General features: G+C 64.9%; 52 protein-coding genes, 2 tRNA genes and 4 pseudogenes (1 of these 58 running past the window's edge). 11 read left to right on the top strand and 47 right to left on the bottom strand.

The genetic code is table 11. The annotated features are described in order from the left end of the window. The 6 genes and pseudogenes from F792_RS14355 to F792_RS0100115 form a co-directional block, all read right to left on the bottom strand. Window positions 1-724, bottom strand: a pseudogene (locus tag F792_RS14355) (IS3 family transposase); the annotation flags it as partial. Window positions 725-796: 72 nt separating this feature from the next. Beyond that, window positions 797-1,676 (bottom strand): annotated as a pseudogene (locus F792_RS14065) (GGDEF domain-containing protein); the annotation flags it as partial. Window positions 1,677-2,056: 380 nt separating this feature from the next. Further along, on the bottom strand, window positions 2,057-2,557 hold the full coding sequence (locus F792_RS0100100) for a DsrE family protein (protein ID WP_026305863.1): 501 nt from the start codon (window positions 2,555-2,557) through the stop codon (window positions 2,057-2,059). Between the two features lie 70 nt (window positions 2,558-2,627). After that, on the bottom strand, window positions 2,628-3,119 hold the full coding sequence (locus F792_RS0100105; RefSeq protein WP_018167866.1) for a DsrE family protein: 492 nt from the start codon (window positions 3,117-3,119) through the stop codon (window positions 2,628-2,630). A 31-nt stretch (window positions 3,120-3,150) separates the two neighbouring features. Then, window positions 3,151-3,762: a TetR/AcrR family transcriptional regulator gene (locus F792_RS0100110; protein WP_018167867.1), complete on the bottom strand. Its 612-nt coding sequence runs from the start codon at window positions 3,760-3,762 to the stop codon at window positions 3,151-3,153. A gap of 236 nt (window positions 3,763-3,998) precedes the next feature. Then, window positions 3,999-5,315 carry a rhodanese-like domain-containing protein gene (locus F792_RS0100115; RefSeq protein WP_018167868.1) on the bottom strand — a complete coding sequence of 439 codons (1,317 nt, stop codon included), beginning with the start codon at window positions 5,313-5,315 and terminating at the stop codon, window positions 3,999-4,001. Between the two features lie 137 nt (window positions 5,316-5,452). Here F792_RS0100115 and F792_RS0100120 point away from each other — a divergent pair, with 137 nt between their 5' ends. The 3 genes from F792_RS0100120 (at window position 5,453) to F792_RS0100130 (ending at window position 8,725) form a co-directional block, all read left to right on the top strand. Next, complete coding sequence (locus F792_RS0100120; protein WP_018146192.1) at window positions 5,453-5,686, top strand: hypothetical protein; 234 nt, start codon at window positions 5,453-5,455, stop codon at window positions 5,684-5,686. A 111-nt stretch (window positions 5,687-5,797) separates the two neighbouring features. Then, complete coding sequence (locus F792_RS0100125) at window positions 5,798-7,312, top strand: GGDEF domain-containing protein (RefSeq protein ID WP_018167869.1); 1,515 nt, start codon at window positions 5,798-5,800, stop codon at window positions 7,310-7,312. A gap of 108 nt (window positions 7,313-7,420) precedes the next feature. After that, on the top strand, window positions 7,421-8,725 hold the full coding sequence (locus tag F792_RS0100130; RefSeq protein ID WP_018167870.1) for a TlpA disulfide reductase family protein: 1,305 nt from the start codon (window positions 7,421-7,423) through the stop codon (window positions 8,723-8,725). Between the two features lie 35 nt (window positions 8,726-8,760). Here F792_RS0100130 and F792_RS0100135 read toward each other — a convergent pair whose 3' ends face one another. Beyond that, entirely contained in the window at window positions 8,761-9,351 is a 591-nt protein-coding gene (locus F792_RS0100135) for an Sbal_3080 family lipoprotein (RefSeq protein WP_018167871.1), read from the bottom strand. A 272-nt stretch (window positions 9,352-9,623) separates the two neighbouring features. Between F792_RS0100135 and F792_RS0100140 the strand changes: the two genes are divergently transcribed. Beyond that, entirely contained in the window at window positions 9,624-10,298 is a 675-nt protein-coding gene (locus F792_RS0100140) for a rhodanese-like domain-containing protein (protein ID WP_026304796.1), read from the top strand. A gap of 113 nt (window positions 10,299-10,411) precedes the next feature. Here F792_RS0100140 and pgaD read toward each other — a convergent pair whose 3' ends face one another. From pgaD to pgaA, 4 genes are read right to left on the bottom strand one after another with little or no spacing between them, the layout of a single operon-like run. Then, window positions 10,412-10,927, bottom strand: a complete 516-nt coding sequence (gene pgaD, locus F792_RS0100145) for a poly-beta-1,6-N-acetyl-D-glucosamine biosynthesis protein PgaD (RefSeq protein ID WP_018167873.1) — start codon at window positions 10,925-10,927, stop codon at window positions 10,412-10,414. 34 nt (window positions 10,928-10,961) lie between these two features. Continuing rightward, entirely contained in the window at window positions 10,962-12,224 is a 1,263-nt protein-coding gene (pgaC, locus tag F792_RS0100150) for a poly-beta-1,6-N-acetyl-D-glucosamine synthase (RefSeq protein ID WP_018167874.1), read from the bottom strand. 9 nt (window positions 12,225-12,233) lie between these two features. Next, a complete protein-coding gene (gene pgaB, locus F792_RS0100155) occupies window positions 12,234-14,288 on the bottom strand; it encodes a poly-beta-1,6-N-acetyl-D-glucosamine N-deacetylase PgaB (RefSeq protein WP_018167875.1) in 2,055 nt (684 codons plus the stop codon). Continuing rightward, complete coding sequence (pgaA, locus tag F792_RS0100160; protein WP_018167876.1) at window positions 14,288-16,684, bottom strand: poly-beta-1,6 N-acetyl-D-glucosamine export porin PgaA; 2,397 nt, start codon at window positions 16,682-16,684, stop codon at window positions 14,288-14,290. The genes pgaB and pgaA overlap by 1 nt, the downstream gene beginning before the upstream one ends. Before the next feature lie 178 nt (window positions 16,685-16,862). Here pgaA and F792_RS14785 point away from each other — a divergent pair. Continuing rightward, window positions 16,863-16,967, top strand: a pseudogene (locus F792_RS14785) (rhodanese-like domain-containing protein); the annotation flags it as partial. Window positions 16,968-17,106: 139 nt separating this feature from the next. Here the strand turns inward: F792_RS14785 and F792_RS0100165 are convergent. The 3 genes from F792_RS0100165 to F792_RS0100175 all read right to left on the bottom strand — a co-directional run bounded on the left by F792_RS0100165 (window position 17,107) and on the right by F792_RS0100175 (window position 19,663). Then, window positions 17,107-18,396: a TlpA disulfide reductase family protein gene (locus F792_RS0100165; protein WP_018167877.1), complete on the bottom strand. Its 1,290-nt coding sequence runs from the start codon at window positions 18,394-18,396 to the stop codon at window positions 17,107-17,109. A gap of 78 nt (window positions 18,397-18,474) precedes the next feature. Beyond that, the gene (locus F792_RS0100170) at window positions 18,475-19,047 is read right to left on the bottom strand and encodes an NUDIX hydrolase (RefSeq protein ID WP_018167878.1); all 573 of its coding nucleotides are present in this window, start codon (window positions 19,045-19,047) and stop codon (window positions 18,475-18,477) included. Between the two features lies 1 nt (window position 19,048). Further along, entirely contained in the window at window positions 19,049-19,663 is a 615-nt protein-coding gene (locus tag F792_RS0100175; RefSeq protein ID WP_018167879.1) for a BMC domain-containing protein, read from the bottom strand. 266 nt (window positions 19,664-19,929) lie between these two features. Here F792_RS0100175 and F792_RS0100180 point away from each other — a divergent pair, with 266 nt between their 5' ends. From F792_RS0100180 to F792_RS0100190, 3 genes are all read left to right on the top strand, one after another. Next, complete coding sequence (locus tag F792_RS0100180) at window positions 19,930-21,951, top strand: site-specific recombinase (RefSeq protein WP_018167880.1); 2,022 nt, start codon at window positions 19,930-19,932, stop codon at window positions 21,949-21,951. Next, complete coding sequence (locus F792_RS0100185; RefSeq protein ID WP_196799397.1) at window positions 21,941-22,975, top strand: alpha/beta fold hydrolase; 1,035 nt, start codon at window positions 21,941-21,943, stop codon at window positions 22,973-22,975. Before F792_RS0100180 ends, F792_RS0100185 begins: the two co-directional genes overlap by 11 nt. Before the next feature lie 70 nt (window positions 22,976-23,045). Next, complete coding sequence (locus F792_RS0100190; protein ID WP_018167882.1) at window positions 23,046-23,432, top strand: YajD family HNH nuclease; 387 nt, start codon at window positions 23,046-23,048, stop codon at window positions 23,430-23,432. Between the two features lie 30 nt (window positions 23,433-23,462). Here the strand turns inward: F792_RS0100190 and F792_RS14360 are convergent, their stop codons facing one another. The 3 genes and pseudogenes from F792_RS14360 to F792_RS0100205 form a co-directional block, all read right to left on the bottom strand. Further along, complete coding sequence (locus F792_RS14360) at window positions 23,463-24,005, bottom strand: hypothetical protein (RefSeq protein WP_231362617.1); 543 nt, start codon at window positions 24,003-24,005, stop codon at window positions 23,463-23,465. An 11-nt stretch (window positions 24,006-24,016) separates the two neighbouring features. Further along, a pseudogene (locus F792_RS14070) lies at window positions 24,017-24,343 on the bottom strand (hypothetical protein); the annotation flags it as partial. 21 nt (window positions 24,344-24,364) lie between these two features. Further along, window positions 24,365-25,402 carry a DUF21 domain-containing protein gene (locus F792_RS0100205; RefSeq protein ID WP_018167884.1) on the bottom strand — a complete coding sequence of 346 codons (1,038 nt, stop codon included), beginning with the start codon at window positions 25,400-25,402 and terminating at the stop codon, window positions 24,365-24,367. Window positions 25,403-25,637: 235 nt separating this feature from the next. Here F792_RS0100205 and F792_RS0100210 point away from each other — a divergent pair, with 235 nt between their 5' ends. Then, a complete protein-coding gene (locus F792_RS0100210) occupies window positions 25,638-26,087 on the top strand; it encodes a host attachment protein (RefSeq protein ID WP_018146209.1) in 450 nt (149 codons plus the stop codon). Between the two features lie 63 nt (window positions 26,088-26,150). Here the strand turns inward: F792_RS0100210 and F792_RS0100215 are convergent, their stop codons facing one another. Both F792_RS0100215 and F792_RS0100220 read right to left on the bottom strand, forming a co-directional pair. Further along, complete coding sequence (locus F792_RS0100215) at window positions 26,151-26,750, bottom strand: histidine phosphatase family protein (RefSeq protein ID WP_018167885.1); 600 nt, start codon at window positions 26,748-26,750, stop codon at window positions 26,151-26,153. Between the two features lie 107 nt (window positions 26,751-26,857). After that, a complete protein-coding gene (locus tag F792_RS0100220) occupies window positions 26,858-27,454 on the bottom strand; it encodes a histidine phosphatase family protein (protein WP_018167886.1) in 597 nt (198 codons plus the stop codon). 162 nt (window positions 27,455-27,616) lie between these two features. On the opposite strand from F792_RS0100220, the gene F792_RS0100225 reads away from it, so the two are divergent. Further along, window positions 27,617-28,441: a proteasome-type protease gene (locus F792_RS0100225; RefSeq protein ID WP_018167887.1), complete on the top strand. Its 825-nt coding sequence runs from the start codon at window positions 27,617-27,619 to the stop codon at window positions 28,439-28,441. 19 nt (window positions 28,442-28,460) lie between these two features. Here the strand turns inward: F792_RS0100225 and F792_RS0100230 are convergent, their stop codons facing one another. Both F792_RS0100230 and F792_RS0100235 read right to left on the bottom strand, forming a co-directional pair. Continuing rightward, window positions 28,461-29,420 (bottom strand): alpha-E domain-containing protein, encoded by a 960-nt coding sequence (locus tag F792_RS0100230; RefSeq protein ID WP_026313083.1) that lies wholly within the window; start codon window positions 29,418-29,420, stop codon window positions 28,461-28,463. Window position 29,421: 1 nt separating this feature from the next. After that, window positions 29,422-30,870, bottom strand: coding sequence for a circularly permuted type 2 ATP-grasp protein (locus tag F792_RS0100235; protein ID WP_018167888.1), 1,449 nt, complete (start codon window positions 30,868-30,870; stop codon window positions 29,422-29,424). Window positions 30,871-30,981: 111 nt separating this feature from the next. Between F792_RS0100235 and F792_RS0100240 the strand changes: the two genes are divergently transcribed. After that, window positions 30,982-31,260, top strand: coding sequence for a hypothetical protein (locus F792_RS0100240; RefSeq protein WP_018146215.1), 279 nt, complete (start codon window positions 30,982-30,984; stop codon window positions 31,258-31,260). A gap of 182 nt (window positions 31,261-31,442) precedes the next feature. Here F792_RS0100240 and F792_RS0100245 read toward each other — a convergent pair whose 3' ends face one another. From F792_RS0100245 to secG, 26 genes are all read right to left on the bottom strand, one after another. Continuing rightward, window positions 31,443-32,060: a class I SAM-dependent methyltransferase gene (locus F792_RS0100245; protein WP_018167889.1), complete on the bottom strand. Its 618-nt coding sequence runs from the start codon at window positions 32,058-32,060 to the stop codon at window positions 31,443-31,445. Window positions 32,061-32,129: 69 nt separating this feature from the next. Further along, complete coding sequence (gene pnp / locus F792_RS0100250) at window positions 32,130-34,217, bottom strand: polyribonucleotide nucleotidyltransferase (protein WP_018167890.1); 2,088 nt, start codon at window positions 34,215-34,217, stop codon at window positions 32,130-32,132. A gap of 122 nt (window positions 34,218-34,339) precedes the next feature. Then, on the bottom strand, window positions 34,340-34,609 hold the full coding sequence (gene rpsO, locus F792_RS0100255; RefSeq protein ID WP_018146218.1) for a 30S ribosomal protein S15: 270 nt from the start codon (window positions 34,607-34,609) through the stop codon (window positions 34,340-34,342). A gap of 114 nt (window positions 34,610-34,723) precedes the next feature. Then, on the bottom strand, window positions 34,724-35,695 hold the full coding sequence (gene truB, locus F792_RS0100260; protein ID WP_018167891.1) for a tRNA pseudouridine(55) synthase TruB: 972 nt from the start codon (window positions 35,693-35,695) through the stop codon (window positions 34,724-34,726). A 31-nt stretch (window positions 35,696-35,726) separates the two neighbouring features. Continuing rightward, window positions 35,727-36,194: a 30S ribosome-binding factor RbfA gene (gene rbfA / locus F792_RS0100265; RefSeq protein WP_018167892.1), complete on the bottom strand. Its 468-nt coding sequence runs from the start codon at window positions 36,192-36,194 to the stop codon at window positions 35,727-35,729. Then, on the bottom strand, window positions 36,194-38,959 hold the full coding sequence (infB, locus tag F792_RS0100270) for a translation initiation factor IF-2 (protein ID WP_018650398.1): 2,766 nt from the start codon (window positions 38,957-38,959) through the stop codon (window positions 36,194-36,196). Before infB ends, rbfA begins: the two co-directional genes overlap by 1 nt. A gap of 64 nt (window positions 38,960-39,023) precedes the next feature. Continuing rightward, entirely contained in the window at window positions 39,024-40,517 is a 1,494-nt protein-coding gene (nusA, locus tag F792_RS0100275; protein ID WP_018146222.1) for a transcription termination factor NusA, read from the bottom strand. A gap of 77 nt (window positions 40,518-40,594) precedes the next feature. Continuing rightward, window positions 40,595-41,050: a ribosome maturation factor RimP gene (gene rimP / locus F792_RS0100280; protein WP_018167894.1), complete on the bottom strand. Its 456-nt coding sequence runs from the start codon at window positions 41,048-41,050 to the stop codon at window positions 40,595-40,597. A gap of 197 nt (window positions 41,051-41,247) precedes the next feature. After that, a tRNA-Met gene (locus F792_RS0100285) sits at window positions 41,248-41,324 on the bottom strand. 63 nt (window positions 41,325-41,387) lie between these two features. After that, window positions 41,388-41,732 (bottom strand): DUF2818 family protein, encoded by a 345-nt coding sequence (locus F792_RS0100290; protein ID WP_026287928.1) that lies wholly within the window; start codon window positions 41,730-41,732, stop codon window positions 41,388-41,390. Window positions 41,733-41,735: 3 nt separating this feature from the next. After that, the gene (gene nuoN / locus F792_RS0100295) at window positions 41,736-43,184 is read right to left on the bottom strand and encodes an NADH-quinone oxidoreductase subunit NuoN (RefSeq protein ID WP_018167896.1); all 1,449 of its coding nucleotides are present in this window, start codon (window positions 43,182-43,184) and stop codon (window positions 41,736-41,738) included. Window positions 43,185-43,197: 13 nt separating this feature from the next. Further along, the gene (locus F792_RS0100300; RefSeq protein ID WP_018167897.1) at window positions 43,198-44,712 is read right to left on the bottom strand and encodes an NADH-quinone oxidoreductase subunit M; all 1,515 of its coding nucleotides are present in this window, start codon (window positions 44,710-44,712) and stop codon (window positions 43,198-43,200) included. A 52-nt stretch (window positions 44,713-44,764) separates the two neighbouring features. Then, complete coding sequence (nuoL, locus tag F792_RS0100305; protein ID WP_018146227.1) at window positions 44,765-46,774, bottom strand: NADH-quinone oxidoreductase subunit L; 2,010 nt, start codon at window positions 46,772-46,774, stop codon at window positions 44,765-44,767. A 6-nt stretch (window positions 46,775-46,780) separates the two neighbouring features. Next, window positions 46,781-47,086: an NADH-quinone oxidoreductase subunit NuoK gene (gene nuoK, locus F792_RS0100310; protein WP_018141813.1), complete on the bottom strand. Its 306-nt coding sequence runs from the start codon at window positions 47,084-47,086 to the stop codon at window positions 46,781-46,783. A gap of 89 nt (window positions 47,087-47,175) precedes the next feature. Then, complete coding sequence (locus F792_RS0100315; RefSeq protein ID WP_018167898.1) at window positions 47,176-47,832, bottom strand: NADH-quinone oxidoreductase subunit J; 657 nt, start codon at window positions 47,830-47,832, stop codon at window positions 47,176-47,178. A 15-nt stretch (window positions 47,833-47,847) separates the two neighbouring features. Beyond that, complete coding sequence (nuoI, locus tag F792_RS0100320) at window positions 47,848-48,336, bottom strand: NADH-quinone oxidoreductase subunit NuoI (protein WP_018146229.1); 489 nt, start codon at window positions 48,334-48,336, stop codon at window positions 47,848-47,850. 10 nt (window positions 48,337-48,346) lie between these two features. Then, window positions 48,347-49,411, bottom strand: coding sequence for an NADH-quinone oxidoreductase subunit NuoH (nuoH, locus tag F792_RS0100325; RefSeq protein ID WP_018167899.1), 1,065 nt, complete (start codon window positions 49,409-49,411; stop codon window positions 48,347-48,349). Between the two features lie 12 nt (window positions 49,412-49,423). Then, the gene (nuoG, locus tag F792_RS0100330; RefSeq protein ID WP_018167900.1) at window positions 49,424-51,823 is read right to left on the bottom strand and encodes an NADH-quinone oxidoreductase subunit NuoG; all 2,400 of its coding nucleotides are present in this window, start codon (window positions 51,821-51,823) and stop codon (window positions 49,424-49,426) included. Between the two features lie 33 nt (window positions 51,824-51,856). Continuing rightward, window positions 51,857-53,137, bottom strand: a complete 1,281-nt coding sequence (nuoF, locus tag F792_RS0100335) for an NADH-quinone oxidoreductase subunit NuoF (RefSeq protein WP_018167901.1) — start codon at window positions 53,135-53,137, stop codon at window positions 51,857-51,859. Between the two features lies 1 nt (window position 53,138). After that, a complete protein-coding gene (nuoE, locus tag F792_RS0100340; protein ID WP_018167902.1) occupies window positions 53,139-53,669 on the bottom strand; it encodes an NAD(P)H-dependent oxidoreductase subunit E in 531 nt (176 codons plus the stop codon). After that, window positions 53,669-54,922, bottom strand: coding sequence for an NADH-quinone oxidoreductase subunit D (locus F792_RS0100345; RefSeq protein ID WP_018146234.1), 1,254 nt, complete (start codon window positions 54,920-54,922; stop codon window positions 53,669-53,671). Before F792_RS0100345 ends, nuoE begins: the two co-directional genes overlap by 1 nt. Beyond that, window positions 54,915-55,634 (bottom strand): NADH-quinone oxidoreductase subunit C, encoded by a 720-nt coding sequence (locus F792_RS0100350; RefSeq protein ID WP_018146235.1) that lies wholly within the window; start codon window positions 55,632-55,634, stop codon window positions 54,915-54,917. The genes F792_RS0100345 and F792_RS0100350 overlap by 8 nt, the downstream gene beginning before the upstream one ends. A gap of 17 nt (window positions 55,635-55,651) precedes the next feature. Continuing rightward, window positions 55,652-56,128, bottom strand: coding sequence for an NADH-quinone oxidoreductase subunit B family protein (locus F792_RS0100355; protein WP_012982122.1), 477 nt, complete (start codon window positions 56,126-56,128; stop codon window positions 55,652-55,654). Continuing rightward, window positions 56,119-56,475 (bottom strand): NADH-quinone oxidoreductase subunit A, encoded by a 357-nt coding sequence (locus tag F792_RS0100360; RefSeq protein ID WP_018146236.1) that lies wholly within the window; start codon window positions 56,473-56,475, stop codon window positions 56,119-56,121. The genes F792_RS0100355 and F792_RS0100360 overlap by 10 nt, the downstream gene beginning before the upstream one ends. Before the next feature lie 265 nt (window positions 56,476-56,740). After that, a tRNA-Leu gene (locus F792_RS0100365) sits at window positions 56,741-56,825 on the bottom strand. 22 nt (window positions 56,826-56,847) lie between these two features. Continuing rightward, window positions 56,848-57,017: the 3' portion of a preprotein translocase subunit SecG gene (secG, locus tag F792_RS0100370; RefSeq protein WP_018167903.1), read on the bottom strand. 214 nt of this gene lie beyond the right edge of the window; the window shows 170 of its 384 coding nt (coding positions 215-384); its start codon lies beyond the right edge, outside the window; it ends in the stop codon at window positions 56,848-56,850.

The raw sequence follows: 57,017 nt of genomic DNA on the forward strand, positions 1-57,017 counted from the left end.
AGATCGATCTCCACGGCCAGCGCTTCCCGGTTGAAGTCATCCACCACGTTGAAGGTGCGAAAGCGCCGTCCGTCCCATAGCGCATCCGACATAAAGTCCGCCGACCAGCACGCGTTGGGGGCCTCGGTCGACGCCAGGGGCCGTGGCTCCCGTGGTGGCAAACGGCGCTTGCCCTTGCGCCGCAGGTTCAGCTTCAGGGCGCAGTACACGCGCCAGACCCGCTTGTGGTTCCAGGGCATGCCCCGACGCCGGATCAGCTTGAACAGCTTGCCAAAGCCCCGTTCCGGATAGCGCTCCACCAACTCCTGCAGTAGCGCGATCACCGCATCGTCCCGGTCCGGTTGCTTGCGGTACCGCACCACCGACCGCGCAACCCCTGCCGCCTGACAGGCCCGGCGCTGACTCAGCCCGTGGTCCTGCGTCAACGCAGTGACCACACGGCGCTTATCGTCCGGGCTCAGAGCTTTTTTGTGATCACGTCCTTCAGGGCCGTGTTCTCCAGGGCCAGCTCGGCATACATCCGTTTGAGCCGGTTGTTCTCGTCCTCCAGCTCCTTCAGCCGTCGGACGTCCGCAGCCTCCATGCCACCGTACTTCGACTTCCACTGGTAGTAGGTCGCCTCAGAGACCCCGATCTCCCGACAGACGTCCTTCACCTTCCGGCCGCCTTCGACCTGCTTCAGCGTCTGAACAATCTGACTCTCCGTAAACCGACTCTTGCGCATCTCGGCCTCCTTTGGCTCTAGTGTGCCCGGAGACCTCCAGTTTTCAATGGACCGAATTTACGGGAAGTCGACATAGGGGCGCAACTGGGTCACGCCGATACTGGTCGTAACCCGGCCGACCCGCGGCAAGGTGTAGGCGGCGACCGCGTGTTTCAGGCGTTCGAAGGCTGCGGCCGCCCTGTCGGCACCGGCAACCTCGGCCAGCACCACGAACTCCTCGCCGCCAAAGCGATAGACCAAGTCATTGTCGCGGAAACTCTGTTGCAGCAGCCGCGCGAGCAGAATCAACACCTCGTCGCCGTAGACATGGCCGAATCCGTCATTGACCTTCTTGAAGTCGTCGATGTCGATCACGCCCAGCCAGATCTGAGTCTCCTCGGGATCGGCCTCCTGGCGGCGGTCCTCCTCCAGGCCCGGCCGGTGGACGCTGCGCTCCAGTGTCGCAAGGTCGCGAAAATTGTCGTCGAAGGTCTTGCGGTTAAGCAGACCGGTGAGCTCATCGGTCTGGGCGTCATCAATCAGCTTGACGAAGTTGCGATACACCGAAAGGAAACTCTTGACCAGGCGTGCATCCAGTGACGCGCCATCGCCATCGAATGAAAACACCAGGCAGATACTGAACTCGTTGAGCCCGGACATCGGAAAGACCGAGACCCGACGGCCGGACACGTCGGCCTCCGAAACCGGCTGACCGGTCGCCAACGCCTGCTCCAGCAACCCGGCGGGCACAGGCTGATCCTCGGGATCGAACGGCACCGTCATCACGGCATCGTGCTTGCGATCAAAGGTATGCAGGCTCCGGGGCTGGCCTTCTGCATCAAGCTGAATCGCCCAGATGAGGGCACTCTTAGATGTCGTCCAGCGTCTTGAGCAGGCTGTACTCCAGACGCCGGGCATTGCGGATCCCCGTCAGGTGGGCCAGTCCGTCAAGCAGATCACGACTGCTGGGCATTGCGTTGATCCCGTGGATTCGGTGAGGGCCGTGGGCGCCCCGGTTCGATCGTCCGGGGCGCCCACGGTGCGAAATCACTTCGCGCCAATGCCGTTTGGCAGCACGCGAGGCTGGGACACCGCCCCGCCCGCAAGGTTTCCCGCCGGAGCAACTCCCGAATCTCGCGCAGCATGGTATTCGAAAAGCACGGGGCCGAGTGGAGGGCGTCACTCGAGGCCGATAGAGGAGGGACCGATGATCAGGGAGACCGGGTCACGGATGCCCCGTGCGCCCGACGCCCCCCGGACAGGTTCGCAGCGGTTTTCCACTCCGCTGCCGGCAAAACAGTCGTCGCCTCCCTGCGACGACAAGAACGGGCCCGTGTGAGGGCCGACGGGAACTCAGTAGACGGGGACCAGTGCGTAGCCCTGGTTCTGGTACCCCATGACGGCGATGAACCCACTGCGGACCGGCTGGATCGCGTCCAGCACCTTGTCGTTGTCCACCCCGTAGGCGCGGGTCGCGGCGCCGCAGACCTCCATCTTCACGCCCAGCTCATCGAGGCGTTCGACGGCCTTGGCGATCTCTTCCAGGGTGTCGCCGTGGTCGATGGCGATCTCCGGCTCGGGGTCCGTGGTGATGAACTTGACGGCCTCAGCGATGAAGACCATGCGCAGATCGGGCTCCACACCCTCCTTGATCAGGTTCTCGTGGTTGGTGGCGATGCCACGCAAATAGGCGAGCATCACGTTCGGGTCGGACTTGCGCATGTCGTACACCGCTCGCATGGTCTCGATGCCCTGGGTCGCCTCGCGGTTGTCCAGGCCCTCGGCGGCGGCCGTCGAACCCAGCCCGAGCGGCAGCAGCAGGGCCACAAGCAGGATCACTATTCGGTTTCGCATGGATACTCCTCCTTTCGTGGTTTAGGTCCGGGTGTCTCGTCCCCGGACTCGGAGCCTGAATCACTCGGACTCAGTAGATGGGGATGACCGCGTAGCCCTGCGCCTGATAGCCGGTCAGGGAGACGAAGGTGTTGCGCACCGGTTCGATGCCGGGCAGCAGCTCGCCATGTTCGACCCCGAACAGGCGGGTGGCCACGGCACAGGACTCCATGCGAACGCCCTTCTCCTTCAACGCAGCCACGTGCTCCTCGATGGCGTCGAGGTGGTCGAACTCGGTCAGATCGAAGCGTTCGCGGTCCTCGGACACCATGGTCACGGCCCGCCCGCGAAACGCCAGAATCATGTCCGGCTCGACACCTTGATCGTTCAGGTCTTCAAAGGTCTCGCGAATCACCATCAGGTACAGCGCCAGCATCTCCGGGTCGTTGTTGTTCAGGTCGAACACCACGCGGCCCTGCTCGACGCCCTCCAGGGCCCGGGCATCGGTGGGGGTATCGGCCTGGACGCTCAAGGCGGACAGGGACAAGGCAAACAGCAGGAACAGGGAAGCAACGATCTTCATCAGGGGACTCTCCTTCGTGGTGGAAGCGGGGTTACGGGTTGTCCGCAGGGGTCATGACGATGGCGCGCCAGGCGGCCTCCTGCGTCTCGGCCAGGTAGTGCGCCAGCGGTTGCTCCAGGACACCGTCGAGGTGCAGGTGCAGCAGGCGGATCGCGCCGCCGAACGCGGCGGTAGCGGCTACCGGAACCTCCATCGGTCGTACCTCGCCACGCTCGATGCCCTGCTCGATGCACTCGCGCATGCGCTGGAACGGCTGCGAGGAACACACCGGCGGCTCGTCCGGAAGGAACTCGCGGTGGCGCGCCTCCAGCACGAAGCGCAGGGTCTGAGGGGCCTCGATCGCGGCCTGGAACAGGAACGCGATGATCCCGTCACAGCGCGCACGGCAGTCACTCTCGCGCCCCATCACCTCGGCCAGGCCGGCGTCCATGCGTTGCAGCAGGTCGTCGTACAGCGCCTTGGCCAGCGCCTCCTTGTTGCCGAAGTGGTGATAGATCGAGCCGATGGAGACCCCGGCCTGGCGACGGATGTCATGGATGGAGGTATTGAAATAGCCATCACGACTGAACCGCTCCAGGGCGGTATCCAGCACGAGCTTGCGCAGCGCGGCACCGCGCACTGATTGCTTCGGGTTTTCCGTCATCACCACAACCGAACCGAACGTTCGTTCTAATTTAGCGCGAATATCTGGTGAATGCCATATGCAAGCCGATATGGGGTGAGAAAAAGGCTTTGCGAGCTTGTCGACCGAGCCCAATGCCGCCGGTCCCGCCCAGGGATATACCACCGGACCCTGAGTCGACCCTGGGTCCGGTGGTTTCGGATGGAGATTGCTTCGCTGCGATCGCAATGACCGGGTCACCGCACCCGGATTCTGGTTCAGAAGTCCTCGAACTCCATGGTGCGGAAAACGCGGCCGGCGTTTTGACGGTGCAGCTCGCCGTAGGTGTCCAGGTGGCGGTAGGCGGACTGGTCGATGTTGTAGGCATCGTTCAGCGTGCCGCCCTCGTCGAGGATGCGCTGGACCTCCTCGCGCAGATGCACGAGGTAGTCGTGGGTGTAGAGGCGCAGCACGTCGAAGTCATTCACCGGCTCGCCGTGACCCGGGATGATGTAGTCGGCATCCAGGGCCTCCAGTTCGTGCCAGGTCTCGATCCAGCCGGCGGTATCGGTGTAATCGAAGATCGGGAGCATGCGCTGGTGAAAGGCCAGGTCGCCGGTAATGAGCGCCTTGCGCGCGGGCGCCCAGATGGCGATATCGCCCGGGGCATGGCCCGGTCCGAGGTAGCGGATCTGGATGGTCTCGCCACCCATGTCCAGGTCGAGGCGGGTGGCGAAGGTCACATCCGGCGTACCCAGCTCGGTCATGAACGCCTTGTCGCGGGTACGATTGGCCGCGCCCTCCAGGCTGGCCTGGCCGTTGGCCTCGATCTCGCGCCAGGCATCCTTGTGCGCGATCACCGTGGCGCCCTGCTCCTGCCAGTAGGTCATGCCGAGCATGGCATGGCCCTGGGCGTTCTCCAGCACCACGTATTTCACTGGCTGGTCGGTGAGCTTCCGGATCTCCTCGTGCAGTGATTTCGCCAGCAGGTAGTTGTCGCCGGCGTTCATCACCACCACGCCGTCCTCGGTAATGATGAACGACAGGTTGTTGTTGTGGCCGGAGTTCTCGTAGGTGGAGGGCTGGGTCGCGCCGATCGCCGACCACACGCCATCGGTCACCTCCTGCGGCCGGTCATAAAGGAACGAGTCGCGCGCCTTGTCGAGCACGTACAGTGGCAGGCCCGCGTCCTGCCACTCGAAGAAGCCGCCGGGGTAGTTCTGCACGTTGGTGTAGCCCATCTGCTGCAGGGTCTGCGCGGCGGCCACGCTGCGCAGGTTCTGGCCGCAATAGACGACGATCGGGGTGTCCTTGTCCGGGATCTCGCCGGGCACCTCGAACTCGATCCAGCCACGCGGGATATTGAGCGTCTCGCTGGACCGGATCTGCCCGCCGGTGTGCTCGATCTCGGTGCGGGTGCGCACGTCGATCACGACATGGTCCGGCTCGCTGGCGATCCACTCCTGCAGGCCCTCCTTGTCGATGTTGGTGATCTCGGCGTTGGCGGCCTCCAGCAGCGTGTCGCCCGTCAGTTCTTCGGCCTGCGCGGTACTACCTACCGCGGCAAGGGCCAGTCCCAGCCAGATCGCTCGCATCGTGATTCTCCTTGTGGCGTCCATCCCTCCACCATAGCCCCCTGTTCCGCCGCCGGCCAGGCCTCCGCTTGAGCCACCCCGTACAGTGTCTATATTCAGGGTAAAGGCACACGGCCCAGCAGCCGAAGGAACCCCCAATGAGCAATCACATGGCGGATGTCACCATCCACATCGACGAAAACACCGACCACGCGGCCCGCGAGCGCATCCAGGACACCCTGCGTGAACTCCCCGGCGTCATGGCCGCCTCCAGTCACGACGAACGGCCCCACCTGATGGTGGTGGAGTACGATCCGGAACGGGTCGACAGCCGCAAGCTGCTGGACACGGTAACCGCGACCGGTGTCCACGCCGAACTGATCGGCCTGTAACGTAACCTGCCGGGCGCCACGGGCTATTTGTAGCCCGTGGCGCCCGGCTGAGCGGCTCAAGAGGCATGCCGAAACGGGACAACCCGCAATCGGTCTGTCACCATATTATCCATGGGGAAATGGGCCAGTATCCAGCACGACGACACGCACTGCGCTGACGGGGGAAACCATCGCGGCGCCCGGGCCGTTCGGCCGGATACCTGGCAGGTTCTTCTGGGCATTGGCCTCCTGCTGACCGCAACCTATGTCGCCCTGCCCTATGGCCTGCTGGCCAGCAGTCTCTACGTGCTGGGCACCACAAGCGCTGCCCTCGCTGTCGGCATCGCCGCACTGCGCCGGCCGAGGCCATTCGCCGCGACCGCCTGGGGCCTGATCGCCACCGTACTGACGCTGGCGGCCATCGGCCACGGCATCTGGTACTGGCTCGATCTGCAGGGCCTGGAACCCTTCCCCTCAGCCGCGGATATCTTCTACCTGTCGGTATACCCGCTGTTCGCCATCGCGCTGTGGCAACTGGGAAGCCAGACCGCACGCGACGACGGCGCGTTTGTGGATGCCCTGATCGTGGGCATTTCGGCCGCGGTGCTCGGGTGGGCCCTGCTGATCGCACCCTACACCTACGACCCCGACCTGACCTGGCTGCAACTGCTGGTATCCACGGGCTATCCGGTCGCGGACCTGATCCTGCTGCCCCTGGTCCTGCGCCTGGTGTTCCTCCACCGAACCGGCATCACGGCCCACAGTTTCCTCCTCCTGGGGATGCTCGCCTATCTGACGGCCGACCTGCTCTACGCCCACGGCAACTCCACCGGCTGGTACACCGCGGGCGGACTGACCGATGCCTTCTGGTTGATTGCCTATTCCCTGATCGTGGCGGCGGCATGGCATCCTTCCGCGAAGACCGAACCGCGCGCACACATCTCGCACGCCGAGCTCTCCGGCCGGCGTCTGCTCGTGCTGGGCGCCGCGTCCGTCCTGGTGCCGATGGTGATCCTGTTCACGGCGGGCAGCGAGATGGAGATCATTCGCGTTGCGGCGATCGCCTCCATCCTGCTGTTCCTGCTGGTGTTGTACCGCATGGCTGGATTGCTGCGCGAGACCCAGCACCAGGCCAAGCGCCTGGAGAACCTCTCGCGTACCGACCCGCTGACCGGGGCCGGCAATCGTCGCCACCTGGAAGAACAGTTAACCCGCGAGATCGCCCGCGCCGAACGCACCCAGGGCCCGCTCAACCTCGCATTCCTGGATATTGACCACTTCAAGCGCTTCAACGATTCCCACGGCCATGCAGCCGGCGATGCCCTGCTGCAGGAAATGGTGGATGCCTGGCGTCCCATCCTGCGGCCCACGGACCTGCTGGCACGTTTTGGCGGCGAGGAATTCGTGGTGGTGTTCCCGCACATTGATGCGCAGCAGGCCCGCCGCGTGCTGGAACGCCTGCGCACCGCGATGCCCAACGGCCAGACCTGCTCGGCCGGGATCGCCAGCTTCCACCCCGGCGACACCATGGACTCGCTGCTGGGACGCGCCGACCAGGCCCTGTACGCCGCGAAGGACGGCGGACGTGACCGCATCATGATCGCCCCCGCCGAACCCATACCCGTTGCAGGCATGCCCGCGTTGTAGGGACCGGAATCCCCGACTGCGAACACAATCCTGACACCCTGCAGGAGATCCGTGGAGCAATATCAAGCTCTCGCGCGTCTATTCCCGAGCCCCTTCACCAAGGTTTCCATGACACACCGTATTCTCGTACGCCTGTTTGCCCTCGCGGCCCTGCTGATGATCCCGTTCGCCGCACTGGCGCAGGAGGCGAACGGCCCGACGGGCGCAGTCGACGCCGCCGCTTCGATCGAGGCCGGCGGGGCCGAGATCCCGGTGGAACGCTATCGCGCCGATGGCGACGCCGTGCTTTTGTGGTTCCCCTCCGAACACGGCCTGCAGGACGGCCATCGACAACAGGCGCTGGCGCTGCAGGCGGCCGGGGTCGAGACCTGGCTGGCCGATCCGTTCACCGGCCACTTCCTGCCCGAGGCGGCATCCAGCTTCGACGACATGCCCACCGCCACGGTGACGGACCTGATCGAGGCAACCCACACCGATACCGGACGACCGGTCTATGCCTTCGGGCATGACCGTGCCCTGCCCTGGCTGCTCACCGGCCTGTACCAGTGGCAACAAGCCCACCCCGAGGCGGACTACCTGGCCGGACTGCTGATGACCAGCCCCTTCCTGCATACCGGCGTGGATACCGATGAGGCCGAACTACAACCCATCGTCCGGCTGACCAATCTGCCGGTGTACATCCTGCAACCGGCCCAGTCGCCCCAGCGCCAGCATCTCGGGCGGATTCGCAGCGGGCTGACCGAGGGCGGCAGTGCAGTGGGGGCGCGCCTGCTTCCCGGGATCCGCGACCGCTTCTTCTTCCGCCCCGATGCGACCGAAGCCGAGCGACTCGCCAGCGAGACCTTCCACCGCGAAATCATCTTCGCCTTGGAACTGCTGACGCGGCTGCCTCATCAACGCACACCCGCCGTGGCCGGACCGGACACGGACCTGGCAGTACGCACCCCAAGCGGCACCGACGCACAGCTCAACGCCCTGGATGAACCCGTGGCGGCCCCGCCGCTGGAGCGGCCCGACCTGGCGGGGGATATCCATCGACTGGAGGACTATCGCGGCGAGGTGGTGCTGATCAATTTCTGGGCCAGCTGGTGCCCGCCCTGCGTGCACGAGATGCCGTCCATGCAACTGCTGGAGGACGAACTGCGCGACGAAGGCTTTCGCATCCTGGCGGTGAACCTGGGCGAGGACGAGGACACCATCCAACGCTTCATCGAGGACGAGGTGCAGACCGAGTTCACCATCCTCCTCGATCCGGAACAGGACTCCCTCGACGACTGGCGCGCGATGGCCTACCCCACCAGCTACGTCGTCGACCGCAAGGGCCGCCTGCGCTACTACCTGTTCGGCGCCATCGAATGGACCGAACCCGGCGTGATCGACCAGATCCGCGACCTGCTGGACGAAGACGCGTAGCGGTCGGGAAAGGGCGCGGCGCCGCGCGGGGCGTGCTAAAGATCCGCCAGGATGGCGCGCAGGCGCTCCTCGTAGGCCGCTTCGGTAATCAGCCCCCGGTCGTGCAAGCGATCCAGCTCTTCCAGTCGCGCCTCGACCGAACGGCCGTCGGAGTCTTCATCGCGTCCCTGATCCGCCTGTTCACCTCCGCGGATCAACTCCACGGCATTCACTTGCGCGAACAGCTCGTCCACGAGCGGCGCCAGCTTCTCTCGGGTCGGCCCGAACTTGTCCATCCGCCCGCTACCGCTGCGGGCATCGTAGGTGGCCTGCCCCGCCAGGCCCTGGGCGTCATAGACGCGAAGATCGGCGTACGAGAGGTACATTGCCAGATCCCACTTCCAGTTCGCGGTGTGTTCCAGGTAATGCGAACACCGTGCAGGGCGGGAACCGGAATAGACGTCCGTGCGGATACCTCGCTGCTCGATCAGTTCGCGCATCTCGGGCTGAAATCCAGCCATGTGGATCTCGGGGTTGTCGAGCACGCAGACCAGGCTGACATCCACCGCATCCAGTGGCTCAATCGACTGGGTGATGGAACACCCGGTGGCCACCAGCGCAATGCCGGCCACCCAAAACGTACGCATTCCTCGCAGCACAAACACCTTCCTTCCTCTGGACGCAATCCTGCGCGCACCTGCCCCGCGCGAACGAGCGCGCACCCTACCAGACCTGCACGACTCCCCGAATACCGAGGCGTCCGTACATCATCGGTCACCCCAAGCCTGATGGATCGCGCGCCCCCTCGTGCAGGACCGTGCCGGGTCAGGAAATGCCCACGCGGGCAGGCGTAATTTCGCGCAAGCGCCGCAGTTCGAGACTACGTTCGACGTATGAGAGACGTAGCGGAGACACCCCCATGAAAGCACCCTTTAGCGCACGAAAAGTGCGATCGAGCCTGCTCGCAGCGGCGGTCCTGTTCCTGACCGCTCCGGCATTCGCGGAAACGGAGGTCGGCATCACCGCCGACATGGCCGCATTCGACGTGCGCCACGGCAACGAGACCGTGACGGTAGCCCGCGACCAGGACACCTTCGCGACCATCGACCTCGACTACGCACAGATCGCGCGGCCCTGCCCGCCGTTCTGCATCCAGCCGATGAGCCTTGGCCGCGGCGTCGAGACCCTGGGCGAACTGGAGTTCATCGACTACCTCCAGCAGACCACGGAGCGCGACGACCTGGTGATCATCGATTCGCGCACCCCGCGCGAATACCGCCGCGGCACCATCCCCGGCGCCGTCAACATCCCCTGGGACCGCCTGCACTTCGCCTCCGGCGCGGACCCGGACGACGTGCGCAACGTGCTGACCGAAGACTTCGGCGCAATCTTCGACGGCGACTTCTACGACTTCAGCCGGGCGAAGACCCTGGTGCTGTTCTGCAACGGCCCCTGGTGCGGCCAGTCACCCACCAACATCCGCACCCTGACCAACCTCGGCTACCCGGCCGAGCGCATCAAGTGGTACCGCGGCGGCATGCAGATGTGGCACGCCTTCGGCCTGACCACGGTCGAGGGCGAGACCAGCGACTAGCCCGCTTGGCGTCCATCTCGTCATTGCGAGCGCTGCGAAGCAATCCGGCGTGTAGGTAACCCCGCGGGCGGCAAGGCCAACCAATAACGGGCGTACAAAGAAACCACCGCCAGTCAGCCGTAGCGGCGCTCCCCATTCGGGTCCGCCGGCGGGTCAGAGTCACTGGATTCGTCGGAATCGCCTGCGAGCTCCGATGGAGCTCGCGGAACCATGGTCTGGACATCGACGATCCGTGCGGTCTCATCAAAATGAACCGTCACAATGCGAGCCGTTGCGATAATCTCGGCCTCGTCACGATCGATGCCGAAATGCCGGGCCAACTCCTCGGTCCCGACCGGTTCCGGTGCGCGCCGACGTTCCTTGTTGTGAAAGCGGAACCAGTTGTAACCGGCCCACCCTATGAAGATCGCGCCCGCCGAGACAATCGCGATGGCGTACGTTTGAATTGCCCGCAACGTGCCCATGGGATCATCCAGGATGTAGCGCTCGAACAACTCCACGCCCAGCGCCCACCCGACCAATGCGATCAGGGGTGTGAACAGGTAGATCCAGATGCCCCATCCAACAAGACTGACCAACTGACTGATATAGCGCTTTCTACTCGGCTCCAGATCCGAGCGGTCGATCATTTTGGGAACACGCGGTCGCAAGTGCTTCATGGGCTCATTCTTCCGGGGGCCGCAGCCCGCGATCCGGGCTGATCCATCGAGCACGCTCTCCGGAACGCTTGAGAAGGGCGCGCGGGACCGCCACGACCGTGGTGACCATGGACAACAGCCAGAACGCCAGTGGATACCAGATCACCCAGAAATAATTGCGGAAAAACCGGCCATCGACCTCGTAGCGACGATCAATCATCAAACTGACGAGGAACTGCATCAGCGCGGTCAGTCCGAGAATTACGCCCGCCCATTGCGGCAGCAGCCCCGGCTGGATCCAGCCTTCCGGAAGCTCGATCACCAGACCCAGAAAGGCCACAAGGATGATGACAAACATGACGTAGGCCCAGACGATACTGACCCCATACTCGAGGGCCACGCCCCATAGCCGCCGCTTGGGCCAATGGAACAGACTGGCGCCGTGGCGGAGCACCGTCTCCACCCCCCCTTGAGCCCAGCGCAGGCGCTGACGCCAAAGTCCTGCCAGAGTCTCCGGCATGTAGATGTAAGACAGCGCATTGGGCTCGTATCGTATGTCCCAGTGGTCGAGCTGGAGCCGCCAGGAGATATCGATGTCCTCGGTGACCATGTCGCTGCTCCAGTACCCGACCCGATCGAGGGCCGTGCGACGAAAACCCGCGATCACGCCCGAGACGGTGAATATGCGCCCGTAGACTCGCTGGGCGCGCTTGATCAGACCGATGGTGGCCGAGAACTCCCCAACCTGAAGCTTGCCCAGCAGGCTGCTGCGATTGACGATGCGCGGGTTACCGGTAACGGCGCCCACTCGGGGACCCGAAGTCAGGTGGAACATCATCCAGGCCACAGCGTTCGGATGCAGCAACGCGTCGCCGTCGATGCAGATCAGAAAGTCGTTCTGCGCCGCCAGTGCCCCGGTCCGCAGGGCAACGGCCTTGCCCTGATTGCTGGCCAGGTGCACCACGCGCAGACGGGGATACTCGTGAGTCAATTGTTCGAGGATCTCGGGGCTTGCATCGCTGCTGCCATCGTTGACGGCGATGATCTCGAAGTCGTGGTACTCGCTCGCATGGGCGTAATGGATCGTGTCGCGAATCACCTCTGCCTCGTTGAAGCAAGGAATGATGATGCTGCACGCAGCCAGACTGCCACTGTCGGGCGGATGATCGGGATCGGCCCCCTTGCGGCGCTCCCAGCGGAGGTAATACCAGACGCCCCCAATGATCCAGACCCAGGCCATGATTAGCGGGTAGAAGAAGGCAAAATTGGTCAGGGCGTTGAAGGTCATGCCGACTCCCTATCGCGGATGAGGGAAGGCATTCAGAGACATGCCCTCGAACGTGGGGCCGAATTCCGGCTGATCCCGCAGGAAGTCGTCCGGGTAGTACCCGAAGTTCAGCACCCCGCGCCGCACAAGCTGCTCCATCCAGTCGCGCAAGAGCGTCGCTTCCAGCCAGCGGCCTTCGCCTCGCCAGTCACGCGCCTGCAACTCGAATACAACGTCCTCGAAGCCCCCGATCTGCTCGTCCACCGCATCCGCGAGTCGGGCCAGCCAGACATCCGGCGGAAGCTCGGTCCCGTCCAGCCAGGGCATGGCCATGATGGCGACCTCGTCGTATGCCTCGACCGCAGCGGGCAGCGCCTGGGCGAACCGCTCCTCGGCTTCCGGTTCGAGAATCACCCGCGCATACAGGTTGCGCGCGGTGCGAAATTCGAGAGACAGATTGGTGAAATAGCGCAGCCGGCCGATCACCTCTTCCCCGAAATCGATCAGGGCCTGGGTCTTCTCCTCCGGCCGCAGAGTGCAATCCGAGAGCGGGCGGTCCGTTCCGGGCCAGCGCGCTCCGTCCTGACAGGCCGCCAGGTCCTCGTCGGCTGCCAGGTAGGCGTCGTCGTGGATCAACACCCCGGCAATACCGCTTGCCGCCATCCCGAGGTCCTCGTAGATCTCGCCGACAATCTCCAGGGACTGAGGAAGAAACGGACTCAGGCGGCGATAGTCACGATCCGCCGGCACGGGGGCACCTTCGGGCCCGGGCCGCTGCACCGACAGTTCGGCATGGAGGTCCTGATCGGGCAGATCAAAGGAGAGCAGTGGCATCCAGGCATACACGCGCACGCCGGCCCGCGTCCGCAACTGCCAGGCGACGCGATTGAACAAGTCGGCACGCACGGGCAGGTGCCGATTCGGAAAGTACAACGCATCCGCGTTGCCGTCACCGTTCGGGTCGGCAAAGGCTTGCAGGTAGACCGTGCGGACCTGCATCCGTTGGATGCGGTCCAGGAGTACACCGAGATTGCGATTGGTCTGCTCCGGATCGGGATCGTAGACGTAGTCAAGATCCACATGGACCACCCGCTGTGGCTGCAGCGATGTCGCGCGTGTCGCGGATTCGGGACGCGCGCTCTGCGCAATCTGTACCGGCCGCGGATCTCCACTGATCAGCAAGCGGTTGACCCGCGCTTGTTCCGGGTGGTTGACCGGGTCCGCGCCTAGCGAGATCGACCAGGGCATCCCGGCCTCCGTCGCCAGCGCGTCCACCTCCGCACTGTGAGCGCCGTACGGCCAGACGATGGCGCGCGGCGCAACACCTACCATCGCCTCCAGCGAGGCATTGCTGGCCCGCATGTCATCGAGGATCCGCTGACGGAACGTGTCGTGGTCCTCGTAACGGCCGATTTCCGGGTCATAACGACGCGTAATGGCCGCTGGCTGCTCGTTCCCCTGCGGGTTGGCCAGGATGCCGCGATGCAGGTCGTGACTGTGACTGGCGAATTCCACCAGCCCCGATGCCTGCATCTCGCGCAACTCGGACAGCGCCAGAAAGCCCTCGGCTCCGAGCGGCGCTTCGTTGTACGTGACGGTCCCGGGCGGGGGCTGATCCGCTGCCGGCTCGGGGCTCGCGACATCCGCGAATGTCTCGGGGTTGTAGGTGACATCCTCGCCCGCCCAGACGGTCTCCAACCAACCGGTCTGCAGCGCGACCAGCGCCGGATACTCATAGGCCTGCAACAACGGGAACACGTGGCTGTAGACACTGGCCAGACCATCATCGAAGGTCAGCAGCACCGCATTGGCCGGCAGCGGCTCCCTTCCCTCGCGGGCATCAACGATCTGCTGCAACGAAACCGGCCGCCACCCCTGCCGCTCCATCCAGTCAAACCATTCCACCAGCCGCTGCGTGCTGACGGCGTACGGGTCCGCATCCCTCCCCGGCTGCACGTCGTCGCGTACATCGTGATAGGAAAGCGCGAGGAAGTGCCCATCCGGGATCGTGAAGGCGTCCTGCGCATGCACTAGGCCATGCGATACCCCCGCAAGCATCAGCAGGATGATCATAAGACGACGCATCAGAAGGTCCCTCGCAGGCGCACAAGCCCGAACAGCCGGTCTTCCCGGTCACCATCGTAGGTGGTGGAACCCCAGCCGAGGCCGTAGTCGACGGACCAGCGACGATCCAGATCCCAGCGATGCTCGTAGCGCAGCGCCACCGTCGGGTCACTGCCAAACCCGGACTGGTAGCCCGTACCGACCGCGGCGTGAAAATGTTGCGTAAAGGCCCGGTCGTAGTCACGCCAGGTAATCCAGTCGTGGTCCACCCGAACGGAGGTGCTGGCCGACTGCTCCGGGTTGAAATAGGGTCCGCCCGGCTGGCTGTTGTTCTGGAAAAAGAAATCGGTGCCCACATCGGTCGTGTGGTGGGCACTGGCATACACTCGTCGTGTGACGCCCCCGCCCAGCGAGCTCCGGCGATTGCCGTCATCAATCGACAACAGGCCCACGTTGGCATACGCCGAGAGGGATTCGTGGGCCCGCCAGTCCACGGAAGCTGAGGCCGACCAGCCTTTCAGACCCGCTTCGATCGCCCGCAAGGGCGTCTCCATCGAGTAGCTGTCCGCTTCGACGCCGATCCGCCAGTGGTCACCGAGCCACCGCGACCATCCGGCCGCGATCCCGGGATTGGCATCCCCCTTGAGATCACGATCGAAGCGCAACCAGGCCTGCTGGCGCCGCGCGTCCCACTCGATGCCCGCACCAATGCGGTCATAGCGTCCATCGATATCGCCGAATGACGCCGTGGTGTAGCGATGTTCCAGAAAGGCCCGAAGTGGATGATCGGACCAGGGCGAATTCAGTCGGGTACGCCATTCCCGGTCGCGATCACCGCTTACCAGCCCTTCGCCACCCGATGTCCGGCCAAAAACGACCTCGCTCTCGATGGAGGGGCGGCCACGGTCTTCCAGCTCTTCGGACAGGCGCTGAACATCCGTACTGCGGGGATAATCGGCCCGCAGGGACTCGACTTCCCGGACCCAGGTGTCGTGCTCGCCCAGGTCGCGCGCATTCTCCGCCCGATTGAGTCGCGTATCCCGTGCATCGGGCGCCCAGCGCTCCGCCACTTCGGTGATGTCCCGCGAGCGCGCCGGCCAGCCGCGCCAGCGAGCCATGCGCGCCTGGGTGTTCCGCAGGCCGGCGTGGGCCGGAGCCTGGCGGACCAGTTCTCCACTGCGTTCCCAGGCTCGATCGAGATCCTGGCGATAGGCCGCGTCATACACCCGAAGCTGATCGACGTCGACCCGCTCCCAGTTGGGGATCGGATCACGATCCGGATCGATATCCAGCCAGACCGGCGTGTGGCGCTGGGCGCGCTCAAGCAGATCCGCCGCCGCGGAATATTCCTCGAGCGCGATGTGCGTGTAATAGAGGTCCAGCAGCAACGAGACCTCCGGCGGCTCGTCCTCCGGAACCAGGGACTCGTACAGGGGCAGGGCCGTTTCGGGCTGCTCTTCAGCCAGGTAGGCATCGGCCGCCGCTCGACGCACATAGGCCGGGGCGATTGTGCGCTCCGGTAGTGCCTCGAACGCCGCAACCGTCTCCGGCATTCGCTCGAGTTCCCGCAACAAGGCGATTCGATCGAAACGGACCCGCAAATGCTGCGGATGCGCCTCCGGGATGCGCGAAAGAAATTCGTCCGCGCTGGCCAGGACCCGATTCAGCTCCCGGTCCCGCTCTTCGTGGCGGCCTTCGGCCTCCAGCTTGGAGCGGATATCCAGTGCCTGCCGGATATCCGCCGCGATCGCATCCGCCTCGGCCTGATAGCGAACATCGACCTCGAACAGGTCCGGGCGTTCCTGCATCGCGGCAAACGCCCGGTTGCTGGCCCCAAGCGTCCACAAGGCCAGTGTCTGCTCCTGAAAAGCCAGAGGATGCTGCGGATCGCGGGCGCGCGCACGATTGGCCATTGCCAGGGCCTGACGCGGTGTATCCGACTGGCGCAAGCCATACGCCATCAGAGCCAGCTCCTGAACCGATTCGGGCAAGGGGTCGATTTCCGCAAGGGCCTGGCGCGCCGTTGCTGCATCACCTGCCTCGGCGCTGGCCACGGCGAAAAGGATCTGCGCGGAACTACCCAGCCTTTTCCTAGAGTCGCGCAGGATAGCCGCCGCTGCCGCAAATTCGCCTTCGTCACGCAGGGCGAAGGCCCAGCTCATGTGGGCATAGTCCGGGACGGACTCGGGATCGAGGTCCTGGGTTCGAGAGACGATCGCCGCGTTATCCCCGACCAGACGCAACACAACAATCAGGTCCGCTTGCAGGCGGGGCTGATTCGGGGAGCGGGCCTCCAGCGCACGCAAGCGCTCGGCGGCCTCGAACACCCGTCCTTCCTGGGCAAGTGCAACGGCCTGTTCGCGCTCCTGGTCCAGAGTTGCAGCGTAGCCGGGGACCGACAGGATCCATGGCAGCACAACGCCGCAAGTGACCCGTGCCCACTTCCCGACAAAGACCCTGGGCATGCGCGCCCGGTCATACTCCACTCCCCTGTCCATCAGCCCCCTAACCCGCGACCTTTCATTTTTGTGAAGGCTATCACATACAACATGCAGGAGACCGGATATTAACAATCCTTCCGGAAGCCGATTCGGGGGCCTCCTCGGCTACCCGGCCGAGCGCCTCAAGTGGTACCGCGGCGGCATGCAGATGTGGCACGCCTTCGGCCTGACCACGGTCGAGGGCGACACCGACGGCTAACCCGAGAGGACGCCTGCCTCGTCGTTGCGAGCGCAGCGAAGCAATCGGCCAGACAAGGGCTCAGCCCCGCCCGATTGCTGAGCTCGCAATGACGGGATGGGTGGCGAATCAACGGTGACTCCGACAGCCAGCCCACCGGCTACTTCGGCTCCGCCATCAGGGCCTCTACGGTGGCAATGACGTCGGGGTCGTCCCATTCGATGGCGCTGTTGACCGAATAGCGCACGCGGCCGTCACGATCGAGAATAAACGAACTGGGGAAGGCAAAAACGCGCCAATCGGCAGCCACCCGTCCGTCGAAGTCCATCAGGACCGGGAAATCCACCTGCACCTCTTGCATGAAGGCCGTGATGTGCTCGGCGCTTTCCTGATAATTGACCGATACGATGGCGAAGCCCTCGCCCAGGGTCTCGGCCATGCGGTTCATCGACGGGATCTCGTGCACGCAGGGCGGACACCAGCTGGCCCAGAAATTCAGCAGCACCACCTGGCCGTCGTAATCGGACAGCGACTGCTCGTCACCCAGGTGATCGGTCAGCGCGAAGTCCGCGACCGGCCGTGGACGATCGCGCTCCACCAGCCCGCGGCCGACTTCGATCGCACGGGTGGCCTCCGGCAGCGGCGCGGCCGCCAGCGGGCGCGGGACGCTGGCCAGGAGCCGGCCCGCCTGCAGCAGTTGTGCAGGCAGGCGCTCGGCCGCGGCCTGTTCCTCCGGCTCGGGATCGGTGCGGCGCAGGTAATAGAAATCGCGCACATCCGGGACCGTCTGCACGAACACCGCACTGCCGCCGCGGCGCAGGTCGGTCAGGATGTCGTCCAGGTGCCAGCGATAGACACCCTGTGCGGGCTGCAGCAGGAAGACCGGCAGACTGGTGGCGCGCACCACATCGACGAACTCGGCGGGGGCACCCGCCACCGGCGTGTCGACCATCAGGTTGGGGAAGGCCAGCGCCGCACCGAGTACGTAGGCCGCTTCGGGGCCGTCCTCCTGCCACTGACGCAGGCCGCGCAGGGCGGTGATCGCCGGGCGGCCCGAGGCGACCAGCATCACCTGCTTGCCGGTCTGCTCGTGCGCCGCGCGCAGTAGCGCCGCTACGCTGACGCCATCCAGGCTGCGCATGCTCTCGTTGGTGCGCGGGAGGAAATGGGCATCCAGCAGATCGACCTGCCAGACCTCGACACCCATCGCAGCAAGCTCGCGGCCGAGGCGCGCATGGTTGGCGTGTTCGCCCGCCTGTGGCAGCAGCCAGAGGTAGACTCGATCGCCGGCGGCCGGGTACACGGTGACCTCCAGGTCCACGCCAGCGGGATCGGTCACCGTGACGGTGTGCGATTCCACCTCGCCGGCACCCGCTGGCGGAAGCAGCAGAAGCAGAGACAGCAGCAAGGCCAAACGCGGCAGGGATCGTATCGACACGCGGGCATCCATCAAGGGAACCGACCGCGACTATAGCGCCCACTCGCGTTCGCGGGAACGGCGCACGGAAGCGCCGAAGCCGGGGCAGGATCAGCGCAGGTGGGTGTGCTGGTAGGTACGCAGGCGTCGGGTCTTCTCCACCATGCGCCAGAGGGAACGGCAGTTGTTGTAGCGCGAGACGTGCTGCAGCGGCACCCAGAGGATGTCGTTCGACTCGTCGCTGCCGGGCACCGGCAGGCGGTCGTCGATCTCCAGCAGGAAGCGCACGTCGATGTGCTCGTGCATCGGGAAATGCGGGCTGGCCGGGATGGTGTGGATGTCGAGATCGAAGACATCCTCTTCCACCAGGCGGATCTGCTCGGGGGCAAGGCCAGTCTCTTCGTGGGTCTCGCGCAGCGCCACCTGCAGGATGTCGGCCTGGCCGTCGGCATGCCCGCCGGGCTGGAACCAGCGGTGGTGCTTGCCGTGCAGCAGCAACAGGGCCTGCTCACGATCGGGGCTGACCACCCAGGCGGAACCGGTTACATGCGCGGGCAGGAGATCGCAGTGGAAGCAGTCCGGATGCTCGCTGACGAACTCCAGGGCGCGGCGGACGTAGCCGGCCTCCTCGATGAAGGTCGTCTGGTGTCGGGCGAGCAGGTCCAGCAGCTGGGCGCGATGCATCTCAGGTCCCGGCGGGGTTGTGCAGCGCGTGGATCGCCGCGCGCGCGGCCTCGTCCACATCGCCCTCTCTGCCGGCCAGGGTCAGTCGGCCAAAGGCCCCCACCGCACGCACGTCGATCAGCGAGACGTTGGCGGCCTTCAGGGCCTGGTTCGCGGCATAGATGATGTACCCCGCCGGCTCCGCCTCGAGGATGAACATGCTCTGTTCCGGCAGGATCATGTTGCCGCGACGGTTCTGGCGGTTGATCAGCACGGTGTGATCCGGGGTCATCCCGCGGATGGTCTCCTGCCACGGGATGCGGCAGGGCTGGCGATCGTCCTGGCTGGCGCCCAGGCGTGCCAGCAGCACGCGGCCGGCCTCCTGCACATCGCTCTGGTCGCGGTGGTGGATCACCATGGAACCGAATTCGCGCTCCACCACCTGCTGCGCGAGGTGCACGTTGGTCGCCTTCAGTGCGACGTCGGTCAGGCGGTGCACCGCCATCCCCGGGGACACTTCCACCCACAGGCAGGAGTCTCCCGGAACGGGCAGGAAGCCCTGGGAGACCGTAGCCATGTATTCCGCCAGCTGCGGCTGGAGGGAATCCATGTAGACGTAGGTGCGCAGCTGGATCATCGATTCGCTCTGGGCCAGGGCCCGCGGCCCATGGTTCCCGCACGTCGCGGCCCGAACCCGCGCGGGAATCCGCGCACGCCTCATGCAAGCCGCCCCGAAATGGGCGGGCTCGCGTGCACACGCGGGAGAATTGGAGGACGTATTGTGAACGCAGCGCGCCCCAAGCTCAACGTTGAGTGCCTTCACGGGCCGGCCTTCGGGCGGCCACACGTCCCGGGAAGACGCTCGTATAATGCAACGCCAACCCCGCAGCCACAGGGATTGTCATGCCGAAGCAGGATGCGGAACACCTCCTCGCCAGCGTGGAAGACGCCGATCTCGATCTGGCCGAGACCCTGCGACAGCTCGTGGACTGGCTGCGCCCGGAGGACCCGCGCAATGTCGCGCCGGTGATCTCCCGTATTGAGCAGTTGACCCTCGCCCTGGGCGAGAACCCGCGCCTGCAGGACCGGCTGCGTGAGCGCCTGGAGGACGGGCTGGAGGACGCCCGGCACCTGACGCTGTACACCGGGATCGGGCTGTTCTCGCGCAAGGGTTTCTTCCGCGAGGCCGCGGAGCTGATCTACGAGCGGATCAATCCGCGCCCGATGGACCGGCGCGACCTGAAAGACGTGCTTTATCACGTGTTTCACCAGACCGATGACGCCGCCTGGGTTGCGGCCCTGCCGGACGATGCCTGGTGGCGCCTGCTGGAGGCCCTGGGCTGCCTGACCGGGGAACACCCCGGGGTCCTGCAACGGGCACGCGAAGAAATCCTCTACGCCCTGGAGATGCTGTCGATCTGGGTGGCCGCGGAGGAGCTGGAGCCGGAACTGCTGCGCCTGGACCCGTCGATCGCCGAGCACAACTCGGCCTTTGTCGCCCAGGAGCGCGAGATCTCCGCCTATGTGCGCGACTACCGAGCCGCGCTGGAAGACCCCGATCACGAGCGCATGGATGACCGCCATGCCCGGGTGCTACTGGAGCAGTGCAGCGAACAGATCGCGCGCCTGCGCCAGCTGGCGATCACCCATGGCAACAGCCTGTCGCTCACCCACCTTCTGGAACGTCTGGACCAGACCCTCGGCCGCATTCACAAGCTACTGGACCTGCTGGAGCCGGACGCGGACCGCGACACGCGCGCGGCCTCGGTCGGGGTGTTCCGCGAACTCATCACTATCAGCGCCCGCCAGCACGGCGTACGCGCGCTATGGCAGGACAACATCAAGCTGGTTTCGCGCAGCATCACCCAGCAAGTCAGCGACACCGGCGAGCACTACATCACCCAGTCGCGCAGCGAATACTTCCAGATGCTGCGCTCCGGAGCCGGCGCCGGGCTGATCATCGCGGTCATGGCCCTGATCAAGATCCAGATTGAATCCCTGGGACTGTCCCACGCGGTCAACACCCTGTGGGTGAGCCTGAACTACGGCCTCGGCTTTGTGCTGATCCACATCCTGCATTTCACCGTGGCCACCAAGCAGCCGGCAATGACCGCCGCGCGTCTGGCCGCCGCCATCGAAGAAAGCGAACGCGGCACAGCCGATCCACGAACCATGGCCGATCTCCTGATGCGGGTGGGCCGTTCGCAGTTCGCCGCAGTACTCGGCAACGTGGGCATCGCGCTGCCGACCGCCATCCTGATCGGTCTGTTTGCGGCGGGTCTGTTCAGCGCACCAGTCCTGTCCGGTCGTGAGGTCGACTACCTCGTGGACGGGCTGCACCCGATCATGGGCCTGGCGCTATTCTTTGCCGCGATCGCCGGAGTCTGGCTGTTCGTCTCCGGCCTGATTGCGGGCTTCTTCGACAACCGCTGCGCCTACCTCGACCTGCCCGGCCGCCTGCGCGAGCATCCGCTGCTGCGCCGGTTGCTGCCGACCGGGGCACGCCACCGCCTGGCCGACTGGATCGGCCACAACTACGGTGCACTGATCGGCAACTTCCTGTTCGGCGTGCTTCTGGGAGTGACCGGATATGTCGGCTACCTGCTGAACCTGCCACTGGACATCCAGCACGTCGCCTTTGCCTCGGCCAACCTCGGCTATGTCACCGCCAGCGAAGCGCCCGGGCTGGGCATGTTCGTCCTGTTTCTGGTGTTCGTGCTGCTGATCGGGGCAGTTAACCTGTGGGTCAGCTTCGGGCTCGCGCTGTACGTTGCGCTGCGCGCCCGTGGCGTGCGCATCGGGACCTTTGGCCGCGTCGTTCGCGCCTATGGTCGCCACCTGCGCGAACGTCCGGGCGAATTCCTGTTCCCGCCCGGCGCGCAGACCACGACCAACGGAGGCGACGACGAGTCCGATGCTCGTTAGCAGGGCCTTGCGTCTGCTGGCGCCGACACTCGCGCTATCGCTCGCCGGCTGTGCCGGGACGGTACCCAGCCCGTCCGGTGACGAGACCCGCACCCCGCTGATCGCCTCCGAGGTGATCCACACGGCGGATGGCGACCGGCTGCCGCTGCACCGCTGGGGGCCGGACACCCCCGAGCGGGTTGTGCTGGCCCTGCACGGCTTCAACGACCACGGTGGCAGCATGCAGGCGCTGGGCGAGGCGCTGGCCGGGCACGCCATTGCGGTGTATGCCTATGACCAGCGCGGCTTCGGAGCCACGCGCAACGCCGGCTACTGGTCCGGTCACCGACTGCTGGCCGAGGACGCCCGCACCGCACTCCGGCTGCTGCAAGAGCGCTACCCCGACCAGACGCCCTACCTCATCGGCAAGAGCATGGGCGGCGCTGTCGCGCTTCTGGCCATGGAGGAAACGACCGATTCCGCCACTGCATCGCCCCGGGTCGCCGGCACGGTCCTGATCGCCCCGGCGGTCTGGAGCCGTGGCGACATGCCCTGGTATCAGCGCTTCGGCCTGTGGCTCGGGGCGCGCCTGGCGCCCGGCTGGCGCCTGGACGGCGAGATGGCCGCTGACCTCGACATCCACCCCACCGATGACCCCGCGGTGCTACAACAGATGCGTGACGACCCGCTGGTGTTGCGTGATGCCCGCATCGATGCCCTGGACGGCCTGACCACCCTGATGACCCACGCGCTGGAGGCGGGCCCGGCTTTGCCCCCACCGAGCCTGACGCTGTACGGAGCGCGCGACGATCTGGTGCCACCCTTGCCCCTGGCGCGCCTGCTGGAGGCCCTGACCGCCCAGGGATCCGATGACCATCGGGCCGCGCTCTACCCCGAGGGCTATCACATGCTGACCCGGTATACCGGGGCCGAGACCACCTTTGACGACGTCGCCGCCTGGCTGCGGGACCCCGAAGGAAGCCTCCCCTCGGGCCACGAGCGTTCGCCCGACGCCCTGGCGCAGTACCTGCGCGAAAAGCACTGACTCGGGTTTCTCTGGCCACCACCGCGCGCTGGCGCTACGGTGGACCCAGCCAACCTTCGGAGAACGCCCTATGAGCCACTCGACCCCCAACCGCCTCGACGACCTGGTTGCCCGCAGCCGCCGCGACCAGGCGGAACGGGAACAGGGCTACCGCGAGCAAGCGTTGAAGATGTATCCGTGGGTATGCGGCCGCTGCGGGCGCGAATTCACCCGCGTCAATCTGCGCGAGCTAACCGTGCACCACCGCGACCACAACCACGACAACAATCCATCCGACGGCAGCAACTGGGAGCTGCTTTGCCTGTACTGCCACGACAACGAACACCAGCGCTACACCGACGCCACTCCGGGCAGCGGCAATACGGCGAGCACCTCCTCGGCCACCCACAACCCCTTTGCCGGGCTGGCCGGGTTGCTTGACGATAGCGACCGGGGCGGCGACGACCCGAAAACGTAAAACGACTGCGGGCTGGATGTCGGCATCGGGTCAGAGCCGGCGCCACCAGAACTGCAATGGCTTGAGACTCTCCTGCCTCTCGCCGATATCCGGCCACGGGAAGTGGCCAACCCGCCCCTCGGCGCGCCGGTAGCCGCGCTTTTTCCAGAACCCGTCCAGGGACCGGTAACCGGCCGGGCGTCGCGGGTGATCCTCCGGGCGCACCACCGCGCAGAAGGTGGCATGGGCAAAGCCCAGGCGCCGCGCTGCCGCCTCGCGCTCGTCGAAGAACCGATGCCCCGCCCCCGAGGGAGACGCTGATTGAATCGCGCTCTCGCGTTGGTGCCCCCTGTTTTCCGAGACAAGGCGCGTCGTGCAGCGGGTAGTGGTTCTACCCGCAAGCGGCGCAACGCAGGATCGGGGAACAGGGGGCACCAACCCCACAAGCGATTGAATGCAGGGGCTCGGCCGCCCGTTGTTGACGAGAACGGGCGCGCGAACAGCGTTGCGGCTCCCTTGTGCAGAATGACTGCACGGCAGTCGCCGCGCCTTGTTCGCACGCAAAAGCGACTCGAGCGCGAGCGCGCGATTCAATCAGCGTCTCCCTGGCCGCGGAAGTCCGGCTCCAGTACCGATTCCGCCAGGTAGTAATACGCCGCCGGGTCCAGTCCTTGCTCAAGGAACGGGGCCTGGAATTCCGCCTCGGCCGCAGCCAGCGGCAGCGCAGTGGAGGCCCCCACGACGCGATCACCTTCCAGCGCGAGTACCAGCGTACTGTCCGGGCAGCCGACGTAGTCCTGCAGATACCGCTCTTCGTACTCCGCGCTCCCGTCGTAGAGATATGGCCACTCGCGGAAGACTGCGATGCGCAGGCGTGCAACATCCTCCAGATAGGGGGCAATCCCCGCCCCTCCCACGATCCTGAACTCCATTCGCCCCCCCCGGTATCACAATCAAACCGGCGCCGGCGTGTCCGCAGGGGCCTCCCGGCCGACACCGCGCAAGAGGCGCCCAAGGATATCCGACCCACTCAATATCCGGCGCTGACTATCGGTCCACAGCAGGATCACGTCGTCCCCAACCACCGTGTCACCGCTGCTGGCCGGGCGCACCCGGAAATGGGGTACCAGGCTGCCCAGCCGGTGGCTGCCATCACGCACGACCAGCGGGTGATGGCAGTGATGGTGGGGATCGAACCGCTCCGGCGCAAACAGCGCCTCGCGGGTAAAATCCGCGACCCGGATCACCGTGCGCGGCTCGCCCTCGGGATCGATGACCACCATCCAGCTGCGACCCGGTCCATTGAGTCGACGCAGGAACGCATCATCGGTACGGGACTCGATCGCCGGGAACACCGGACGCCCGGCCTCGAAGCCCAGCGTGATCACGCTGTCCGGGGCCAGCGCCTGGCCCTCGTGTTGCACCAGGATGTCGTCCAGCTCGAGGAAATTCCGCGCGCCCCGCCCCTCGACCCGGGTAATCTCGCTGCCGTGGGCCTGCATGTGCAGGTCGATCAGGTGATGCAGGTCCCGCTCGGGGAAGAAGCGAATCTCCTCGCCCCCCAGCCAGCGGTCCAGCACCCAGGCAGTGGGCCGTGCCACCGGGTACATCAGGATCTGGTAGAAGCGCAGCAGTGGATACAGCGCCCCGGCGACCCGCAGGGCATGCCGCGAAAAGTAGGACTGCGGCAGAATCTCGGCAAAGATCGTGATCACCACGGTAGAGAACAGGAATGCCGCCACGCCGCCCATCACCGAACCCGACAACAACGCCAGCAGCACGTTGACGGAGACGTTTCCCCAGAGAATGGTCACCAGGGCAAAGTTGGCATCGGCGCGCAGGGCCAGCAGGCGCTCCGCGCGCCGGTCACCCTTCTGCGCCTCGACCTCCAGCTCCAGCTTGCTGCGCGAGAACAGTCCGAGATTGAGTCCGGACAGAATCGCCGATTGGGACAGGCAGACGAGGATACCCAGCCAGGTGAGGACGCTCATGGGGTCTTTTCCTTGGGCAACACGGCGCACGAACGGGAGAGGCTTCAGGGTACCGCGTGGCAAGCCGTGCGCGCCCGCACGGAACGTTCGTTTCGTCGTGCCAAGCCGCACCCGCAAACCGGCAAAACATCTACACTCGGAGATGGGGCCGATGCCTGTCGGGCCGGCACCACAGCGGCCCGGTACGTCAGGAAACGGCCGGTCGGGCCACCGAATACGCTACAGGAGGATCTGCATGGATACTGTCTGGATCGTTGTCGCCGACGCCGCACGAGCCCGCATCTTCACCTGCGAGGGCCGTGCCTGCCAGGGGATGCACGAGAGCGAGACGCTCTCGCACAGCGAATCCCGCGCCCACAATCAGGATCTCGTCTCGGATCGTCCCGGGCGCAGCTGGAGCAGCGCCAGCGGGGACGCCCGCCACGCCATGCAGGACAGCACCGACCCGGCCGCCAACGAGCGCAACCGCTTTGCCCGTCAGGTGGCCGAACGCCTCAAGTCCGCCCATAACGACGGCACCTTCAAAAAACTGGTGATCGTCGCCGCACCCTCGTTCCTGGGCGCCCTGCGCGAAATGCTGGACCCGACCGTCGCCCATAGCGTCACCGCCGAGGTCGCCAAGAACATCACCAAGTCGACCGACGCCACCACCCTGCGCAAGCACCTGCCCGACTTCCTCTACTAGGCACCATTCCAGCCCTGGCCCCGCATAGCGGGGCCAGGGGCGACCGGTCGGCTCCAACGCCCCTCATCGCTTGCCGAGATCGTCCGGCTTCAGCGTGCCCAGCAGGCGCGGGCCGTCCGCGTGTGGCTCGAACACCGCCATTTCCGCCTCCTCGATTTCCACATCCGCGGCGTGGCGCAGGTTGAGATCGTGGCCCACAACGACGATGTTTTGCTTCGGATCCCTGGGCGGAGTATTCAGATGCCCCCGAAGGCCTTCGATCAGGTCCTCGCGGCGCTCATCGTCCTGGATAATCGGCAGATTGTAGAGCTCGGTCCGAATCTCGTAGTCACCGAAGGCATAGTGCGCGGTCTCCCAGTTACGGCAGAACTCGCTGGTCAATACCTGCTCCACCGGGATCGCGTAATGATCGAAGCCCTTGCCCACCTGGCGCGCCTGCTCGCGCCCGCGCGTACTCAGATTGCGCTGTCCTTCGCAATCGTCCATGTCGGACAGGTCGTAGTCGTCATGCGAACGATCGGTCGCCGCATGCCGCCAGTACACCACCAGCCCACCCGCCTGCATACGCTCGATCAGCGCATCCGGTGCCAGCGTCCCCGCATTTGCGGTAGCGAACGCCACCAGCAACAGGGCCAGGATTGCGCCCAGCATCCCATTTCGCATGCCGTCCTCCTCGCGAGTGATGGATTGGGTGTTTCCCTTGTGTGCAGACGCTCTGCGGCCGCGGTACCCGGCACCCACCGGGCCCGCCCCTCACAGTCTCCCGGGTCTCAGTCGAAGTCGTCGGGCGTCAGCACCCCGAGTACCCGGGGCGAGTCGCTGCCGGGCTCGAACACGGCGATTTCACCCTCGTCGATGCGAACCCGGGCGGCCTGCTGAAGATTGATGTTGTGGCCCACGATCACCACGTTCTTCCCGGCATCCCCCGGCGCCGTCACCAGATAGCGCCGCAATGCATCGACTAGCTCCTGCTGGCGCTGACGGTCACGCACTGGCGGCATATTGAACAGGTCGTCACGGACCTCCCAGGAATCCTCGCCGAAGGCAATCCGGGCGCTGTCGACATTGCGGCAGAAGGGCGAGCTCAGGATGCGCTCGACCGGGATCGCGTGACGTTCGAAGCCCTCGCCCACCTGACGCGCCTGCTCGTGCCCGCGGTCGTCGAGATTGCGCTGCCCCTCGCAACGGCTCATGTCGGCCAGGTCGGTGTCCCGCTGGCTGCGGTCGGTGGCCGCATGCCGCCAGTAGATCACCAGCCCACCCGCCTGCATGCGCTCGATCAGCGCATCCGGGGCCAGTGTGTCGGCGCTCGCGATTACGGGGGAAAATCCAAGGATGATCAGGAACAAGAACCAGCGCCGCAGCATCGGGACCTCCAGTGAGAACGGGGTTCAACGAAGCAAGAGACCGTCATCCAAGGGCATCGGTTCGATGCATATTCTGGGCGCAACCATCCGCCCGGCGCGTTGACGCCCCCCGACCCCAGCCCTAGTATGCCGTCACCCCCTTGCCCGGAAACCCGCGTCCCCATGACCTATTGTGTCGCCATCGATCTGGACGACGGTCTCGTCTTCGCCTCCGACTCCCGCACCAATGCGGGCGTCGACCAGGTCAGCACCTACAGCAAGATGCACACCTTCGAGATCGAGGGTCAGCGGGTCTTTGTGGTCCTCGCTGCCGGCAACCTCGCCACTACGCAATCCGTGGTACAGCAGCTCAAACGGGACATGGAAGAAGGTGCCGACGAGAGCCTGGCCACCGTGGAGCGCATGTCGGATGCGGCCGACTATCTGGGCCGGCTCAACCGCGAAGAGGCGGAAAAGCACTCCGAGGCACTGTCCCGCTCCGGCATCAAGGCCGAGGCCACGCTGATCATCGGCGGCCAGATCGGCCAGGACGCGCCAGCGATCTTCATGGTTTACCCGCAGGGCAACTACATCACCACCTCGCAGCAGACACGCTTCTTGCAGATCGGCGAGAGCAAATACGGCAAGCCGATTCTGGACCGCATCATCGACCCGACCACCCCGCTGGGCGATGCCGCGCGCTGTGCCCTGGTCTCCATCGACTCGACGATCCGTTCGAACCTGACCGTGGGGCCACCGATCGAGGTGATGGTCTATGAGCGCGGCACCCTGACCTTCGACCATTACCTGTGCCTGGAGACGGACGACGACTACCTGCGGTCGCTCACCCAGGCCTGGGACATGAACATCAAGAAGGCCTTCACCGACCTGCCGCGCTTCGACTGGGAATCCGCCCACGAACGCAAGCTGCGCGGGACGCGCGTCAGCCGCGGCTCCGGCAAGACGGCGGGGTCTTCCTCGACCAAGACGAAAAAGCCGCGGCGCTGAACACGGCAGCGCGGCGACGCTACGCCGCCTGAGTCTGCACCTGCGCCGGCGAGGCCAGGAACCAGGTCTCGGCGTTCGCGCCGTGAATATCTCCGATATCCCGCTGCAGCACGTCGATGAAGGCGTGCAGGGCCTCTTCCTTGATCAATTCGTCCACGTGCGCATCGGCCGCGTGACGGCGCCCCTGGATCACCAGGCGCAGAGGCAGTTCGTTGTTCGGCAGTTTTTCCAGCGCGTCCTGTACCTGGGTCAGGGCGTGGGTAACCGACCGCGGGAAGGCGGTGTCCTGCAACAGGTAGCGAACCACATCCACGCCGTTGATACGCCGCTTCACATGCTGACGATACATCTGGAAGCCGCTCTCCGAACGCAGGATGCTGGTCCACAGCAGTCCCTCGTAGGGCCCCGGATCCTCGCCATCCTTCTTCAGGTGACGCAGTGCGCCAACGTCGATCTGCCGCGTCCCCATGTCGGCCCGCTCCAGGTTGCGTCCCAGGCGGATAAAGTCGTAGGCGGCATCGTGGCTCATGGTTCCGGCCAGCAGCCCGGTCAGGGTCTGGCAGCGCTGGATCACGTCCGAGAGGAATTCGAAACGCCCGCGCTTGCCGATACCCTGATCGATATGGTCGCGCGCGAACAGATAGAGTTCGTTCATCACCTCCCAGGCCTCGGAGGGCACCAGATCGCGCGTGGTGCGAACGTTCTCGCGCGCGGCGCGCAGGGAGTTGAGGATGGAGCTGGGGTTGTCGGCATCGGCCAAGAGGAACTTCACGCAGTTACGTTCATCTTCGCGCTGGTAGTGGTTGTCGAACAGGGCCTCGTTACCGGTGACGTCCACCAGCCCCTTCCAGGACAGCTGCACCGATTTCGGCATGTCCAGCGCCAGCAGATTGAAGGCCATGACCATGCGCGCCGTGTTCTCGGCACGCTCCACATAGCGCGCCATCCAGTACACGCGTTCTGCGACTCTCGAGAGCATCTTAGTTCTCCTCGTCCACGATCCAGGTGTCCTTGCTGCCCCCGCCCTGCGAGGAGTTCACCACCAGCGAGCCCTTGCGCATCGCCACGCGGGTCAGCCCGCCGGCGGTCACGTCGGTGCGCACCCCCTGCAGGACGAACGGGCGCAGATCCAGGTGCCGCGGTTCGATCTCGTCACCGCACAGCGTCGGGGCCACCGAAAGGTCCAGCGTCGGCTGGGCGATGTAATTGCGCGGGTCTTTCTTGATCAGCTGCGCGAACTCGGCCCGTTGCTTCTTGGTTGCGTGCGGGCCGACCAGCATGCCGTAGCCACCAGACTCGTTGGCCGGCTTCACCACCAGCTCGTCAAGGTGATCCAGCACGTAGGCACGATCCTTCTCGTTGACGCAGAGATAGGTCGGCACATTGGGGATGATCGGTTCCTGATCCAGGTAATAGCGGATAATGTCCGGCACAAAGGCATACATCACCTTGTCGTCGGCCACGCCCGCGCCCGGCGCGTTGGCGAGCCCCACGTTGCCCTGGCGCCAGGCGCGCATCAGCCCGGGCACGCCCAGCATCGAATCCGGATTGAAGACCTCCGGATCCAGGAACTCGTCGTCGATGCGCCGGTAGATGACGTCGACGCGCTCCAGACCATCGATGGTGCGCATGTAGACGCAGTCGTCGTCGCCGACCACCAGATCCGCGCCCTCCACCAGCTCCGCGCCCATGCGCTGGGCGAGGAAGGAGTGTTCGAAGTAGGCCGAGTTGTAGATCCCCGGCGTCAGCACCGCGATCTCCGGGTAGTCCTGCGGACGCGGCGAGATCGAGGCGAGCATGTCGAACAGCTGGGTGGGATATTCATCCACCGGCAGGATGCTGGAACTCTCGAACAGCTCCGGGAACACCCGCTTGGTGACTTGCCGATTCTCCAGCATGTACGACACGCCGGAGGGCACGCGGAGGTTGTCCTCCAGCACGTAGAACTGCCCCGAGCCGTCGCGCACCAGGTCCGAGCCGCAGATGTGTGCCCAGACGCCCTGCGGCGGCTTGATGCCAACACACTGTTCGCGGAAGTTCTTTGACTGGTTCAGCACGTAGCGCGGAATCACCTTGTCCTGGAAGATCCGCTGCTCGTTGTAGATATCGTCAATGAACAGATTCAGGGCATTCAGGCGCTGCTCCAGGCCGGCCGTGACCTGATCCCATTCCTTGCGCGCAATGACCCGCGGGATGATGTCGAACGGCCAGGCACGGTCGATGTTCTCGCCTTCAGTGTAGACCGTGAAGCTGATACCCATCTCGAGAATCGCGCTGTCCGCGGCCTGCTTGCGGCTGTGGATCTCGCCCGCGTCCAGCGAGGCCAGGTATTCCGCGAGTGCCCGAGCCCGAGGGCGTGGCTGGCCAGGTTTCTCGATCAGTTCGTCGTAAAACGGGGCGGAATCGTATTGCTTCCAGTCGATGGCCATTCGTCGGGTCCTCTGACGCGGGGATGGTGTTGTTCTACAGTAACGCCTTTTGGCGACAGTCGACGTTTCTGCCCACAGCGTTTCGTCCGGCCCGCCCCGACCGAGGTTCCCATGTCCGACGCACTCGAACAGCGCCTGATCGAACTCTACCGCCACCCAAAGATCCAGGGATGCAACTGGCAGCCACGGTTGTTCTGGTATGCGGCCGCCGACGGCACGCCCTTCGGCAGGTTGCGGGTGGACGGGCGGGAACTGGAGGTCTTCCTGGCAACAATCCTGGGGGAACCTTCAACGGAACAGGCCGGGCTGGATGCCGAGCGGGATGGCCGCGGGCAGTTTCTCGCCGCCAATGCGCGGCGCCACGAGCTGCCGTTGTTCACCCGCCGCTGACCAACCATGGCCTTGTCACAAGCCCTGCCATCGCAAGGAATGTAGCGACATGGCGGCCTTCCTGGGCGGCCAGGCAACCGAACCGAACAAAACGCAGGGGGGTGCGGACGGAGGTTGCTTCCTTCGTCGCTGCGCTCCTCGCCATCACGGGGCTCGTGGCGGCGCCATGCGAGGACGAACGTTCAGACAGGCTTGCGGAATTCGACCTGTTTCCAGTAGCCGAACAGGCTCGCCGGGGCGACCATGCAGGGCTCCTGCCCGGTCACGCGCACGAAGTCCTCGTATTCCATGTCCGGCCGGAACCCAACGGCCTTCGACAGCGGCCGCAGGCAGCGCTCGACGCCGCGCAACAACCATTGCTGCGAGGCAAAGTGGTTGACCACCAGCAAGCGCCCCCCGGGGCGGCAGACTCGCCACATCTCGGCGAACAGGGCATCGGGGTTGGGCACCACGGTTGCCACATACATCGCGACCACCGCGTCAAAGCTATTATCGGCGAAGCCGAGCTTTTCGGCATCCATCTCGCACAGGCCAGATACTGCCGGCAGACCACCGTTCAGGCGCCCACGCGCAACCTCCAGCATCTCGCGGGATACATCGATCCCCACCACCTCGCAGTCATCCGGGTAATCCGGCAGCGAGATCCCGGTGCCGACCCCGACCTCCAGGATGCGCTTGCCCGAGACCGGCGCCAGGGTCTCCCGCGCGCTGGCGCGCCCGGTCGCGAACACTCGACCGAAGGTGGCGTCGTAGTGGCGAGCGTAGCGCCGGTAACTTTTGCGAATACTGACGAGGTCCATGCCCACGCGTCCCGAATCTGAATGGCCGGACGCCGGGAAAAGCAGCGCCCGTGATCGAAGCGAGTCCGATCAGGACTCGGGTTCGACCGCCTTCATGCTCAGACGGATGCGGCCCTGCTTGTCCACTTCCAGGACCCGCACCGTCACCGAATCCCCTTCCGCGAGGAAATCGCCGACGCTCTCGACACGTTCATCGGAGATCTGCGAGATGTGGACCAGACCGTCACGGCCCGGCAGGATCGAGACGAACGCCCCGAAGTCCATGATCTTCGCCACCTTCCCGGTGTACTGGCGCCCCACCTCGATATCCGCGGTCAGCTCTTCGATACGGCGCTTGGCCTCGAGGCCCGCCGCCTGATCGGTGGAGGCGACCTTCACCGTGCCGTCGTCCTGGATGTCGATGGTCGCGCCGGTCTCTTCGGTCAGTGCGCGAATGGTCGCCCCGCCCTTGCCGATCACGTCGCGGATCTTGTCCGGGTTGATCTTCATGGTGATGAAGCGCGGCGCGTGCGAGGACATCTCGTCACGATGATGCGGCAGTACTTCGTTCATGCATCCGAGGATATGCATGCGGCCCTCACGGGCCTGGGCCAGCGCCCGCTCCATGATCTCGCGGGTGATCCCGTCGATCTTGATGTCCATCTGCAACGCGGTCACGCCGTCGTTGGTGCCGGCCACCTTGAAGTCCATGTCCCCCAGATGGTCCTCGTCGCCGAGGATGTCGGAGAGCACGGCGAAGCGATCGCCTTCCTTGATCAGGCCCATCGCAATACCTGCAACCGGGGCCTTCAGCGGCACGCCGGCATCCATCAGCGCCAGCGAGGTACCGCAGACAGAGGCCATGGAGCTGGACCCGTTGGATTCGGTGATCTCGGAGACCACGCGAAGCACATAGGGGAAGTCCGCCTCGTTCGGCATCACCGCCTGCACGCCACGCTTGGCGAGGCGCCCGTGCCCGATCTCGCGGCGCTTGGGTGTCCCGACAAAGCCGGTTTCGCCGGTGCAGTAAGGCGGAAAGTTGTAGTGCAGCATGAAACGGTCGCGGCGCTCGCCTTCCAGGGCGTCGATGATCTGGGCATCGCGATCGGTGCCGAGGGTGGCCACCACCATTGCCTGCGTCTCGCCCCGGGTAAACACGGCGGAGCCGTGCGCGCGCGGCAGCACGCCCGTATCCACGTGGATCGGGCGCACCGTCTTGGTGTCGCGGCCATCGATGCGCGGGTTGCCGTCGAGGATACGATCACGGACCAGGCGGTACTCCAGGTCGTGGAAGGCCGTCTTCACGTCATCCAGGCTGGGCCCGGACTCGTCTTCACTGACCAGGGCCTCCACGGCCTTGCCGCGCAGTTCGCCAATGCGCTGCGTGCGCGCCTGCTTCTCGGCGATCTGGTACGCCTCCACCAGTTCCTCGCCGACCACCCCCTGGATCTGCTCCTCGAGCGATTCGAGCGACGCTGCCGGCTGCCACTCCCACGCGGGCTTGCCGGCCTCGGCCGCCAGTTCCTTGATCGCCTGGATCGCGGCCTGCATCTGCTCGTGGCCGTACATCACCGCACCCAGCATCACCTCTTCGGAGAGCTGGTTGGCCTCGGATTCGACCATCAGCACGGCGTTCTCGGTACCCGCCACGACAAGATCAAGGTCGGAATCCGCCAGGGCGCTGTAGGTCGGGTTCAGAAGATATTCACCGGCGCGGTAACCGACTCGCGCGGCGCCAATCGGCCCGGCAAAGGGCACGCCGGAGAGCGCCAGCGCGGCCGAGGTCCCGAGCATCGCGGGGATATCGGGATCCACCTCGGGGTTGATCGACATAACCGTCGCGACCACCTGGGTCTCGTTCTTGAAGCCTTCCGGGAACAGCGGACGGATCGGTCGGTCGATCAGGCGGCAAGTCAGGGTTTCCTTCTCGCTCGGGCGCCCCTCGCGCTTGAAGAATCCACCCGGGATCTTGCCGGCCGCGTAGGTGCGCTCCTGGTAGTTCACGGTCAGGGGGAAGAAGTCTCGGCCCGGGTCGGCTTCCTTGCGAGCCACCACGGTGACCAGCACCACGGTCTCGGCCATATTGACGATGACGGCGCCACTGGCCTGACGAGCGATGTCACCGGTTTCGAAGGTGACCGTATGGTTTCCGTACTGGAATGACTTCTTGTATGCCACGTTATTTCCCGTTTCCCGTGTTCTTGCGACTTTGATGCCTGAATTCTCGCTCTCGCGACCCATTGGTGCCGGCCCGAAAGCGAACGGGCCCGCACCAATGGCGCGGGCCCGTCATGCCGGCCTTAGCGGCGCAGCCCAAGCTCCTGAACCAGGGCCTGATAGCGCTCCTGGTCATGACGCTTGAGATAGGTCAGCAACTTGCGGCGCGTGCTGACCATCTTCAACAGGCCGCGGCGCGAGTGATGATCCTGCTTGTGCTTGTCGAAGTGCCCCATCAGATGCTGGATGCGGGCCGTCAGCAGCGCGACCTGGACTTCCGGCGAACCGGTGTCGTTGGGATCGCGCTTGTGCTTCTCGACGATGGCCGATTTTTCTTCGGTGGTGAGCGACATGAAAACCTGACTCCTGAAAAATTTCTAAACCGTTAACCGACCAGTGGCGCTGGCGATAGGCGGGCAATGGTAGCACGACGCACGACGACGTGAACAGAAAGAGACCGGGCACGCTCAGGCCGGCGCGTGCGCCGCCGGCACGAACAAACGGCGCGCCCGGATCTGCCCGTCGGGGTCGCGAACACCGACCGCCAGGAAGCGGCCACCATCATCAAAAATCCGCACCAGGGGCCAGCCAGTATCCCCTTCGTACGGCGCATCCGCCGCCCCTGGGGCCTGCCCGACCACGGCGGTCGGCGCGGCCGGGTTGCCATGGCGCATGGCGGCGCTGGCGGCGGCGTCGAGCGTGACCGACGGCCAGTGCGCCAGCGCCGCCTCCGCCGGTTGCAGCAAGGCCTCGATGGCGGCGACCCCGCCCGCCTCGAAGGCCGCCTCAATGGCATCCAGCGAGACCATCGCGGCGGCGTCGAAGTGGCCGTGCCCGACCCGGTGCAACGTATCCACCGCCGCTCCACAACCGAGCGCATGCCCGATGTCGGCAACCAGCGAACGGATATAGGTCCCCTTGGAGCAATGCACCGTCAAACGCAGGCCGTCCGCCGCGATCTGCTCGATCTCCAGGGAATGTATCTGCACCGGACGCGGGGGGCGATCCACCTCCACACCCTGACGCGCGAGCTCATACAGGCGCTTGCCCTGATGCTTTAGGGCCGAGACCATTGGCGGGACTTGCGCCTGGTCGCCACTGAACCGCCGCTCCAGCTCGCGCAGGGTGGCCGGCTCGATGGGCGGCACCGCCGCCTCGCGGATCACTGCGCCATCGAGGTCCGCGCTGTCCGTCTCAACCCCCAGGCGCGCCTCGGCGACATAGCGCTTGTCCGCATCCAGCAGCCAGCCAGAGACCTTGGTGGCCTGCCCGAAGCACAACGGCAAAAGGCCCGTCGCCCGCGGGTCCAGTGCCCCGGTATGACCGGCCTTCTTCGCCTGCAACAGATACTTGACCCGGCCCAGCGCCTGGTTGGAGCTGCGCCCCCGCGGCTTGTCCAGCAACAGGATGCCGTCGACCTCGCGCCGCTTGCTCGCCATGGATGAAACGCCCGGCCGAAAACGCCCGGGCTCAGGCCCCGCGTTCCGGTCCCTCGTCCGGATCGCGTCGCTCGTCGGAGCCACCGTCATCTGCCGCGCCGTCCCCATCCGGGGCCTCGGGATCGTCCGCATGATGCGCCCGATCCTCGGCCAGCGCCTGGTTGATCAGTGACGACAGGTGCGCACCGCGCTCCGGCGTATCGTCATAGATGAAGCGCAGTTGCGGCACCGAGCGCAGACGCATGCGCTGCCCCAGGGCCCGACGCAGAAAACCGGCGGCGCTGTTCAAGCCCTTCTGCGCCTCCTGACCCTTCTCGGCCCCGCCGAGCTGGGTGAAATACACTCGGGCATACGCCAGATCGCGCGACACCTCGACCCCGGCCAGCGTGATCATGCCGACCCGCGGGTCCTTGACCTCCATGCGGATGAGCTCGGCCAGCTCGCGCTGGATCTGCTCCCCGACACGGTCGGAACGATGGAAGTCGCGGTTACCGGGCATCAGAGCGTCCGGGCCACCTCGACGCGCTGGAAGACCTCGATCTGGTCACCCGCCTTCACGTCGTTGTAGTTCTTCACCGCGATACCACATTCGGTACCGGCCTTGACCTCGTTCACATCGTCCTTGAAGCGACGCAGGCTCTCCAGCTCGCCCTCGTAGATTACGACGTTGTCGCGCAGCACGCGGATCGGGTTGCCCCGCTTGACCGCGCCCTCCATCACCAGACAGCCGGCCACCTGACCAAAGCCCGAGGCCTTGAACACGTCGCGCACCTGCGCCAGGCCGACGATCTCTTCGCGGATCTCGGCCGACAGCAGACCGGACAGCGCCTGCTTCACGTCGTCGATCGCCTCGTAGATCACCGAGTAGTAGCGCACGTCGATCTCGTTCTCCGCCGCGAGGCGCTTCGCGCCCGCATCGGCACGCACGTTGAACGCGATCACGATCGCCTCGGAGGCCATCGCCAGGTTCATGTCGGACTCGGAGATCCCGCCCACCCCGGCGGAGACCACCTTCACGCGGACCTCGTCGGTGGACAGCTTGATCAGCGACTCGCGCAGGGCCTCGGCCGAGCCCTGCACATCCGCCTTGATCAGGATGTTCACGGTCGCGATCTGGCCGTCCTGCATCTGGTTGAAGATGTTCTCCAGCTTCGACGCCTGTTGCGCGGCCAGCTTGCGCTCGCGCTGCTTGGTGTCGCGATGTTCTGCGACCTCGCGGGCCGTCTTGTCATCGGCCACCACCAACACCTCGTCGCCAGCGTCCGGCACCCCGGACAGGCCCAGGACCTCGACCGGCATCGACGGGCCGACTTCCTTCACGGCCACACCAGTGTCGTCGAACATCGCCCGCACGCGGCCGTATTCCTTGCCCGAGAGCACGATGTCGCCGTGCTTGAGCTTGCCGGACTGGACCAGAATGGTCGCCACCGGACCGCGGCCTTTCTCCAGGCGCGATTCGATGACCACACCACGCGCCGGACCCTCGTCCGGGGCCTTCAGCTCCATCACCTCGGCCTGCAGCCCCAGGGACTCCAGCAGATCGTCGATCCCCTGGCCGGTATGGGCGGAGACCTGAATGAACTGGGTATCGCCGCCCCAGGACTCGGGGATGACCTCGTGCTGGGCCAGTTCGTTCATGACCCGATCCGGTTCGGCCTCGGGCTTGTCGACCTTGTTGACCGCCACGACCATCGGCACGCCCGCAGCCTTCGCATGCTGGATCGCCTCGATGGTCTGCGGCATCACGCCGTCATCCGCCGCAACCACCAGGATCACAATGTCGGTGGATTGGGCGCCGCGGGCACGCATTGCGGTAAACGCGGCATGCCCCGGGGTATCCAGGAAGGTCACGCCATCGTGGTTGTTCTTCACGTGGTAGGCGCCGATGTGCTGGGTAATCCCGCCTGCCTCGCCAGAGGCGACCTTCTCCTTGCGGATATAGTCCAGCAGCGAGGTCTTCCCGTGGTCGACGTGACCCATCACGGTCACCACCGGCGGCCGCGGACGGGCCTCGGCATTCTGCTCGAGACCGGTATCGATCTCGTCCTCGACCGAGGTTTCCTTCGCGGCGATCGGGTTATGCCCCATCTCCTCGACCACCAGCATCGCGGTGTCCTGATCAATCGACTGATTGATGGTCGCCATCACGCCCATGCCCATCAGGGCCTTGATCAGCTGCGGCGCCTTGATCGCCATCGCCTGGGCCAAGTCGGCCACGGTAATGGTTTCCGGCACCTCGACATCCCGCACCACCGGCGCGGTCGGCTTGGCAAAGCCGTGCTTGCTGGTCACGGCCTGAGCCGCTGCGGACTGGGCCTTGCGGCTCTCGCCCTTCTTGCGGCGACCGCGGCGGTCCCCGGCGACATGCAGTTCCTTGCGCTCGTCTTTGCGACCACCCTTGCGGGCGCCCTTGCCGGCCTTGGCATCGGCTGCCGGGGCAGCAGCCGCCGGAGCGGCCTGCCGGGCTGCGGCTTCGCGCTCCAACCGTGTCTGTTCTTCCTTCTCGCGCTTGGCCTCCTGGGCCTCGAGCTCTTTCGCCCGACGCTTCTGGCGTTCTTCGCGTTCAACGGCTTCCTGCTTGCGCGCGTCGGACGCCTTGCGCTGGGCTTCGCGCTCGGCCTCCACCTGCAGCGCCAGCTGCTCGGTACGGCTAAGCGGACGTTTCGGCTTCTCGGGCACGGGCTCCGGTTCGGCAGCGGGCTCCTCGACTGGGGCCTCTTCGGCCAGCTCGGGTTCCGGCTCGGCCGGGGTCTCGACGACCGGCTCTTCGGCCTTGGGCTCCTCGACCGGCACCTCTTCGGCGACCGAGGTCTCGTCCTCGACCGGGGCCTCGGGGGCCGCTTCTTCCGCCGGGCCGGCGGCACGGATTTCTTCCGGGGCCTCGGGCGCCGGGGCCTGTTGCTCCTCGGCTACCGGCGGCTCTTCCACCGGGGCCTCGGGCTGTGCCTCGGCGGGCTTGGGCTTCAGGGTCCGCTTCTTGCGCACCTCGACGTTAACCGTCTTGGAGCGCCCCTGGCCGGAGCTGACCTTGAGGGTCTGCGCCTGGGTCCGGCGCTTCAGGGTCACGCGCCCTGCGTCGCCCTCGCCATGCGCCTGACGGAGGTGATCGAGCAGCTTGCGCTTTTCGGCATCGGTGATCGCCGCTTCCGGACCATCGACCTCGACGCCCGCCTCCTTGAGCTGAACCATGAGGCGGTCAACCGGTGTTCCCACCGATTCCGCGAATTGCTGCACTGTCATTTGCGCCATGGCGCCTACCTCCATTCCAGATTCTTTTCAGGCCAACCGACAGCCTGTGATACGCGTCCGCGAGACGAGCGACCGGGGCTTACTCCCCGGTTTCGAACCACGGGGCGCGCGCCGTCATAATCAGCGCCGACGCCTCTTCCGTATCCAGGCCGGTCATCTCGACCACGTCGTCGGATGCCTGCTCCGCCAGGTCCTCCATGGTGCACACGCCATGTGACGCCAGCTTGTTCGCCAGCGCCGGGCTCATGCCTTCCATGCCGAGGAGATCCTCCGCGGGCTGATAGCCATCGCCACCCTCGGCCGCGATGGCCTTGGTCAGGAGCGCGTCGCTCGCACGATTGCGCAGCTCCTCGACCATGGCCTCGTCGAACTCCTCGATCGCCAGCAGTTCTGCCTCTTCCACATAGGCCACTTCGTCCAGGGTCGTAAAGCCTTCCTGAACCAGGATGCTGGCAACTTCCTCGTCGACATCCAGGGCCTCCATGAAGAACGCGACCAACTGCTGGGCCTCGGCGTCGCTCTTTTCGGCCGCCTGTTCCTCGGTCATCACGTTCAGTTCCCAGCCGGTCAGCTGGGAGGCCAGGCGGATGTTCTGGCCGCCACGGCCGATGGCCAGCGACAGCTTGTCTTCCTCGACCGCGATATCCATCGACTGCTTGTCCTCGTCGACCACGATCGACAGGACCTCCGCCGGCGACATCGCATTGATCACGAACTGAGCCGGATTCTCGTCCCAGACAATGATGTCGATGCGCTCGCCGGCCAGCTCGTTGGACACCGACTGCACACGCGAGCCGCGCATGCCGACGCAGGCGCCGACCGGATCCAGACGCGGGTCGTTGGAGCGCACCGCAATCTTGGCACGCATACCCGGGTCACGGGCCGCGCCCATGATGTCGATAATGTTCTGGCCGACCTCGGGCACCTCGAGCTTGAACAGCTCCATCAGGAACTCCGGCGCGGTGCGGCTGAGGATCAACTGCGGGCCACGGGCCTCGGGGCGGATCTCCTTGAGATAGCCGCGCAGCCGGTCATTGGTACGCACGGTCTCGCGCGGGATCATGTGTTCGCGCGGGATCAGGGCCTCGGCGTTGCTCCCGAGGTCCACATAGGTGCCATTGCGATCCGTACGCTTGACGATCCCCATGACCAGCGTGCCAACGCGATCCTGGTACTCCGCGACGACCTTGGCTCGCTCGGCTTCGCGTACTTTCTGCACGATGACCTGCTTCGCGGCCTGGGCCGCAATGCGACCGAAGTCCACGGCCTCGACCGGCTCCTCGATCACGTCGCCGACCTGGGCATCCGGATTCTTCTGCTGGGCATAGGACAGCAGCGTCTGGTATTCCGGGGATTCGAACTCGGGGTCCTCGTCGTCCACCACGGTCCAGCGCCGGAAGGCCTCGTAATCACCCTCCTCGCGGTCGATGCTCACGCGCACGTCCATCTTGCCGCCGTGGTACTTGCGGGTCGCCATCGCCAGGGCCGATTCCAGGGCTTCGAAGATGATGTCCTTCTCCACTCCCTTCTCGTTCGCCACGGCATCAGCGACCAGCAGGATCTCCTTGTTCATGTCTTGCCTCTCCGCACTCGGCAGTTGCCTGCCGATTCAACAAAAAGCGTAGCAGCGCCCTGGACTACAGCTATTTTTTATAGCTGCTCAAGGACACGCGCGTTGTGGATCGCGGCCAGCGGCAGCTCGTAGGCCATGCCGTCCACTTCCACCTCGATCATCGGATCTTCCACCGACAGCAGTACGCCACGGAAATTGCGGCGGTCATGCTCCGGCCATGCCAGACGCACCTTCACCGGATGACCGATGTAGGTCCGGAACTGCTCGGGGGTAAACAGAGGGCGTTCGATACCGGGGCTGGACACCTCCAGGGTGTAGTTCCCCTTCAGAGCCTCCTCGACCTCGATGACCGCACCGGCCTGATCGCTGACGCGCGCGCAATCGTCCACCGTGACGCCATTCTCGCCATCGATATAGATCCGCACGACAGGCGGCGTGGAACCGGAGTGATACTCCAGCCCCCACAGCTGCATGCCTTCCCCCTCGACAACCGGGGTCAGCAGTGTTTTCAGTTGTTCAGCCTTCTGCGACAAGGGCGTCTCGATCGACTCCGTCCCTTTGGCGGGACCCGGAAACAAAAAAAGGGCGCCGAACGCCCCTCGTACACCTCTCCAGATGACAGCAACACCTTGGGTGCTGCGAGGCGCGCGGGAGCGCGGCCCAAGGGCGATTCACCACACCGGGCGAAGACCCTTAACAAAAAGGCCCCGTACGGGGCCTCTCTGACAATTGGTAGCGGGGGCAGGATTTGAACCTGCGACCTTCGGGTTATGAGCCCGACGAGCTGCCAGACTGCTCCACCCCGCATCCGAGACGCAGAACTATACCAAAGCGGCGACCCGCCCCGCAAGGGCTGTCGCCGATTATTTACTACCGTGCCCGGCGCTGGCCAGCCCGCAGGTGTGGACGCAGGTCGTAGCGCCAGATGTATCCGGGCAGGGCAAACATCGCGAACAGCGACAGGGTGATCACGTAGAACTCCCAACCCTGCGGATGGATACCGCCGGTCGCCTGGAACTCCAGCCCCTTCCCGATGGCGCCGATCACGATATACAGCACCAGCCATTCGCCAATGCGGGTCCACGGCCCCTTGATGCCACTCTCCGGCACCACCATCAGGCCGATACGATCACTGAGCCAGGGCAGGTTGGCGCTGATAAACGCCACCACCACAAACCCCCAGACTAGAACATCAAACGGAATCCACTGTGTCACGAGTTACCCGATAATTGCGTAGTGGGTTAAAGACAGCAGCAGACCCGGGAAAATTCCCAACAGCAGCACCGCAAGCCCATTAATGCTAAGCGCAGCGGCCAGCGCACCGGACGGCTGGACCGGCTCCTCGGCACCTTCCTGGGGGTCGTCGAAGAACATCATCTTGACCACACGCAGGTAGTAGAAGGCGCCAATGATCGAGAAGATCACCGCGACGATCGCCAGCCAGACCAGTTCCGCGCCCACGGCGGCCTGGATCACCGCCAGCTTGGCGTAGAAGCCGACGGTCGGCGGTACACCGGCCATGGAGAACAACAGGAGCAGCATGATGAACGCAAACCAGGGGTTGCGCTTGGCGAGCCCCTTGAAATCATCGATCTGGTCCGCTTCGTACCCCTTGCGCGACAGGAACACGATCATCCCGAAACCACCGGCGGCCGTGATCGCGTAGACGATCACGTAGAACATGGCCGAGGCGTACCCGCTGTCGGTGCCCGCCAAGATCCCCATGAACAGGAACCCGATATGGGCAATCGTCGAATAGGCCAGCATGCGCTTGATGCTGGTCTGGGCGATCGCGATCACGTTGCCCACTGCGAGCGACAGGACCGCGAGGATAATCAGCATGCCCTGCCAGTCAGCGTGCAGTGGCCCCATGCCTTCCACCAGCAGCCGCATCAGGAAGGCGAAAGCCGCAATCTTCGGCGCCGTGGCGATGAACAGCGTGACCGCCGTGGGCGCGCCGTCGTAGACGTCCGGCACCCACATGTGGAACGGGACTGCCCCCAGCTTGAACGCGATGGCGACCACCAGGAACACCAGGCCGAAGACCAGCGGGACGTTCATGCTCTCGTCCGCAGCCACCAATTCGGCGGCGATCACGGCAATATCCAGCGAACCGGTCATGCCATAGATCATGGACATGCCGTAGAGCAGCAAACCAGATGCCAGCGCACCCAGCACGAAGTACTTCATGGCCGCCTCGGTGGCGCGCGAGTTGTCGCGCCAGAACGCGACCAGCGCGTAGGACGACAGCGACAGCAACTCCAGGCCCAGGTACAGGGTCAGCAGGTTGTGCCCCGAGATCATGATCATCATGCCGAGCACCGCGAACAGGCCCAGCACGTAGAACTCGCCCTTGTGGATACCGCGCTCCATCAGGTACGGACGGGCATACAGGAAGACCAGGAAGCTGGTCACGTACACCGCCACCTTCAGGATGTCGGCCATCGGGTCCTTCACGAAGGTATCCGAGAAGGTCAGGACCGTCTCCGGCCCCATCATCCACAGTGTCAGACCCGCCGCCGCGACCAGGGTCGCCTGCACCAGGCCGTAGGTGACATCACGCCGCGAATCCGGCAGGAACGCGTCGATCACCAGGATCAGGCACGCCATCCCGAGCACGAACATCTCGGGCACGGCGGGGAGGAAATTGGGGATCTCGAAATTCATGTCAGGCGCCCCTTCAGAGCTTCGACTGCGCGATATGCGCCACGAGGTGGTCGATGGTCGCGTTCATCACATCCAGCAGCGGGGCCGGCCATACGCCCAGAAGCAGCGTGAAGAAGGCCAGCACGCCCATCAGGAAGAACTCGCGGCGATTCATGTCGGAAAGACCGGCCACGTTCTCGTTGGCCACCGCGCCGAAGATCACGCGCTTGACCAGCCACAGGGTGTAGCCAGCGGCCAGGATCAGGGTGGTCGCGGCGAGGAACGCGATCCAGAAATCCGCCTTGAACGCGGCCAGGATGACCATGAACTCGCCGACGAATCCGGACGTGCCCGGCAGGCCAGTGTTGGCCATGGCGAACAGCACGAAGAACGCGGCGAACCACGGCATGGTGTTCACCACACCGCCGTAGTCGGCGATCTGCCGGCTGTGCAGGCGGTCGTACAGCACCCCCACCGCGAGGAACATCGCCGCCGAGATGAAGCCGTGCGAGATCATCTGCACCATGCCGCCGGCGATACCCAGCGAGGCGCCTTCCCAGTCACCGGTGTTGGAGTAGATGTAGAAGGCCAGGAAGAAGCCCAGGGTCACGAAGCCCATGTGCGCGATCGACGAATACGCGATCAGCTTCTTCATGTCGCTCTGGATCAGCGCCACCAGGCCGATGTAGACGATGGCGATCAGCGACAGCACGATCATCATGGTGTCGAGCACGGCGCTGGCATCCGGGGTGATCGGCAGCGAGAAGCGCAGGAAGCCATAGCCCCCGATCTTCAGCATGATCGCGGCCAGGATCACCGAGCCGCCAGTGGGCGCTTCCACGTGGGCATCCGGCAGCCAGGTATGCACCGGGAACATCGGGATCTTCACCGCGAACGCCATGAAGAACGCGAGGAAGATCAGGATCTGCGCGGTCAGGCCGATCTGCAGGGCATGGAAATCCTGGATCAGGAAGCTGCCGGACTGGATGTACATCCAGATCAGCGCGACCAGCATGAACACCGAACCGAGAAAGGTGTAGAGGAAGAACTTGAGGGTGGCGTAGACACGTCGCGGACCGCCCCAGATCCCGATCACCAGGAACATCGGGATCAGCATCGCCTCGAAGAACACGTAGAACAGCACCGCATCCATCGATGCGAACATGCCGATCATCAGGCCTTCCATCACCAGCATCGCGGCCATGTAGTAGGCGATGCGGTCCTTCACCGATTCCCACGCGGCAACCACGACGACCACGGTGATCAGCGTGGTCAGCAGGATCAGCGGCATGGAGATGCCGTCCACACCCAGGTGGTAGTTCACGTTGAACGCCGGGATCCAGGAGGCCAGCTCCTGGAACTGCATCTCGGCGGTCCCCCGCTCGAACACGAACCAGAGCGGCAGGCTGACGACAAAGGTCGCTACGGCCACCGCGAGCCCGAGCCGACGCGCCACATGGGGCGCGTCGCGCCCGGCGGCGAGCACCAGGAAGCCACCGAGAATCGGCAGCCAGATCAACAGACTCAAGATAGGCCAGTCAGCAAACATGGTCGTTCCTTGAAACAGCGATGGGCTTCGAGCGCATGGGTGTCGAAGCCGCTCAGATCACGAAGGCGAACATCAGGACCAGCAGGCCGATGATCATCACGAACGCGTAGTGGTAGAGGAAGCCGGACTGCATGTGGCGGACACGCGACGAGATCCAGCCGATCGAGCGCGCCGTGCCATTGACCAGCAAGCCGTCGATGATCAGCGCGTCACCATAGCGCCACAGCGCCCGCCCGAGACGCACCGACCCGCCGGCAAAGAACCAGTCGTTGAAGCGGTCGAAGCCGTACTTGTCCTCGAGGATGCGCACCCCGAGCTTCAGGCGCTCGGCGATCAACGCCGGCAGTTCCGGGCGCTTCATGTACAGGTACCAGGCGGTCGCCAGGCCGGCCATTGCCAGCCAGAACGCCGGCAGCATCAGACCGTGCAGTACAAAGCCGATGACCCCGGTGTAGGTCTCGCCCTTGGTCGCCAGCACATCCTGCTCCGGCAACACGAACAGGCTGTTGGCGAAGAAGTCGCCAAACAACATCGGACCGATGAAGTAGCCAGCCACGACCGACGGGATCGCCAGCAGGATCAGCGGCACGGTCACCACCCACGGCGACTCCTTCGGCTGCAACGGACCGTGGTGGTGGTCATCGCCATGCTCATCGTCGTGTTCGTCGCCGTGGTCCGGCATGTACTTGTGTGCCTGGTCATAGCGCTCCTCGCCATGGAACACCATGAAGAACATGCGGAAGGTGTATAGCGCGGTGACGAACACCCCGGCCAGCACCAGCCAGTAGGCGAACGTGGCCCCTGGGGTTTCGGAATAGCCCACCGCCTCGATGATCGCGTCCTTGGAGAAGAACCCGGAAAAGAACGGGAAGCCGATCAACGCCAGGGACCCGATGAGCGCCGTCACGTAGGTGATCGGCATGTACCGACGCAGGCCGCCCATCGCGCGCATGTCCTGCAGGTGGTGCATGGCGATGATCACCGAGCCGGCAGCCAGGAACAGCAGCGCCTTGAAGAAGGCGTGGGTCATCAGGTGGAACAGCCCCGCGGCGTACGCCGACGCACCCAGAGCCACGGTCATGTAACCCAGCTGGGACAGCGTCGAGTACGCGACCACGCGCTTGATGTCGTTCTGCACCAGCCCGATCAGGCCCATGAAGAACGCAGTGATCGCGCCGATGATGAGAATGAACGACAGCGCCGCGACCGAGAACTCGTACAGCGGCGACATGCGCGCGACCATGAAGATGCCCGCGGTCACCATGGTGGCCGCGTGGATCAGCGCGGAGATCGGCGTCGGGCCTTCCATGGAGTCCGGCAGCCAGACGTGCAGCGGCACCTGGGCGGATTTCCCCATCGCACCGATGAACAGGAAGATCAGCGCCAGGTCCAGCAGGCCGAAGGTCCAGCCCGGCCAGATGGTGATCGTGGCCTCGCTCATCGCCTGGCCTTCGGCGAACACCTCGGTGTAGTTCAGGCTGCCGGTATAGAACACCAGCGCGGCGATGCCGATCAGGAAACCGAAGTCCCCGACGCGGTTCACGATGAACGCCTTCATGTTCGCGTAGGTCGCGGTCGGGCGCTTGTACCAGAAGCCAATCAGCAGATAGGAGACCAGCCCCACGGCCTCCCAGCCGAAGAACAGCTGCATGAAGTTGTTCGCCATCACCAGCATCAGCATGGAGAAGGTGAACAACGAGATGTACGCAAAGAAGCGCTGATAGCCTGGATCGTCCTTCATGTACCCGATGGTGTAGATGTGCACCATCAGGGAGACGAAGGTGACCACGAGCATCATCATGGCGGTCAGGTTGTCGACCAGGAACCCGACTTCGAACTGGATGCCGTCCGACACCAGCCAGGTGTAGAGGGTCTCGTTGTAGACCCCGGCATCCCCGAAGACATGCGCCCAGAAGACCACCACAGACAGGATGAACGACACCGCCACCCCCAGGATGGTGACGGTGTGCGCCCCGGCACGGCCAATCTGGCGACCGAACAGGCCGGCGGCGATCGCGCCGAACAGTGGCGCCAGAACAATGAGCAGATAGATCGTATCCATGGCCGTTTATCCCTTCATTGCATCCATGTCCTGGACGTTGATGGTTCCGCGATTACGGAACAGCAACACCAGGATGGCGAGGCCGATGGCCGCCTCGGCCGCGGCGACGGTCAGGATGAAGAACACGAACACCTGGCCCGCGAGGTCCTGCAGGAAGAACGAGAAGGCAATGAAGTTGATGTTCACCGCGAGCATCATCAGCTCGATGCACATCAACAGCACGATCACGTTTTTCCGGTTCAGGAAGATCCCGGCCACGCTAATGGAAAACAAAAGCGCGGCCAGCACCAGGTAGTGCTCTAGCGTAATCATGTTCTAGCCCTGAGTTCTTTCGGGGACGTTGCCCGCCCCCGGTGTCCGGGTCCCGGCGCGCGGCCGGGATGCCTGTGTACTCGGTGTGCCTACTTCGAGCCGTCGTCCCTGCCCGGGGCGTTCGCCCCGGACCCCTGCGCACCCCGGCGCGGGGCTTCTTTCTTCTCCGACGGCATGGCGACCATGCGCACCCGCCCTTCGCGGGAGACCGCCATCTGCTTGCCCGGGTCGATCGACTTGTTGTCCGGCCGCTTGCGCATGGTCAGCGAGATCGCGGCGATGATCGCGACCAGCAGGATGACCGCGGCGATCTCGAACGGATAGACGTACTCGGTGTACAAGATCGCGCCCAGGGCCTCGGTGTTGGCGTACTCGGGGCCGGCGCGCTCGGGGGCGTCCATGGTGATGTAGCGGGTAATCACCAGCACCAGCACGGTGGCCATGGCCAGCGCGACCACGATCCCCGCCGGCAGATACTCGGCGAAGCCCTCGCGCAGTTTGGCGAGATTGATGTCCAGCATCATCACCACGAACAGGAACAGCACCATGACCGCGCCGACGTACACCAGCACCAGGACGATGCCCAGGAACTCGGCCTCCGCCATGACCCACAATGCCGCGGCGGCAACAAAGCAAAGCACCAGGAACAGCGCCGCATGCACCGGGTTGCGCACGCTGATCATCGCCAGCGCACCTCCCAGCAGCATCGCACCGAACAGGTAGAAAAGGACAAGCTCGAAGGTCATGAGGCGTTCCCTGCGTTACCGGTAGGGGGCGTCGACCGCGCGGGCCTGCGCGATCTCTTTCTCGAAGCGGTCACCAATGGCCAGGAGCTTGTCCTTGGTCATGATCTGCTCGCCCCGGTTCTCGAAGTGGTACTCGAAAAGGTGCGTCTCGACGATGGAATCCACCGGACAGGCCTCTTCGCAGAAGCCGCAGAAGATGCACTTGAACAGGTCAATGTCGTAGCGCGTGGTCCGCCGCGTGCCGTCGTCGCGCTCCTCGGAGTCGATGGTGATTGCCAGCGCCGGGCACACCGCCTCGCACAGTTTGCAGGCGATGCAGCGCTCTTCGCCGTTGGGATAACGGCGCAGGGCATGCAGTCCGCGGAAGCGCGGCGACATCGGCGTCTTCTCGTCCGGGTATTGCACGGTGAACTTGCGGCTCAACAGGTAACGCCCGGTCAGGCGCAGCCCCAGCAGCAGCTCGAAGAACAGGAAACTCTTGAAGAAACGGCGCACGGCTTTCATCACGATCTCCTCAGGCGAACCACGGGCCGACGTTGAACGCGACCAGCACGCCCTCGACAAACAGCCAGACGATGGTCACCGGGATCAGGACCTTCCAGCCCAGGCGCATGATCTGGTCATAGCGATAGCGCGGGAAGGTGGCGCGGAACCACAGGAAGGCGAACAGGAACACCGCGGTCTTGAACAGGAACCAGTGAATCCCGTGATCCAGCAGTGCCCCGATCACCGGCCAGTCGAACACGGCGGCCGGCAGGATGCCCTGGAACGGCGACAGCCAGCCCCCCAGGAACAGGATCGCAGTCAGCGCCGAGATCAGGATCATGTTGGCGTATTCGGCCAGGAAGAACACCGCGAACGCCATGCCGGAGTATTCCACATGGAACCCGGCCACGATCTCGGACTCGCCCTCCGCGACGTCGAAGGGCGCCCGGTTGGTCTCCGCGATCCCGGAGATGAAGTACACGAAGAACATCGGCAGCAGCGGCAGCAGGAACCAGTGGTACATGCTCCCGGACTGCGCCTCGATAATCCCGCCCACGTTGAGGGTGCCGGCAGCCATCAGCACGCCCACCAGGGCAAAGCCCATCGCGATCTCGTAGGAGACCAGTTGCGCGGCCGAGCGCAGCGAGCCCAGCAGCGCGTATTTCGAGTTCGAGGCCCAACCCGCGATGATGATGCCGTACACACCGAGGGAGGTCAGCGCCAGCAGATACAGCAGCCCGGCGTTCACGTTCGCCAGGGCCCCGCCGTCGAAAAACGGAACCACCGCCCAGGCCGCCAAAGCCGGCGCAATCGTAAGCACCGGGGCGCTGAGGAACAGGAAGCGATTGGCGTTGGTCGGGAGGATGACCTCCTTGGTCAACAGCTTCAGGGCGTCCGCGATCGGCTGCAGCCAGCCGCGCGGGCCCACCCGGTTCGGGCCGATGCGCACGTGGGCGTAACCGATGACCTTGCGTTCGGCGAAGGTCGTGTAGGCCACGGCCAGCATCAGCGGAATCACGATCAGCTGAATGCCGATCAGGATCTGCATGACCGTCGGAAGGCTGTAGAAGAGGTTCATCATCCAGTCGAACATGTCTTAAGTCCCTCAGGCCCGCGCCAGCGTGACCGTGGTGTTCGGCAGGCCGAGGGCCCCCATGGCCGCGGAACCCGCAAAGGTCACGGCCAGACCCGGCGGCACCGAATCGTCCAGCAACAGGGTCAATTCCGTTTCGGCCTTGCCCTGACGCAGTCGCACGCGGCTGCCATGGGCGTGCTCGCCGGCAGACTCGGGATGCACCAGCACGCTCTCGGCCAGCAGCCCCTCGGGGCTGGTCTGCAGCGGCTTGGCACGGCGCACCAGCGGATCACCGCTGTAGAGTGCGGCCGCCTGCACACGGTACAGCCCGTCGCCCGCGCCGGCCTCGGGCACCTCCACCTGCACCTTGTTGAGGTTGACACCGGTATCGAAGCTGGCTTCCGCCAGCTGGCCCTTCAGCTCGTCCCGCACCGCGGGCGAATCCAGGTAATCGAAACCGCTCTGGTCGAGCAGATTGCCCAGCACGCGCCAGACCTTCCAGCCCGGTCGCGCGTCATCCGGGGCGCGCGAGGCGGCGCGGAAACTCTGCCAACGGCCCTCGGCGTTCACGAAGGTCCCGGATTGCTCAAAGCTTGTGGCGATCGGCAGCAGCACATCCGCCACAGCCTCCAGTTCAGGCGTGGCGAAGCTGTTCAGGGCCACCACCAGACCGGCACGCTCCAGGGCTGCCTGGAAGGCCGCCGGATCGACCCCATCGCGGCCCGGCTCCAGCCCGGCGATCACGAATGCATCGCGTCCCTGCTCGAGCATCTCGGCGGCATTCGTACCGGCGACCTCCAGCTCCGCCCCACCCGGGCCACGATGCGGCAGGACGCCAGCCAGCCAGGCACCCGCGGCATTCGCGCCCTGCGGCAGGTAGCCGAGGCTGGCACCGGTATGTTTGGCGATCCAGCCTGCAAGGGCCCGCAACGTGGCAAAGGCTGGCCCGTTGATTGCAGCGGCGCCCAGCAGCACATGTCCCCGCTTCCCGTCCAGCAGCGCACGGGCTGCGCGTTCGAAGGCTTCCCGCGTCTCGCCGTCGTCTGTCGCGGCCGCCTTGACGATCTTTTCCAGCTTTTTCGGCAGCGACTTGCCGGCCGCGGCGAGCTGCCCGGCGATCCCGGCGAGCGCCAGGACCTGGTCGTGCTCGTCGCCGACCAGCTGGGCCTGAACCGGATAGGTCAGGTCCAGCAGCATGTCGTTGACCAGGCTCACATGTGCACCGCGCGAGGCCGCCTTGCGCAGGCGGTGTGCCAGCAACGGCTGCTCGCGGCGCGGGTTGCTGCCCACCAGCAGAACGGCATCCGCGTTTTCGAGCTCGCCAATCGCGGCCCCCAGATACGGGAACAGCGGGGCCGCCGCCTCGTCGCGGAAATCGCGCTGATTCACGCGGTGATCGATGTCGGTGACACCCATGCCCCGCAGCACTTTTTGCGCCAGGTAGTGTTCCTCCAGCGAGAGTGCAGGCGAGAGCAACGCGCCCACGCGCGCCGGGGCAACCTCCTTCAGGCCCTCGACGGCGTAGCTCAATGCGGTCTCCCAGGAGACCTCCTGCCACTGGCCGTCGACCTTGATCCGTGGGCGGGTCAGTCGATCCTCCGCATACAGACCGGTGTAGCTGAAGCGATCGCGGTCGGAGATCCAGGTCTCGTTGACCGCGTCGTTCTCGCGCGGGACGACCCGCATCGCACGGCCGTCGTCGGTATGCAGGAACAGATTGGAGCCGACCGCATCATGCGGGGCAATCGTCGCCGCCTGCGCGTATTCCCAGGCACGCGCGCTGTAGCGCGACGGCTTGGCGGTCAGCGCCCCAACCGGACACAGGTCGATCACGTTGCCGGAGAGCTCGTGGGCCACGGTCTTCTCGACGTAGGTGCCGATGCGCATGTGCTCGCCGCGTCCGGTCGCGCCCAGCTCGCGCACCCCGGCGATCTCCTCGCCGAAGCGCACACAACGAGTGCAGTGGATGCAGCGGGTCATCTCGGTCTCGATCAGCGGACCGATGTCCTTGTCCTTCACCACGCGCTTGGCTTCGGTATAGGTGGACACGCTCTCGCCGTAGCCCATGGCCACGTCCTGCAGCTCGCACTCGCCGCCCTGGTCACAGATCGGGCAGTCCAGCGGATGGTTGATCAGCAGGAACTCCATGGTCCCCTTCTGCGCGCGCAGCGCCAGCGGGGACTGGGTGTACACCTTCATGCCGTCCATCACCGGCGTGGCGCAGGCCGGCAGCGGCTTGGGTGCCTTTTCCACCTCGACCAGACACATACGGCAGTTGGCCGCCACCGACAGCTTCTTGTGGTAGCAGAACCGCGGAATGCGGATATCGGCATCATCGGCGACATCGATGAGCATGGCGCCCTTGGGCGCCTCCACCGTACGGCCGTCAATCTCGATGCTGACCAGATCTTGTTTCTGATCCTGACTCATGCTCGATTCCTGATGCGATGGCGCGGTAGAGCGTCAGGCGGCGTCTGCCACCGGGCTCCGGCCGTGCTGGATGTAGTATTCGAATTCGTGGCGGAAATGCTTGACGAAGCTGCGCACCGGCATGGCGGCGGCGTCGCCCAGGGCGCAGATGGTATGGCCCTCGATCTTGCTGGCCACGTCGTCCAGCCGTTCCAGGTCCTCGGGTCGGCCCTGGCCCTCGACGATGCGAGTAAGCATGCGGTAGAGCCAGCCGGTCCCCTCGCGGCAGGGCGTGCACTGGCCACAGGACTCGGAGAAATAGAAGCGAGAGATCCGCTGCAGGGACTTCACCATGTCGGCGGTCTCGTCCATCACGATCACCGCCCCGGAGCCCAGCATGGAGCCGGCATGCGCGATGGAATCGAAGTCCATGTTGGCCTTCAGCATCACGTCGCCCGGTACCACCGGCACCGATGATCCGCCCGGGATCACCGCCTTCAGCTTGCGCCCGTTCAGCACACCGCCGGCCATTTCCAGCAGATCCTTGAACGGAGTGCCCAGTGGGATCTCGAAGTTGCCCGGCTTGTTCACGTGCCCGGACACCGAGAACAGCTTCTCGCCCCCGGACTTGGGCACACCCAGATCCGCGAACCACTGGCCGCCGTTGCGGATGATCGACGGGATCGAGGCGAGCGACTCGGTGTTATTGATCGTGGTCGGCTTGCCGTACAGGCCGTAGTTGGCCGGAAACGGGGGCTTGAAGCGCGGCTGGCCCTTCTTGCCTTCCAGCGATTCCAGCAGCGCCGTCTCTTCGCCACAGATATAGGCGCCCGCCCCCAGCGACGGATGCAGATCGAAGTCCACCCCCGAGCCGAAGATGTCCTTGCCGAGGTAGCCGGCTTCGTAGGCCTCCTGCAGCGCGGCCGTAAAGCGCGTGTTCACTTCGTCCATGAACTCGCCGCGCATGTAGTTGTAGCCCACCGTCGCGCCGATCGCGTACCCAGCGATCGCCATGCCCTCGATCAGCGCATGCGGGTTGTACATCAGGATCTCGCGATCCTTGCAGGTACCCGGCTCGGATTCATCCGAGTTGCAGACGATGTACTTCTGCCCCGGGCTGTTGCGCGGCATGAACGACCACTTGAGACCGGTCGGGAAACCCGCACCTCCGCGGCCGCGGAGGTTGGAGGTCTTGACCTCCTCGATCACGTCCTCGGGGGCCATCTTGCCCTTGTAGACCTTCTCCAGCGCCTGATAGCCGCCGACGCTCTTGTAGGTATCGAGCGCGGCGGCGTTGTCCAGGTAACGCGTCGCAAAGCAGATCTGGTTGGCCATGCTACTTCTCCAGACCGTCGAGGATCTCGTCGACCCGCTCGGGGGTGAGATTCTCGTAGTACTTGTGGTCCACCTGCATCATCGGGGCGCCGCAACAGGCTGCAAGGCACTCCTCTTCCAGCTTCAGGTAGAACTTGCCGTCCGGTGTACTCTCGCCGCGCTTGATGCCCAGACGCTTCTCGAGATGCTCGATGATCGGCTCGGCGCCGCGCAGCATGCAGGAGATGTTGTCGCACACCATGATGGTGTGCTTGCCCACCGGCTCCAGTTCGTACATGGAGTAGAACGAACCCACCTCGTACACCGCGATCGCCGGCAGCCCGAGATAGTCGGCCACGGCATCCATCTTCGCGGTGGAGAGATAGCCATCCTCGTGCTGCACCGCACGCAGAGCGCCCAGAACGGCCGAGCGCTTCTGATCCTCGGGATAGCGCGCCAGCCAGGCGTCGATTTCTTCGCGCTCGTGCGCGCTCAGCTCGACCTTCTTCGCGGCGTGCTTGTGGAAGGCGACAGTTTTCTGTTCGGCAGCCATCAGCGGTCGATCTCCCCGAATACGATGTCCTGAGTCCCGATGATGGCGACCACATCGGCCAGCATGTGGCCGCGCGCCATCTCGTCCAGCGCGGACAGGTGCACAAAGCCCGGCGGACGGACCTTCAGACGATACGGTTTGTTGGAACCATCCGAGACCAGGTAGACCCCGAACTCGCCCTTCGGATGCTCGATCGCCGCGTAGGCCTCGCCTTCCGGCAGGCACATGCCCTCGGTGAACAGCTTGAAGTGGTGGATCAGGGCCTCCATGTCGGCCTTCATCTCCTCGCGCTTTGGCGGGGTGATCTTGTGATCCTCGAGGAGCACCGGGCCCGGATTCTGGCGCAGCCAGTCCACACACTGACGAATGATGCGGTTCGACTGGCGCATCTCCTCGATGCGCACCAGGTAGCGGTCGTAACAATCGCCGTTGGTGCCCACCGGGATGTCGAAATCGAGACGGTCGTAGACCTCGTAGGGCTGCTTCTTGCGCAGGTCCCACTCGATTCCCGAGCCGCGCAGCATCGGGCCGGTGAAGCCCAGCTGCTTCGCACGATCCGGGTCGACCACGCCGATCCCGACAGTGCGCTGCTTCCAGATCCGGTTATCGGTCAGCAGGGTCTCGTACTCGTCCACGCAGCCGGGGAAGCGCTCGGTAAACGCCTCGATGAAGTCCAGCAACGAGCCCTGACGGATCTTGTTCAGGTCATCCACCACCTCCTGCGACTTCCAGGAGGACGGTTGATACTTCGGCATCGTGCCGGGCAGGTCCCGCGCGACACCGCCAGGGCGGTAATAGGTCGCGTGCATGCGCGCACCCGAGACCGCCTCGTAGCAGTCCATCAGGTCCTCGCGCTCACGGAAGGCGTACAGGAACACCGCCATGGCGCCGATATCCAGCGCATGCGCCCCCAGCCACATCAGGTGGTTCAGGATGCGGGTGATCTCGTCGAACATCACCCGGATGTACTGCGCGCGCAGCGGGGCCTCGATGCCCAGCAGCTTTTCCATCGCGAGCACGTAGCCGTGCTCGTTGGCCATCATGGACACGTAGTCCAGACGGTCCATGTAGCCGATCGACTGGTTGTACGGCTTACTCTCCGCGAGCTTCTCGGTGCCGCGATGCAGCAGGCCGATGTGCGGGTCGGCCCGCTGCACCACCTCGCCATCCATCTCCAGCACCAGGCGCAATACGCCGTGGGCGGAGGGATGCTGCGGCCCGAAGTTGAGGGTGAAGTTGCGAATCTCAGGCATTCTCGGCTCCTTCGCCCGGCTTCTCGCCCTCGCTGTAGCGATGGTCGGCGCGGATCACCTTGGGCACCAGCACGCGCGGCTCGATCGTCACCGGCTGGTACACCACACGGGCCTGCTCGGCGTCATAACGCATCTCGACATGCCCGATCAGCGGGAAGTCCTTGCGGAACGGATGCCCCACAAAGCCGTAGTCCGTGAGGATGCGGCGCAGGTCCGGATGCCCGGAGAACAGGATGCCGAACAGATCGAAGGCCTCGCGCTCGAACCAGTTGGCCGAGGCCCAGACGTCCACGAGGGATTCGACCTCGGGGAACTCCTCGTCACTGAGCCAGGCGCGCATCCGCACGCGGCGGTTATGTTCGAGCGACAGCAGGTGAGCCACCACGGTGAACCGCGGGCCGTCCCAGTTGGAATCTTCCGGCGCATCATCGAAGGTGAAACGCCCGGAGGTCGCCGCTTCGACACCGCGGGAAAAGCCCGTATTGGTGGCGGAGTCGGTGCCCCATTCGTCCTGCCCGTATTCGAGGTAGTCCACCCCGCACAGGTCGATCAGGATCTCGAAGCCCAGGGCGTCGCGCAGCTTCTCGCCCGCCTCGCGCCAGGAGCCCGGTGCGATATCGACAGTAATCTCGCCGTTCGCCTCGTGCAGGCTTTCCAGGGCATCGCCCAGTTCCGCCCGCAGGGCGTCGGTCCAGTTGTCTTGTTCAGCCATCTGCTACCCCGGGTGCGTCAGCGCGCGATCGTGTTCGTGCGCCGGATCTTGTTCTGCAGCTGGATAATGCCGTAGAGCAGCGCCTCCGCCGTCGGCGGGCACCCCGGCACGTAGACATCCACCGGCACGATGCGGTCGCAACCGCGCACCACCGCGTAGGAGTAGTGGTAGTACCCGCCCCCGTTGGCGCAGGACCCCATGGAGATCACCCAGCGCGGCTCGGGCATCTGGTCGTAGACCTTGCGCAGAGCCGGCGCCATCTTGTTGACCAGGGTGCCGGCCACAATCATCACGTCCGACTGGCGCGGGCTCGGCCGAAAGATGATCCCGAAGCGGTCGAGGTCGTAGCGCGCGGCACCGGCATGCATCATCTCCACCGCGCAGCACGCGAGACCGAAGGTCATCGGCCAGAGCGACCCGGTGCGGGCCCAGTTGATGAGCTTGTCCGCCGAGGTGGTGACGAAGCCCTTCTCAAGAACGCCTTCTATTCCCATTCCAGCGCCCCCTTCTTCCACTCGTAGATGAAACCGACGACCAGAATGACAAGAAACAGGGCCATCGCAAGAAGCCCGAACAGGCCAATGGTGTCTAGCGACACGGCCCACGGGAAGAGAAACGCGATCTCGAGATCAAAGATGATGAACAGGATCGCGACCAGGTAGAAGCGGACATCGAACTTCAGCCGCGAATCCTCGAAGGCCTCGAAGCCGCACTCGTAGGGCGAATTTTTCGCCGCGTCCGGCTTGTGCGGACCCACGGCCATACCGACCACCAGCGGCACGACGCCGATCACGATGCCTACTGCGATGAACAGCAGGATGGGTAAATAACCTTCCAGCATTTCTCTCTCCCGTACGCCGCCTCAGGCGGGCAGGTTCGCGAGGCGTCGCGTGGATCGAGCGCGCCGGCGAGCCGTTCAGCGTTGCTGGTTGAAAGCGCGGGTACGACTCGGTCCCGCACAGACGCGGCAGAGCCGTACACCGGGCACGGAGTCTAGGTGATGCCCAAAAACGGTGTCAAGTATTCGTAATTTTATAAGATGCTGTTTTTATTGTTAATTACCCCGGGCGCCGACAGATATTCAGCGGCCCGGGGCAACGAGTATTTGGTGCAGATGGTGGGACTCGAACCCACACGGCTTGCGCCACTACCCCCTCAAGATAGCGTGTCTACCAATTCCACCACATCTGCCAATTCGTACAGGTACCGGATCTCAATCGGGCACATCGGCCGGCCGGCCGGATTGCGGGCCGCTGCCACCCGGGGGCTCTTGCCCCGGGAGCACTTCGGGCGGGAGGTCCGGCGGACCATCGCCCTCTTCTTCCATTGCCTCCATCTGGTCCAGCAGGCTCTCGGCCTCCGGGCTGGATGCCGCCAGATACG

It is taken from the genome of Thioalkalivibrio sp. ALMg9, from assembly GCF_000380625.1.
GTDB classification, from domain to species: domain Bacteria; phylum Pseudomonadota; class Gammaproteobacteria; order Ectothiorhodospirales; family Ectothiorhodospiraceae; genus Thioalkalivibrio; species Thioalkalivibrio versutus.

Bases quoted from the DNA above. Each gene is read 5' to 3' on its own strand.
- nuoG (WP_018167900.1), bottom strand. From the start codon at position 51,823: ATGAGTCAGGATCAGAAACAAGATCTGGTCAGCATCGAGATTGACGGC.
- F792_RS0100315 (WP_018167898.1), bottom strand. From the start codon at position 47,832: ATGACCTTCGAGCTTGTCCTTTTCTACCTGTTCGGTGCGATGCTGCTG.
- rpsO (WP_018146218.1), bottom strand. From the start codon at position 34,609: ATGTCGCTCACCACCGAAGAAAAATCGGCCATCGTCGAGAAGCACAAG.
- nuoF (WP_018167901.1), bottom strand. From the start codon at position 53,137: ATGGCCAACCAGATCTGCTTTGCGACGCGTTACCTGGACAACGCCGCC.
- F792_RS0100180 (WP_018167880.1), top strand. From the start codon at position 19,930: ATGCCGAAGCAGGATGCGGAACACCTCCTCGCCAGCGTGGAAGACGCC.
- nuoL (WP_018146227.1), bottom strand. From the start codon at position 46,774: ATGGATACGATCTATCTGCTCATTGTTCTGGCGCCACTGTTCGGCGCG.
- nuoE (WP_018167902.1), bottom strand. From the start codon at position 53,669: ATGGCTGCCGAACAGAAAACTGTCGCCTTCCACAAGCACGCCGCGAAG.
- F792_RS0100245 (WP_018167889.1), bottom strand. From the start codon at position 32,060: ATGGACCTCGTCAGTATTCGCAAAAGTTACCGGCGCTACGCTCGCCAC.
- F792_RS0100135 (WP_018167871.1), bottom strand. From the start codon at position 9,351: ATGCGTACGTTTTGGGTGGCCGGCATTGCGCTGGTGGCCACCGGGTGT.
- F792_RS0100300 (WP_018167897.1), bottom strand. From the start codon at position 44,712: ATGTTTGCTGACTGGCCTATCTTGAGTCTGTTGATCTGGCTGCCGATT.
- pgaC (WP_018167874.1), bottom strand. From the start codon at position 12,224: ATGACCTTCAACGCCCTGACCAATTTTGCCTTCTTCTACCCGCTAATC.
- F792_RS0100130 (WP_018167870.1), top strand. From the start codon at position 7,421: ATGACACACCGTATTCTCGTACGCCTGTTTGCCCTCGCGGCCCTGCTG.
- nuoN (WP_018167896.1), bottom strand. From the start codon at position 43,184: ATGAATTTCGAGATCCCCAATTTCCTCCCCGCCGTGCCCGAGATGTTC.
- F792_RS0100230 (WP_026313083.1), bottom strand. From the start codon at position 29,420: ATGCTCTCGAGAGTCGCAGAACGCGTGTACTGGATGGCGCGCTATGTG.
- nuoK (WP_018141813.1), bottom strand. From the start codon at position 47,086: ATGATTACGCTAGAGCACTACCTGGTGCTGGCCGCGCTTTTGTTTTCC.
- F792_RS0100125 (WP_018167869.1), top strand. From the start codon at position 5,798: ATGGGGAAATGGGCCAGTATCCAGCACGACGACACGCACTGCGCTGAC.
- F792_RS0100190 (WP_018167882.1), top strand. From the start codon at position 23,046: ATGAGCCACTCGACCCCCAACCGCCTCGACGACCTGGTTGCCCGCAGC.
- infB (WP_018650398.1), bottom strand. From the start codon at position 38,959: ATGGAGGTAGGCGCCATGGCGCAAATGACAGTGCAGCAATTCGCGGAA.
- F792_RS0100235 (WP_018167888.1), bottom strand. From the start codon at position 30,870: ATGGCCATCGACTGGAAGCAATACGATTCCGCCCCGTTTTACGACGAA.
- F792_RS0100215 (WP_018167885.1), bottom strand. From the start codon at position 26,750: ATGCGAAATGGGATGCTGGGCGCAATCCTGGCCCTGTTGCTGGTGGCG.
- truB (WP_018167891.1), bottom strand. From the start codon at position 35,695: ATGGCGAGCAAGCGGCGCGAGGTCGACGGCATCCTGTTGCTGGACAAG.
- nusA (WP_018146222.1), bottom strand. From the start codon at position 40,517: ATGAACAAGGAGATCCTGCTGGTCGCTGATGCCGTGGCGAACGAGAAG.
- F792_RS0100350 (WP_018146235.1), bottom strand. From the start codon at position 55,634: ATGGCTGAACAAGACAACTGGACCGACGCCCTGCGGGCGGAACTGGGC.
- nuoI (WP_018146229.1), bottom strand. From the start codon at position 48,336: ATGAAAGCCGTGCGCCGTTTCTTCAAGAGTTTCCTGTTCTTCGAGCTG.
- F792_RS0100165 (WP_018167877.1), bottom strand. From the start codon at position 18,396: ATGGATGCCCGCGTGTCGATACGATCCCTGCCGCGTTTGGCCTTGCTG.
- F792_RS0100120 (WP_018146192.1), top strand. From the start codon at position 5,453: ATGAGCAATCACATGGCGGATGTCACCATCCACATCGACGAAAACACC.
- F792_RS0100105 (WP_018167866.1), bottom strand. From the start codon at position 3,119: ATGAAGATCGTTGCTTCCCTGTTCCTGCTGTTTGCCTTGTCCCTGTCC.
- F792_RS0100110 (WP_018167867.1), bottom strand. From the start codon at position 3,762: ATGACGGAAAACCCGAAGCAATCAGTGCGCGGTGCCGCGCTGCGCAAG.
- F792_RS0100240 (WP_018146215.1), top strand. From the start codon at position 30,982: ATGTCCGACGCACTCGAACAGCGCCTGATCGAACTCTACCGCCACCCA.
- F792_RS0100345 (WP_018146234.1), bottom strand. From the start codon at position 54,922: ATGCCTGAGATTCGCAACTTCACCCTCAACTTCGGGCCGCAGCATCCC.
- rbfA (WP_018167892.1), bottom strand. From the start codon at position 36,194: ATGCCCGGTAACCGCGACTTCCATCGTTCCGACCGTGTCGGGGAGCAG.
- F792_RS0100175 (WP_018167879.1), bottom strand. From the start codon at position 19,663: ATGATCCAGCTGCGCACCTACGTCTACATGGATTCCCTCCAGCCGCAG.
- F792_RS0100140 (WP_026304796.1), top strand. From the start codon at position 9,624: ATGAAAGCACCCTTTAGCGCACGAAAAGTGCGATCGAGCCTGCTCGCA.
- nuoH (WP_018167899.1), bottom strand. From the start codon at position 49,411: ATGTTCGACTGGATGATGAACCTCTTCTACAGCCTTCCGACGGTCATG.
- F792_RS0100100 (WP_026305863.1), bottom strand. From the start codon at position 2,557: ATGCGAAACCGAATAGTGATCCTGCTTGTGGCCCTGCTGCTGCCGCTC.
- F792_RS0100170 (WP_018167878.1), bottom strand. From the start codon at position 19,047: ATGCATCGCGCCCAGCTGCTGGACCTGCTCGCCCGACACCAGACGACC.
- F792_RS0100185 (WP_196799397.1), top strand. From the start codon at position 21,941: ATGCTCGTTAGCAGGGCCTTGCGTCTGCTGGCGCCGACACTCGCGCTA.
- F792_RS0100225 (WP_018167887.1), top strand. From the start codon at position 27,617: ATGACCTATTGTGTCGCCATCGATCTGGACGACGGTCTCGTCTTCGCC.
- F792_RS0100220 (WP_018167886.1), bottom strand. From the start codon at position 27,454: ATGCTGCGGCGCTGGTTCTTGTTCCTGATCATCCTTGGATTTTCCCCC.
- F792_RS0100355 (WP_012982122.1), bottom strand. From the start codon at position 56,128: ATGGGAATAGAAGGCGTTCTTGAGAAGGGCTTCGTCACCACCTCGGCG.
- F792_RS0100360 (WP_018146236.1), bottom strand. From the start codon at position 56,475: ATGCTGGAAGGTTATTTACCCATCCTGCTGTTCATCGCAGTAGGCATC.
- F792_RS0100210 (WP_018146209.1), top strand. From the start codon at position 25,638: ATGGATACTGTCTGGATCGTTGTCGCCGACGCCGCACGAGCCCGCATC.
- pgaB (WP_018167875.1), bottom strand. From the start codon at position 14,288: ATGCGTCGTCTTATGATCATCCTGCTGATGCTTGCGGGGGTATCGCAT.
- pgaD (WP_018167873.1), bottom strand. From the start codon at position 10,927: ATGATCGACCGCTCGGATCTGGAGCCGAGTAGAAAGCGCTATATCAGT.
- F792_RS0100115 (WP_018167868.1), bottom strand. From the start codon at position 5,315: ATGCGAGCGATCTGGCTGGGACTGGCCCTTGCCGCGGTAGGTAGTACC.
- F792_RS0100205 (WP_018167884.1), bottom strand. From the start codon at position 25,402: ATGAGCGTCCTCACCTGGCTGGGTATCCTCGTCTGCCTGTCCCAATCG.